General features: G+C 35.3%; 47 protein-coding genes and 1 pseudogene (1 of these 48 running past the window's edge). 40 read left to right on the top strand and 8 right to left on the bottom strand.

What is annotated here, in order from left to right:
- The 5 genes from tsaB to FC97_RS05670 all read left to right on the top strand — a co-directional run.
- Nucleotides 1–177: the 3' end of a tRNA (adenosine(37)-N6)-threonylcarbamoyltransferase complex dimerization subunit type 1 TsaB gene (gene tsaB / locus FC97_RS05690; protein ID WP_054642529.1), read on the top strand. The gene continues 549 nt to the left of window position 1, outside the view; 177 of the gene's 726 nt are visible here — the last part of the coding sequence; its start codon lies beyond the left edge, outside the window; its stop codon occupies nucleotides 175–177.
- Nucleotides 161–694 carry a ribosomal protein S18-alanine N-acetyltransferase gene (rimI, locus tag FC97_RS05685; RefSeq protein ID WP_234030761.1) on the top strand — a complete coding sequence of 178 codons (534 nt, stop codon included), beginning with the start codon at nucleotides 161–163 and terminating at the stop codon, nucleotides 692–694. Before tsaB ends, rimI begins: the two co-directional genes overlap by 17 nt.
- 11 nt (nucleotides 695–705) lie before the next feature.
- Nucleotides 706–1,728 carry a tRNA (adenosine(37)-N6)-threonylcarbamoyltransferase complex transferase subunit TsaD gene (gene tsaD, locus FC97_RS05680; protein ID WP_087882322.1) on the top strand — a complete coding sequence of 341 codons (1,023 nt, stop codon included), beginning with the start codon at nucleotides 706–708 and terminating at the stop codon, nucleotides 1,726–1,728.
- 133 nt (nucleotides 1,729–1,861) lie between these two features.
- On the top strand, nucleotides 1,862–2,554 hold the full coding sequence (locus FC97_RS05675; protein ID WP_054642531.1) for a hypothetical protein: 693 nt from the start codon (nucleotides 1,862–1,864) through the stop codon (nucleotides 2,552–2,554).
- A gap of 192 nt (nucleotides 2,555–2,746) precedes the next feature.
- Nucleotides 2,747–5,191, top strand: coding sequence for an L-type lectin family protein (locus FC97_RS05670; protein ID WP_056967918.1), 2,445 nt, complete (start codon nucleotides 2,747–2,749; stop codon nucleotides 5,189–5,191).
- A 53-nt stretch (nucleotides 5,192–5,244) separates the two neighbouring features.
- On the opposite strand, the gene FC97_RS05665 is transcribed toward FC97_RS05670, so the two are convergent.
- Nucleotides 5,245–6,096: a DUF368 domain-containing protein gene (locus tag FC97_RS05665; RefSeq protein ID WP_054642571.1), complete on the bottom strand. Its 852-nt coding sequence runs from the start codon at nucleotides 6,094–6,096 to the stop codon at nucleotides 5,245–5,247.
- Between the two features lie 152 nt (nucleotides 6,097–6,248).
- Nucleotides 6,249–8,159 carry an ABC-F family ATP-binding cassette domain-containing protein gene (locus FC97_RS05660; protein ID WP_054642534.1) on the bottom strand — a complete coding sequence of 637 codons (1,911 nt, stop codon included), beginning with the start codon at nucleotides 8,157–8,159 and terminating at the stop codon, nucleotides 6,249–6,251.
- A 136-nt stretch (nucleotides 8,160–8,295) separates the two neighbouring features.
- Between FC97_RS05660 and FC97_RS05655 the strand changes: the two genes are divergently transcribed.
- From FC97_RS05655 to FC97_RS05645, 3 genes are all read left to right on the top strand, one after another.
- Nucleotides 8,296–8,946: a redox-sensing transcriptional repressor Rex gene (locus FC97_RS05655; RefSeq protein ID WP_025085101.1), complete on the top strand. Its 651-nt coding sequence runs from the start codon at nucleotides 8,296–8,298 to the stop codon at nucleotides 8,944–8,946.
- Nucleotides 8,947–8,965: 19 nt separating this feature from the next.
- On the top strand, nucleotides 8,966–9,934 hold the full coding sequence (manA, locus tag FC97_RS05650) for a mannose-6-phosphate isomerase, class I (protein ID WP_054642535.1): 969 nt from the start codon (nucleotides 8,966–8,968) through the stop codon (nucleotides 9,932–9,934).
- Nucleotides 9,935–10,171: 237 nt separating this feature from the next.
- A complete protein-coding gene (locus FC97_RS05645) occupies nucleotides 10,172–11,452 on the top strand; it encodes a cation:dicarboxylate symporter family transporter (RefSeq protein ID WP_056967917.1) in 1,281 nt (426 codons plus the stop codon).
- Between the two features lie 88 nt (nucleotides 11,453–11,540).
- On the opposite strand, the gene FC97_RS05640 is transcribed toward FC97_RS05645, so the two are convergent.
- Nucleotides 11,541–12,167: a CPBP family intramembrane glutamic endopeptidase gene (locus FC97_RS05640; RefSeq protein ID WP_225868703.1), complete on the bottom strand. Its 627-nt coding sequence runs from the start codon at nucleotides 12,165–12,167 to the stop codon at nucleotides 11,541–11,543.
- Between the two features lie 145 nt (nucleotides 12,168–12,312).
- Here FC97_RS05640 and groES point away from each other — a divergent pair, with 145 nt between their 5' ends.
- The 4 genes from groES (at nucleotide 12,313) to FC97_RS05620 (ending at nucleotide 17,729) form a co-directional block, all read left to right on the top strand.
- Nucleotides 12,313–12,597, top strand: coding sequence for a co-chaperone GroES (gene groES / locus FC97_RS05635; protein ID WP_025085097.1), 285 nt, complete (start codon nucleotides 12,313–12,315; stop codon nucleotides 12,595–12,597).
- A gap of 55 nt (nucleotides 12,598–12,652) precedes the next feature.
- On the top strand, nucleotides 12,653–14,287 hold the full coding sequence (gene groL / locus FC97_RS05630; RefSeq protein ID WP_054642536.1) for a chaperonin GroEL: 1,635 nt from the start codon (nucleotides 12,653–12,655) through the stop codon (nucleotides 14,285–14,287).
- 366 nt (nucleotides 14,288–14,653) lie between these two features.
- Nucleotides 14,654–17,050: a phosphoenolpyruvate synthase gene (gene ppsA, locus FC97_RS05625; protein WP_054642537.1), complete on the top strand. Its 2,397-nt coding sequence runs from the start codon at nucleotides 14,654–14,656 to the stop codon at nucleotides 17,048–17,050.
- Between the two features lie 118 nt (nucleotides 17,051–17,168).
- Nucleotides 17,169–17,729, top strand: a complete 561-nt coding sequence (locus FC97_RS05620) for a hypothetical protein (RefSeq protein WP_054642538.1) — start codon at nucleotides 17,169–17,171, stop codon at nucleotides 17,727–17,729.
- Nucleotides 17,730–17,901: 172 nt separating this feature from the next.
- Here the strand turns inward: FC97_RS05620 and FC97_RS05615 are convergent, their stop codons facing one another.
- Together FC97_RS05615 and FC97_RS05610 are read right to left on the bottom strand one after the other, a co-directional pair.
- Nucleotides 17,902–19,032, bottom strand: a complete 1,131-nt coding sequence (locus tag FC97_RS05615; RefSeq protein ID WP_054642539.1) for a GGDEF domain-containing protein — start codon at nucleotides 19,030–19,032, stop codon at nucleotides 17,902–17,904.
- A gap of 260 nt (nucleotides 19,033–19,292) precedes the next feature.
- A complete protein-coding gene (locus tag FC97_RS05610; RefSeq protein ID WP_054642540.1) occupies nucleotides 19,293–21,890 on the bottom strand; it encodes an Ig-like domain-containing protein in 2,598 nt (865 codons plus the stop codon).
- A 153-nt stretch (nucleotides 21,891–22,043) separates the two neighbouring features.
- Here FC97_RS05610 and FC97_RS05605 point away from each other — a divergent pair, with 153 nt between their 5' ends.
- From FC97_RS05605 to FC97_RS13570, 5 genes are all read left to right on the top strand, one after another.
- Nucleotides 22,044–22,859 (top strand): MerR family transcriptional regulator, encoded by an 816-nt coding sequence (locus FC97_RS05605; protein ID WP_054642541.1) that lies wholly within the window; start codon nucleotides 22,044–22,046, stop codon nucleotides 22,857–22,859.
- A 74-nt stretch (nucleotides 22,860–22,933) separates the two neighbouring features.
- Nucleotides 22,934–23,629, top strand: a complete 696-nt coding sequence (locus FC97_RS05600) for a DUF554 domain-containing protein (protein ID WP_054642542.1) — start codon at nucleotides 22,934–22,936, stop codon at nucleotides 23,627–23,629.
- Between the two features lie 217 nt (nucleotides 23,630–23,846).
- A complete protein-coding gene (locus tag FC97_RS05595; protein WP_054642573.1) occupies nucleotides 23,847–26,921 on the top strand; it encodes a type I restriction endonuclease subunit R in 3,075 nt (1,024 codons plus the stop codon).
- A gap of 8 nt (nucleotides 26,922–26,929) precedes the next feature.
- On the top strand, nucleotides 26,930–28,579 hold the full coding sequence (locus FC97_RS05590; protein WP_054642543.1) for a type I restriction-modification system subunit M: 1,650 nt from the start codon (nucleotides 26,930–26,932) through the stop codon (nucleotides 28,577–28,579).
- Nucleotides 28,572–29,792, top strand: coding sequence for a restriction endonuclease subunit S (locus tag FC97_RS13570; RefSeq protein ID WP_199800806.1), 1,221 nt, complete (start codon nucleotides 28,572–28,574; stop codon nucleotides 29,790–29,792). The genes FC97_RS05590 and FC97_RS13570 overlap by 8 nt, the downstream gene beginning before the upstream one ends.
- Before the next feature lie 46 nt (nucleotides 29,793–29,838).
- Here FC97_RS13570 and FC97_RS05580 read toward each other — a convergent pair whose 3' ends face one another.
- Nucleotides 29,839–30,765 (bottom strand): site-specific integrase, encoded by a 927-nt coding sequence (locus FC97_RS05580; protein ID WP_054642546.1) that lies wholly within the window; start codon nucleotides 30,763–30,765, stop codon nucleotides 29,839–29,841.
- Nucleotides 30,766–30,854: 89 nt separating this feature from the next.
- Nucleotides 30,855–32,018, bottom strand: coding sequence for a restriction endonuclease subunit S (locus FC97_RS13660; protein ID WP_256970468.1), 1,164 nt, complete (start codon nucleotides 32,016–32,018; stop codon nucleotides 30,855–30,857).
- Between the two features lie 263 nt (nucleotides 32,019–32,281).
- Here FC97_RS13660 and FC97_RS05570 point away from each other — a divergent pair, with 263 nt between their 5' ends.
- The 19 genes from FC97_RS05570 (at nucleotide 32,282) to trxA (ending at nucleotide 54,719) form a co-directional block, all read left to right on the top strand.
- Nucleotides 32,282–33,085, top strand: coding sequence for a TIGR00282 family metallophosphoesterase (locus tag FC97_RS05570; RefSeq protein WP_054642549.1), 804 nt, complete (start codon nucleotides 32,282–32,284; stop codon nucleotides 33,083–33,085).
- A 13-nt stretch (nucleotides 33,086–33,098) separates the two neighbouring features.
- Nucleotides 33,099–35,756 (top strand): DNA mismatch repair protein MutS, encoded by a 2,658-nt coding sequence (gene mutS, locus FC97_RS05565; protein ID WP_056967913.1) that lies wholly within the window; start codon nucleotides 33,099–33,101, stop codon nucleotides 35,754–35,756.
- 15 nt (nucleotides 35,757–35,771) lie between these two features.
- Complete coding sequence (gene mutL, locus FC97_RS05560) at nucleotides 35,772–37,736, top strand: DNA mismatch repair endonuclease MutL (RefSeq protein ID WP_056967911.1); 1,965 nt, start codon at nucleotides 35,772–35,774, stop codon at nucleotides 37,734–37,736.
- Nucleotides 37,737–37,739: 3 nt separating this feature from the next.
- Nucleotides 37,740–38,333 (top strand): Holliday junction branch migration protein RuvA, encoded by a 594-nt coding sequence (ruvA, locus tag FC97_RS05555; RefSeq protein ID WP_054642550.1) that lies wholly within the window; start codon nucleotides 37,740–37,742, stop codon nucleotides 38,331–38,333.
- Between the two features lie 31 nt (nucleotides 38,334–38,364).
- Nucleotides 38,365–39,396, top strand: coding sequence for a Holliday junction branch migration DNA helicase RuvB (gene ruvB, locus FC97_RS05550; RefSeq protein WP_054642574.1), 1,032 nt, complete (start codon nucleotides 38,365–38,367; stop codon nucleotides 39,394–39,396).
- Between the two features lie 66 nt (nucleotides 39,397–39,462).
- A complete protein-coding gene (gene queA, locus FC97_RS05545; RefSeq protein ID WP_025084634.1) occupies nucleotides 39,463–40,497 on the top strand; it encodes a tRNA preQ1(34) S-adenosylmethionine ribosyltransferase-isomerase QueA in 1,035 nt (344 codons plus the stop codon).
- 9 nt (nucleotides 40,498–40,506) lie between these two features.
- Complete coding sequence (gene tgt / locus FC97_RS05540; protein WP_054642551.1) at nucleotides 40,507–41,649, top strand: tRNA guanosine(34) transglycosylase Tgt; 1,143 nt, start codon at nucleotides 40,507–40,509, stop codon at nucleotides 41,647–41,649.
- A 96-nt stretch (nucleotides 41,650–41,745) separates the two neighbouring features.
- Entirely contained in the window at nucleotides 41,746–42,228 is a 483-nt protein-coding gene (yajC, locus tag FC97_RS05535; RefSeq protein WP_054642575.1) for a preprotein translocase subunit YajC, read from the top strand.
- Nucleotides 42,229–42,466: 238 nt separating this feature from the next.
- Nucleotides 42,467–43,909, top strand: coding sequence for a glucose-6-phosphate dehydrogenase (gene zwf / locus FC97_RS05530; protein WP_054642552.1), 1,443 nt, complete (start codon nucleotides 42,467–42,469; stop codon nucleotides 43,907–43,909).
- A gap of 14 nt (nucleotides 43,910–43,923) precedes the next feature.
- Nucleotides 43,924–45,057, top strand: coding sequence for a DNA polymerase IV (gene dinB / locus FC97_RS05525; protein ID WP_054642553.1), 1,134 nt, complete (start codon nucleotides 43,924–43,926; stop codon nucleotides 45,055–45,057).
- Nucleotides 45,050–46,006, top strand: coding sequence for a DHH family phosphoesterase (locus tag FC97_RS05520; RefSeq protein ID WP_054642554.1), 957 nt, complete (start codon nucleotides 45,050–45,052; stop codon nucleotides 46,004–46,006). Before dinB ends, FC97_RS05520 begins: the two co-directional genes overlap by 8 nt.
- Complete coding sequence (locus FC97_RS05515) at nucleotides 46,007–47,353, top strand: DEAD/DEAH box helicase (protein WP_054642555.1); 1,347 nt, start codon at nucleotides 46,007–46,009, stop codon at nucleotides 47,351–47,353.
- A 237-nt stretch (nucleotides 47,354–47,590) separates the two neighbouring features.
- Nucleotides 47,591–50,227 (top strand): alanine--tRNA ligase, encoded by a 2,637-nt coding sequence (alaS, locus tag FC97_RS05510; protein WP_054642556.1) that lies wholly within the window; start codon nucleotides 47,591–47,593, stop codon nucleotides 50,225–50,227.
- 62 nt (nucleotides 50,228–50,289) lie between these two features.
- Nucleotides 50,290–50,547: an IreB family regulatory phosphoprotein gene (locus FC97_RS05505; protein WP_025084641.1), complete on the top strand. Its 258-nt coding sequence runs from the start codon at nucleotides 50,290–50,292 to the stop codon at nucleotides 50,545–50,547.
- On the top strand, nucleotides 50,548–50,982 hold the full coding sequence (gene ruvX, locus FC97_RS05500) for a Holliday junction resolvase RuvX (protein ID WP_054642557.1): 435 nt from the start codon (nucleotides 50,548–50,550) through the stop codon (nucleotides 50,980–50,982). It abuts the gene before it with no gap.
- A gap of 9 nt (nucleotides 50,983–50,991) precedes the next feature.
- Nucleotides 50,992–51,288: a DUF1292 domain-containing protein gene (locus FC97_RS05495; protein ID WP_054642558.1), complete on the top strand. Its 297-nt coding sequence runs from the start codon at nucleotides 50,992–50,994 to the stop codon at nucleotides 51,286–51,288.
- A gap of 100 nt (nucleotides 51,289–51,388) precedes the next feature.
- Nucleotides 51,389–51,931, top strand: coding sequence for a CvpA family protein (locus tag FC97_RS05490; RefSeq protein ID WP_025084644.1), 543 nt, complete (start codon nucleotides 51,389–51,391; stop codon nucleotides 51,929–51,931).
- A 53-nt stretch (nucleotides 51,932–51,984) separates the two neighbouring features.
- The gene (locus tag FC97_RS05485) at nucleotides 51,985–54,339 is read left to right on the top strand and encodes an endonuclease MutS2 (protein WP_054642559.1); all 2,355 of its coding nucleotides are present in this window, start codon (nucleotides 51,985–51,987) and stop codon (nucleotides 54,337–54,339) included.
- A 68-nt stretch (nucleotides 54,340–54,407) separates the two neighbouring features.
- Entirely contained in the window at nucleotides 54,408–54,719 is a 312-nt protein-coding gene (gene trxA / locus FC97_RS05480; RefSeq protein WP_025084645.1) for a thioredoxin, read from the top strand.
- Between the two features lie 68 nt (nucleotides 54,720–54,787).
- Here trxA and FC97_RS05475 read toward each other — a convergent pair whose 3' ends face one another.
- On the bottom strand, nucleotides 54,788–55,255 hold the full coding sequence (locus FC97_RS05475; protein WP_054642560.1) for a DUF2507 domain-containing protein: 468 nt from the start codon (nucleotides 55,253–55,255) through the stop codon (nucleotides 54,788–54,790).
- Between the two features lie 132 nt (nucleotides 55,256–55,387).
- On the opposite strand from FC97_RS05475, the gene murI reads away from it, so the two are divergent.
- The 4 genes and pseudogenes from murI (at nucleotide 55,388) to FC97_RS05455 (ending at nucleotide 57,565) form a co-directional block, all read left to right on the top strand.
- Nucleotides 55,388–56,215 (top strand): glutamate racemase, encoded by an 828-nt coding sequence (gene murI, locus FC97_RS05470; protein ID WP_054642561.1) that lies wholly within the window; start codon nucleotides 55,388–55,390, stop codon nucleotides 56,213–56,215.
- Nucleotides 56,193–56,789: pseudogene (locus FC97_RS05465) on the top strand (XTP/dITP diphosphatase); the annotation flags it as partial. The gene murI and the pseudogene FC97_RS05465, both read left to right, overlap by 23 nt.
- Before the next feature lie 66 nt (nucleotides 56,790–56,855).
- A complete protein-coding gene (locus FC97_RS05460) occupies nucleotides 56,856–57,266 on the top strand; it encodes a DUF948 domain-containing protein (RefSeq protein ID WP_054642563.1) in 411 nt (136 codons plus the stop codon).
- 2 nt (nucleotides 57,267–57,268) lie between these two features.
- On the top strand, nucleotides 57,269–57,565 hold the full coding sequence (locus tag FC97_RS05455; RefSeq protein ID WP_025084649.1) for a hypothetical protein: 297 nt from the start codon (nucleotides 57,269–57,271) through the stop codon (nucleotides 57,563–57,565).
- Nucleotides 57,566–57,671: the final 106 nt, after the last annotated feature.

Here is a 57,671-nt window from a genome sequence, read left to right as displayed (position 1 = left end):
AGTGAAGATTCATTGCCAGATGCAGGCAAGTTGGCTAAAATTGCAGAGACAACTAGAGTTGTTAAGGATATTGATAATTTTATCCCGACATACTTGCGTTTAACTCAGGCGGAACATGATTGGTACGCTAAAGGTAATAAGGAAGACAAAAATGTTTCCTATGTTGAAGAAGTTTAAAAATATCTTATCTAGTAATAAGAAGGAAAAATTTGATTTTGAAAAACAATTAGTTACAATCGATGGACAGGAATTTACCTTAAGAAAGGCTATTCCAGATGATTCGATTGAATATATGCGAATTCAAGAAACAATTTATCCAATTCCGGTACCATGGCCAATTGATATCGTCGAAATGGAAATTGGTAATAAGAATGCGCTCTATTTGTCATTGGTTAGTAAAGCTGGTGTCGTAGCTTTTATTGGTATTTCACTGAGTGATAAAACAGAATCACATATTACTAATTTGGCAGTTAACAGTGATTATCAGAATTTAGGTATTGGACATTTATTATTGAATCAGGCTTTTGCATATTGTCGCAAACGTGAATTCGAAAAAATGTCATTAGAGGTTGATGTAACTAATGATGCCGCAATTGCTTTGTATGAGGCTTTTGGCTTTAAGGTAAAAACGGTACATAAAAAGTATTATTTTAGAAATCATCACGATGCTTTAGAAATGATGGTTGATTTGTAGGGGAGAACATTGTGGAAAAAGATACGTTAATAATGTCATTTGAAAGTAGTTGTGATGAAACTTCCGTCGCTATTATTAAGAATGGTAAAGAAATCTTATCGAATATTATTGCAACACAAATAAAAAGCCATCAACGTTTTGGTGGAGTAGTGCCGGAAGTCGCTAGTCGTCATCACGTCGAAGAAGTAACCCATTGTATCAATCTGGCTTTGGATGAAGCTAAAGTCGGTTATAGTGATCTTGATGCTGTAGCCGTGACTTATGGTCCTGGCTTAGTTGGGTCATTGTTGATCGGAATCATGGCCGCTAAAACGGTGGCATTTGCACACAATTTACCTTTGATTAAAGTTAATCATTTAGCCGGACATATTTATTCAGCCAATTTTGTGACTGACCTACAATATCCATTCATGTCCTTGTTAGTTTCTGGTGGACATACGGAGATTGTTTTAGTTACAGCTCCTGGAGTTTTCCACACCCTTGGCGATACTAGGGATGATGCTGTTGGTGAAGCTTATGATAAAATCGGTCGTATCTTAGGGATTAACTATCCAGCCGGTAAAAAGGTTGATCAAATGGCTGCTAAAGGTAAAGATACGTTCAATTTTCCAAGAGCAATGGTACAAGAAGATAACTTGGACTTCAGTTTCAGTGGATTAAAGAGTGCTTTTATTAATCGTGTTCATCACGCTGATCAAATTCATGAACAGTTAAATAAAGATGATTTAGCTGCTAGTTTCCAGGGTGCAGTGTTGGATATCTTGAGTAATAAAACATTTAGAGCTTTGAAACAACATCCCGTTAAGCAATTGATTGTTGGTGGAGGTGTCTCCGCTAACCAGGGTCTACGTAAACGTTTGGCTGAAGAAATCGAAAAACGCCATATGGATATGGAATTAGTTTTCCCACCATTAAGACTTTGTGGTGACAATGCTGCCATGATTGGTGCGATGGCTCAGATTCAATATGATAAAGGTGATTTTGCTAAATTAGATTTGAATGCTGATCCTAGTTTAGATTTTGATATGGAATAGAATGATACCTCTAAGTTGAATTTCAACTATTAGAGGTTTTTTTTATATACAAGTTGCAAATAATACTAATTTTTTGTAAAAAAGGATTAATAAATCTAGAAAATTGTGGTAAAAAAGATGAGAGGTGTAATTGATGGAAAATAGAACGGTTATTTCATACGTGCTGCTAAAGTATGACAAGAGGACAGATGGGATTTATACGAAAGCTACTAATAATGGCACTTTTGAAATTCCTAGTTTTGAATTTGATCCGGCTGAGAATGAAACTTCTACTGATTTAAAAATGCATATTATTGAGAGATTGAAGATGCTCGATGCAGGAATCGATATTGACCATTTGTTTATTCCATTTACCAATTTATCTGTTTCTTCAGACTACAAGATTTACAACTACTTGGTATTAGTCTTTGAATCAGATCACGATGTATTTGCCACAATGGAAGATGAATCTTGGTATCGTGTTAAATATAATCTTGAAAGTAAGGCCTGGGATCTATCGTGGCAAAGTGGCATGGAACATGTCAGTGATTTTCAAATTAAGGATAGAGCATTGAATCAATACGCGGTTAATAATTCAATGACTGATGAGATTGATTTTTACAATATTATGCATTTTGTAGCCCAGGAGACGCAACAATTTCCTATCCTAGGATTGATGTCGGGAACTGAGTTTACTCAAAGGGAAGTATTACATTATCAAAAATTGTTGGGTTTTAAAAATAATGGGCTGAAAACAGCCTTAGCTTTTGAGAGCAAATACTCGGATGCAATTAGAGCTATTGATGAAACTTCTTATAAAATAAAGAATAAGTATTTACAAAAATAAAAATAAGTTATCAATTCAAAATTAATTGGATTGATAACTTATTTTTTTACTTTAATCTGACTTGTCATATTTTTTAATAAAAATTAAAATTCGATAATAAAATTTGCTAAATATGATATATATAAAGTGATATAACCTTATATAATATTTATAAAATATAAGATATCGATGTTTGACGAGGAGGTTGATCTTATGAAGAAACGTATAGAATTTCTTTATTTGATTATATTTCTTTTGCCGTTCATTCAATTGTTTAAGCCTACCATGGTCCAAGCTTATTCAGTTCCAGATAGAACTAGTGTATATGAGCATGCGCCTAAGGGTATGAAGCTAAATGATTTCGTCACGGCTCCAGAATACTATACGAATACAAAAACTAACGATACCACGGCTTTTAAAAGTTCTAGTAAAATAATTCGTGCCGGTGATTCTAATAATGATTCAACTGACATTATTCAATTGTTAGATGGATCAAGCACGCAGAAAAAGCAAATTGGTTCTTTTTGGGGAACTGTTAAAGATAGTAATGGTAATAAAACTTATAACTATTTTGATTTGAGTAAACCACAAGAAATCTCGGTTTGGTTCTATGGAGGAAGCAAAGTCGATGGTTACGATGGTTTTGCTTTTGTGCTTCAAAATGATGATTTAGGTGACCAAGCAATTTCTCGTAGTAATGGTGCCCCAACTGCAGGTGAGACCTTGGGCGTTTGGGGCGGTGGAACTCCAGATAATAAAACTACTACAACGAAACTTTCTGGTGCTTCTGACGGAATTCAAAAAAGTGTAGCCATTGAATTTGATCATTATGTGAACAAAACAGCAGGATCATTTTCAAATTCTGTTAATGATTATCTAGACTATGACAAATTTTCATTGTCTAATCCTGGTAATATTGTTATGAATCAATTGAAAACTAGTCATATTGCTTGGAATTATCCAGGTGACACCGCTACTTATATGGAGAATAGTTATAATCTTATTCTAAACAATTATTTCTACAACATAACACATCGTGGACCAGTTCAGAATAATTCTTATTTCACAGGTTATGACGGTCTTGAAGTCGCTAACTCAGAAACGCAAGATCCACGTAATGGTTGGCGCCATCTTAAAATTACTTATACACCACCTACATCAGGAACCACAGCTCGTTTATCATATTTGATTAATGATAAGTTCCCTGATGGTACTGATAAAATGCAGACTTCACAGGATAGTAAAACTTTCAGTATCGATATCTCTAAATTGGTAGGCACTAGTGATGATAAGAAGGTTCGTTGGGGATTTACTGCTTCAACAGGTTCTCCAGAGTCATCAATTGCTGACTTGGATATGGTTATTGAAAAAATGCCTTCGATTGTTGATATGAAGGGAACTTCACAGATAACTGATGTTACAAAAAATAGTAGTAAGACTTTAGGTAGCACTAAAGAATTACATACTAGTGACGGTGATGAAATTAAATTAGAACAAAAATTGGCCTATAGTGGTGGTATTTCTGAGTCAGGTGAAATCACAGCTACAGTTGGATTGCCAGAGTATGTTGAATACAATGGTGATGCGAATGGTGTGATTGGTAAGATGACCTATCAAGATGAAGATGGCACTACTAAAACAAAAGAAATTAATAAGTCTGATCTAAAAGATGTCACGATAACGATTCCAGGTAAGTATGAGACTGATCCACCAAGTTATAAGACTGTTAAAGGATTTGATGTGACGATTCCATCAATGAATGCAATTGGTGATAATTCTAATATTGAAGTTTATGGAACCGCTAAAGGACCAGAAAGCTCCACACCAATAACAACTAGTGTATCGGGAATCAATACAAGTTATCAGGCTGATAATTATACTGGTGATACGATGAGCCCTGATTTTGTAATTGATAATGAAGTTTTACATATTGAAAATACTAATTCGTTATCACAGGAATTAAATTTGGGTGATGAAGTTCATTTTCAAGGTAATATTTCTTATCTAAAGGGTTCAACCTTTGATGGCGAAGAGCTACTAAGTAATTTGGAAGTTTATGACCAAGATGGCAACAAACTTCCTGGTGTACAAAAGGGTGACATTCAAGTTGATAAGGGCGCTAAGACTGGAACTTATGATATTCCTTATACGTTAAATGGATTGGAAAATGATAAGACTTATACATTCAAGTTGAAATTGTCAGATTCTAAGGATCGTATTTCTAACACTTTGGAATATAAAGTTAAGATTAAACCGAAAAAGAATTTACAATTAGAGGTTGATAATTATCGTTTTCAAACAATTAATGCTGGTTCCAAGATAGGCGAATACGTCAAACGTTCGGGTGACTGGGATATTGATGTAAATAGTACTGGAACCAAATGGAAATTATCGGCTCAATCAACGGGTTTGTTTAATAAAGAAGATAATAGCTATTCTGAACCACTGTACTTCATTGATAAGGATTCAAATGCAAAATCTTTGAATGATGATACATTAATTGCTCAACAGGATACTGTTAATAGTGATGAAAGCCAAAATACGGACATTACAGACGCTTGGAGTGAAGAGGACGGTATTCTATTGAAGAACGTATTTCCTAACCTTGCAGGCGATTATACAGGTGAAATTAAATGGACATTGAGTGAAACTCTATAAAAAAATACTGCCGATAGACTTAAAAATCTATTGGCAGTATTTTTTTCGTAAATTTACTTGTAACGTTCTTCTAAATTGCTCATCCAAAGTGCTAATAGGCAACCGATAACGAAGAAAACCAAACTTAAGATAATATCAGGGCCAGCAGTCCCAATATAAGAAATACCATCAGTCGTATATGGATTAGGAATCAGAATTAGAACGGTACTGGCTAAGACGATACCCAAAATGAAATGATAAACTTTCGAATGATGTTGTTGAATTAATTTTTCCATAGCCTTGGAGAATGTCAGTAATGAGATTACACCACCGATTGCAATGGGAATAAAGACTAATGGGTCAAAAGTTTTGAAACCTTTTAGCATTGGCGTATAGAGTCCTAAAATAATCAATAAATTTGAAGGACTTAATCCGGGTACCAAAACTCCCAGTGCAATTAAGATACCTGCGATAACGAATCCAAAGAAGTTGGCGGGAATGGTTCCGAAGATTTCACTCATGAAGAAGAGGAAAACTCCTCCACCGACAAAACTGGCTAAGAACCAAGTGAGGTCATATTTATCTCGAGGTGTTTGGGATGTCGACTCTTTGAACAAGGTCGGTAAAGTTCCGATAATTGTTCCAGCAAAGCCCCAAAGGACGATCACTTGGTAATTTTGCAAAAGATAATCAAGTGGTTTAGATAAAATACCAATTCCGACAATGCCACCAATTCCGATAGGTAAGAAGTAGAGGAAGTCGCGTTTAAAATTCTGACGAATGTGGGCCATAAAACTCAACATTCGTTCGTAGATACCCATGATAGCGGCTAAAACACCACCGGAAACTCCTGGTAAAATGAAGCCTAAAGCGATAATAACACCCTTAAAGAATCTGATTAAGAAATTTTCTTGTTTTATTGTTATGCTCCCTTGGAAATATTCTTTATAAATTAAGTTATCAAATTTGGAGAAACTGGGCAATGAAAAAGAAAATTTAAATCGAAAGAACAGCCCCCATTAAGTATTCAAAGCAATATCCTCTGCTTGAATTCTTAATAGGGGCTGTTTTCTACTTTCTAATCAGAAAAGTCTTCTAGTTCAATGGATTTTTCAGTCCATTCTTCTTCAACTTTATCCTGTTGCTGCTTGTTTTCATCGAGTTCTTTTTGGAGATCGGCTAATTTACTATAAGAAGTTAGATTTTCATCTTTAGTCATTTCCTTTTGAATGGCAGTATTTTTGTCTTCTAGTTCAGCAATCTGTTTCTCTAAGTCTTCAACTTGACGGCGTAATTTACGTTCTTGCTTTTGTTGTTCCTTAGATTGTTGATACTGAACTTTCTTTTCACTGACATTAGAAGTTGCCTGCGCTTCTTCTGTAGGATGATCGGTTGTCTTTTCCAAATAGTAATCGTAGTCACCAAGATAAATCTTGCTACCATGTTCGCCGATATCAACGATACGATCAGCTAAGGTATTTAAAAGATAACGGTCATGGGAAACAAAGAGGACAGTTCCTTCAAAGTTTTTCAAAGCGTCTTCAAGAACTTCCTTACTGTCAATGTCCAAATGGTTAGTGGGCTCATCCATGATTAAGAAGTTATCGTGTTCCATAGCTAATTTTGTCAAAGTTAAACGGGCCTTTTCACCACCAGATAGGCCGGCAACCGGTTTGAGTACATCATCACCGCTGAAAAGAAAAGCTCCCAGCATATTACGAATTACTTGCTCATCTAAACGAGGATAAATATCCCAAATTTCATGGAGAACATCTTTTTTAGGATCAAGATTTTTTAGATTCTGATCGTAGTAACCAACTTCAACATTGGCACCAAATTGAGTTGTTCCTTTGATCATTGGAATTTGTCCCAAGATAGATTTTAGAAAAGTTGATTTACCGATACCATTAGGTCCAATAATACCAACACGTTCACCTTTTTTTACATCTAAGTTGATAGGTTCGGACATGATTTGATCCTCATAACCAATGGCGGCATCTTTAACAAGTAGTACGTCATTTCCGCTCTCTTTATCAATTTGAAATTTAAAGTGAACGGAACCTTGGTCACTGTCGGGACGATCTAAGACATCCATGTGTTCAAGCTTTTTACGACGACTTTGGGCCATCTTAGTGGTAGAAGCGCGGACAATATTCTTTTGAATGTATTCTTCGGTCTTTTTGATTTCAGCCTGTTGTTCTTCATAGTGTTTCCAAGCTACTTCTTGATTCTTTTTCTTTTCTTGCAAGTAGAAAGTGTAGTTACCAGAGTAATGTGTCGAAGAATGATGATTGATCTCAACAATTTCAGTAACGACTTTATCCAAAAAGTATTGGTCATGGGATACGATGACTAGTGCGCCACGGTAATTTTTAAGATAACCTTCAAGCCATTCAACTGTATTGATGTCCAAATGATTTGTTGGTTCATCCAAAAGTAAAATATCATGATGTTCCAATAACATTTTAGCCATAGCTAAACGTGAACGCTCACCACCAGAAAGAGTTGATATTTGAGCCTGCCAAACATCTTCATCGAATCCGAATCCTTTAAGGACACTACGGATTTCCGATTGATAACCGTAACCATTTTCTTGGCGGAAGGTATTTTGTAGTTGATCGTATTGTTTTAAAATGTTGTCGTAGTCTTGAACATTGGGATCAGCAAGTTTTTCTTCTAAGGCATGCATCTTTTTTTCTTGTTCTTTTAAATAGTCAAAAACATGTTCCATCTCGTCAAAAATTTTATTTTCACTATTTAAACCGGAATCCTGAGCAAGGTAACCGATATTTGTATCCTTTTTTAGAGCAATATTTCCACTATTATAACTTTCCTGATCGGAAATAATTTTGAGCATAGTTGATTTGCCGACACCGTTTCGGCCGACTAGACCAATTCTGCTATTATCCTGTACTTCAAAGCTTACATTAGAGAATAGCTTCTTAGTACCAAAATTTTTTGTAATGTTTTGTGCTTGTAATAAAATCAATTTCAAACTCCTTTATGTATTCACAATTTTAGCATTATTTAATAAATTATGTCTTTATAGGTTTAACGTATTGCGTTTTTGTCGATTTTTATTTACTATAAATGTTAGTGAAATGACACACATATGGTGGTAAATTATGACAAAAACAACAGTTCCAAACGCAACAATAAAGCGTTTACCAATCTATTATCGGTATTTTCAATTTTTAAAAGATGAAGGTACAAAAAAGATCTCTTCTGGAGAATTATCAGAAGGGGTCAAGATAGATAGTGCTACAATAAGACGTGACTTCTCATATCTAGGAGCACTTGGAAAACGTGGTTATGGCTACGATGTAAACGATTTAGTAGCTTTCTTTAAAAAGCTCTTAAATCAGGACAAACGTACCAACGTAGCTTTAGTTGGTGTAGGTAATTTAGGTAACGCCTTACTAAATTATAACTTTTCTCGGACTAATAATGTTCGAATTGCGGCAGCTTTTGATATTAATAAAGAAATTGTCGGTACAGTTAAGAGTGGCGTTCCTGTTTATGATATATCTGAATTGAAGGAACAGCTTCATTTGCAACAGATTGATGTCTGTATCTTGACTGTTTCTTCAAATGCAGCTCAAACAACAGCTGATTTATTGTCTGATGCCGGAGTTAGAGGAATTCTAAACTTTACACCGGTAATTATCAACGTTCCAAGTAGTATCCGCGTTCATTATGTTGATTTAGCTAATGAATTGCAGACCTTGATTTTCTTCTTAGATCGTGATAAGTCAATGAAGGAAGAACAAGAATAATTTTTTGGGGGAAAGTATTATGAGTGAACCATTGTTCTTAAAGCCTGTATTCCACGAAAAAATTTGGGGTGGAAGAAAGCTAGAAACTAAATTTGGTTACAATATTCCAGATGGCACTATTGGTGAATGCTGGGCTATTTCAGGTCATCCACATGGTAGATCACAAGTTGAAAATGGTGAATTTGCTGGTCAATATGTTGATGATCTTTGGAAAAATCACGGTGAATTATTTGGTAATCCTAAGGGAAAAGTTTTCCCACTTTTAACAAAGATTTTGGATGCTGAAGCCAGCCTATCTGTTCAAGTTCATCCCGACAACGAATATGCAGCTGAACATGAACATGAATTAGGTAAAACAGAATGTTGGTACATTATTGATGCTGAACCAGGTTCATACTTGATTTATGGTCACAATGCTAAAAACAAGGCTGAACTTGATAAGATGATTGAATCAGGTGATTGGGATCATCTATTAAGAAAAGTTCCAGTTAAGACTGGTGACTTCTACTACGTACCAAGTGGTACTGTTCATGCCTTGAACAAGGGTATTATGGCCTTAGAGACACAACAAAGTAGTGATACAACATATCGTTTGTATGATTATGACCGTGTTGAGAAGTCTACAGGTAAGAAACGTGATCTTCACATCAAACAATCAGAGGATACAATTACAGTTCCTCATAAAGATCCACAATTAAATATTGAATCAAAAGAAGAGGGTAAGAACAAGTTTACAACATTTGTTCAACCACCTGTATCACCATTCTTCTCAGTTTATCATTGGGAAATTAAAGAACCAGTCGAATTACATCATCAAATCGGTAAGTATACTTTGATTTCTGTAATTAATGGTCAAGGTAAGATTACTGTTGATGGAAAAGACTATGATTTGAACAAGGGTATTCATTTGATTGTTCCAGCAACTGTTGCTTCATGGACACTTTCTGGTGATTTGGATATTATTGCTTCAGAATCTGGCGAAAATTAGATAAATATTAAGATGACATAAAAAAAGTGCAGAATACCGATTTGAAAAAACCGGATGTTCTGTTTTTTTTATTGGCTAAATCAGGCAAAAACAGAACTATTTTAGACAGTTCACTCAATATTGTTCGCTAAAATGTATCAAATGAAAAATATTTTAATTTGAAACCGTTATCAATTTCATTTTTTACAAAAAGTCTTCTATAATTAAGACTATGTTGATTTCAAAGGGGACTTTAAAGTGCAAAAACGACGATTTTTTCGAGTCAGTTTAGGCTGGCAAATTATTATTGGTTTGGTTTTAGGTATTATCCTTGGCCAAATCTTTTATCAGAATAAGGCTGCTATTCAAGTCATGCAGAACATTGGTACGATGTTTATCTCAATGATTCAGATGATCGTATTGCCGATTGTTATCTCTTGTTTAACGGTTGGTATCGCCAATATGGGTGATATTAAAAAGTTAGGTCGAATTGGATTAAAGACTTTAATTTATTTTGAAATAATGACAACATTAGCGATTATTATTGGTATTATTGTCGCTAATGTTACACATCCCGGTACCTTTATCGACGTACATAGTCTAAAAGGTTCGGATATTAGTCAATACACAGCTACTGCCAAAACAGCCAAACATTCGGGTATTTGGTCAATCTTGATGAGTATCATTCCAACTAATATTTTTGAATCATTAGGTAAAGGTGATATGTTACCAATTATTTTCTTCTCAGTCTTATTCGGATTGGGAACGGCTTCTATTGGCAAACAAGGACAGATTATTACTGATACTTTGAATGCTGTCGCCAATGTTATGTTTAAAGTTACGAACTGGGTTATGCGATTAGCACCTATTGGTGTTTGTGCTTTGATTGGTGTTACTGTTGGTGAAATGGGCTTTAACTCTTTGAAACCACTGGCATTGTTCATTCTGATTGCTTACGCAACTATGGCATTTTTCGTCTTTGTCGTTATGGCTGGAGTTGGACATTTGTTCCATGTTCGTTTCTATGAATTATTCAGAATTATTGAAAACGAAGTAACTTTAGCTTTTACAACAGCTAGTTCGGAAGCAGCTCTTCCTAAAATGATTGAGAAGATGCAAAAGTATGGTGCTTCTAAAGGTATCGTCAGTTTCGTTATTCCAACTGGATATACTTTTAATTTGGATGGATCAGCTATCTATCAATCATTAGCCGCACTATTTTTAGCACAAGCTTATAATATTCATTTAAGTCTAGGACAACAAATTACCCTTGTGGTCGTATTGATGTTAACATCTAAGGGGATGGCCGGAGTACCAGGAGCATCGTTTGTTGTGCTCTTAGCCACGGTATCAACCATCGGTGTGCCAATGCAAGGTTTAACCTTCATTGCTGGTATCGACCGTCTCGTAGATATGGGGCGTACCGCCGTTAACGTCGTCGGTAACTCTCTAGCAACAATTATTATCGCTAAGAGTGAAAAAGAATTTGATGAGGATAAACGGGAAAAGTACGTTGCATCCTACAAGCGTGGGGAATAATAATCCGCGTAGTAAAAAACGATTTAAACACAAAGAAACAGTCTATCTCAATTGATAGGCTGTTTTTTCAGTATATTCATAATTTTGATTAACGCATACTTAAAGTTAAAACAATGGCATTCATCAGAATGTGACTGCCGGCACTGGCATAAATGTTCTTTGATTTGTAATAAACAAATGAGAACCAAAGCCCCATAGCCACATAAACGATAAATCTTGTATCCTGATGCATAAAAGCAAACAGTAAAGCTGAAATGATAGCAGCAATATAGATATTAGTTGGTTTGATCATATTGGCAAAAAAGATACGTCTAAAGACAATTTCTTCCATGATAGGTGCACAGATCAATACATACAAGAAATAATATGGATAAGCTTTAACCATCAATAGTAATTGCATAGTGTTTTGTGAATGGGTACTAGTGTGGAAAATTAATTGATCAATGAAGCCAACTCCGTATTGGAGAGCAATAGCACCGACAGTTCCTAAAATGATCCATTGTAAATTGTGATTCAAATCGGTTTTCTCTTCGAAATCATTTGGACCATTTAGTTTTACTAGATACATCATAAGACCGGTAGCAATTAAAGCTCCCAGAGTGAGTATGATGAAATAGATCGAACCGGTGATTGACAACATGTTTAGAACGCTACCCAGTAATAACAAGAGGATATATGTTAATAGGGTGAAGAATTGATTTTTTGGAAAATTCATGATTACTCCTTACATTTTTAAAGGTAAATACTTGCATGTTTTCAATATAATGTTAATATAAAACTTGTGATTAGCACAAGAGATGTTCGAGTGCTAAAGATATAAAAACAAACATTAAGAAAAATAATAATCGGAGGGATTTAAATTGTTAAAACCACTTGGAGATAGAGTCATTGTAACAGTCGATAAAGAAGAAGAAAAGACAGTTGGTGGCATTGTTTTAGCAAACAACGCTAAGGAGAAGCCACAAACAGCCGATGTTGTTGCCGTTGGTGAAGGCTTAGTTACTGAAGATGGAAAGAAATTACCTATGAACGTTAAAAAGGGTGATAAAGTTCTTTTTGATAAATACTCGGGCTCAACAGTTAAGTATGAAGACAATGAATATTTAATCCTTCATGAAAAAGATATCATGGCGGTTATTGATTAATTTTAAACTTAAAAAATTTTAACTAAAAGAATTTAATTATGGAGTGTGAAAATTAATGGCAAAAGAAATTAAATTTTCAGAAGATGCACGTTCAAAGATGATGGACGGTGTTAATAAGCTAGCTGATACAGTTAAGACAACAATCGGACCTAAGGGTAGAAACGTTGTTCTTGAAAAGAGTTATGGTTCACCTGAGATCACAAATGATGGTGTTACTATTGCTAAGAGTATTGAACTAGAAGATCATTTTGAAAACATGGGTGCAAAGCTTGTTTCTGAAGTTGCTTCAAAGACAAATGACATTGCTGGTGATGGTACTACTACAGCTACTGTTTTGACACAAGCAATTGTTAAAGAAGGTATGAAGAACGTTACAGCCGGTGCTAACCCTGTTGGTATCAGAACTGGTATCGAAAAGGCTACAAATGCTGCTGTTGATGAACTTCACAAGATTTCACACAAGGTTTCAGGTAAGAATGATATTGCTCAAGTAGCTTCAGTTTCATCAGCTAGTGAAGAAACTGGTAAGTTAATTGCCGATGCCATGGAAAAAGTTGGTAACGATGGTGTTATCACAATTGAGGAATCAAAGGGTATTGATACAACACTTGATGTTGTTGAAGGTATGCAATTTGATCGTGGATACATTTCACAATATATGGTTACAGACAATGACAAGATGGAAGCTGACCTCGATAATCCTTACATCTTGATTACTGACAAGAAGATTTCAAATATCCAAGACATCTTGCCATTACTACAAAAGATCGTTCAACAAGGTAAGGCACTATTGATCATTGCTGATGATATTGATGGTGAAGCTCTACCAACACTTGTTTTGAACAAGATCCGTGGTACATTCAATGTTGTTGCTGTTAAGGCTCCTGGTTTTGGTGACCGTCGTAAGGCACAACTTGAAGATATTGCTACATTAACTGGTGGTACAGTTATTACTTCTGACCTTGGTCTTGAACTAAAAGACACAACTATGGATCAATTAGGTCAAGCTGGTAAGGTTACAGTTACAAAGGACAACACAACAATCGTTGAAGGTTCAGGTAACAAGGACGCTATCAACGAACGTGTTGAAACAATCAAGAAGCAAATCAATGAATCAACATCTGATTTTGACAAGGAAAAGCTACAAGAACGTCTAGCTAAATTAGCTGGTGGTGTTGCTGTTGTTAAAGTTGGTGCTGCTACTGAAACAGAACTAAAAGAACGTAAATACAGAATCGAAGATGCTCTAAATGCCACACGTGCTGCTGTTGAAGAAGGCTACGTTGCTGGTGGTGGTACAGCTTTGATGAATGTACTTGGTAAAGTTACTGCTCTTAAAGAAGAAGGAGACGTACAAACAGGTATCAATATCGTTGCACGTGCTCTTGAAGAACCATTACGTCAAATTGCTGAAAATGCTGGTTTCGAAGGTTCAGTTATCGTTGAACACATTAAGAACCAAGAAAATGAAGTTGGTTTCAATGCTGCAACTAACAAGTGGGAAAACATGGTTGACGCCGGAATTATTGACCCAACTAAGGTAACACGTTCAGCATTACAAAATGCAGCTAGTGTTGCATCTCTATTGTTAACAACAGAAGCTGTTGTTGCTGATAAGCCAGAACCAAAGGATAACAATGCTGCTCCTGCAGCAAATCCTGCAGCCGGTGGAATGGGCGGCATGATGTAATCTTTTGATTCATAAAGAAGATTATTTGAGAAGCACATCTTAATTGATATGCTTCTTTTTTTGTACCCATATGTCTTAATTGTGATAAATTGAACTTTATATGAACTATATAAAATATGATTATTTTGATTAACAAAAATTAGCTAATTTTACTATACATCCCGTATATATCAACGAATATAACGATTAAAAGCTTAAAAATTCAATGGAACTAAGTTAATGTTTTAAGCCAAAAATAGTTTAAACAGGTTTACTATTTGTGATTGAATGAACTATAATGTGGTCGTAATGAAATTACTTATAAAAAGTAATTTCAATTATGCATAGAATCGATTCAAATCGGAAATATAAGGAGGCAATATTATCATGAGTAGTCGAGATACTGCGAATGTTTTATGGTTTGATGAATTGCACCGTAAGGATGTTAATTTAGTTGGTGGAAAGTCTTCTTCTTTGGGAGAAATGACTTCTTCAATGGACGTACCGGTACCATATGGTTTTGCAACGACCGCACGCGCATATCAATACTTCATGCACCAAACTGGATTGAACGATAAGGTTAATTCATTGTTGGAAAGTATAAGTGACTACGAGAATTCTGATGAACTTCACAAAACATGTGAAGAGATTCGAAATTTGATCGTTGGAGCAACGATGCCAATTGATTTGGCTGATGATATTAAGAAAGCATATGCTGATCTTTCTGACAAGATGGGACAGACCGATCCATTCGTAGCTATTAGATCGTCTGCTACAGCTGAAGATTTGCCTAATGCTTCGTTTGCTGGTCAGCAAGAGTCTTACCTAAATATTAGAGGAGAGGATGATGTTGTTAACCGTGTACAGCAATGTTATTCATCACTCTTTACTGATCGTGCAACGTACTATAGACACAAACAACATTTTCCACATGAAAAAGTTGCTCTGTCAGCTGCTATTCAAATGATGGTCTTCTCTAAAGCATCAGGAATCATGTTCTCAGTCAATGTTGCAAATGGTGACGAGTCTAAGATTGTGATTGATGCTATTTATGGTTTAGGTGAATATATTGTTTTAGGAAAAGTAACACCTGATCACTTTGTTGTAGATAAGCAATCAATGAAAATTGTTGAAAAGAATATTATTAAACAGCCAGTTGAATTAATAAGAGATTCAACTGGCGGTACTAAAGAACAAGAAGTACCTGAGGAATTACAAGGACAACCAGTCCTCACTGACAGCCAAGTGATCGAATTAGCTGGATATGCTAAGGAAATTGAACGCCACTACGGTAGTTACATGGATATGGAATATGCCCTCGATAGCAATACTAATAAATTGTGGATCGTTCAAGCTCGTCCAGAGACCGTTTGGTCACAACGTAAGAAGAATAAAGCTAACGGTGGAGATGATAACGTGGTTGCAGAAGCAGATGCTAAAGTTGCAGTTCGTGGATTGCCAGCCAGTCCAGGTTTAGCTAGTGGTGTTGTGCATGTTATTGATGATCCAAAAGATATTGATCAATTTAAAGAGGGCGAAATCCTTGTTACCTTGATGACATCACCTGATTGGGTTCCTGCTATGAAGAAGGCCGCTGCCATTGTAACCAATAATGGTGGGATGACTTGCCACGCTGCTATTGTTTCTCGTGAAATGCAAATTCCATGTATCGTTGGTACTAAGAGTATGAATATTGCCGCAACTGATGCTTTGAAGACAGGCGACGTTGTTACAGTTGATGCCACAAACGGCATTGTCTATATGGGCAAAGTTGAGAGTTTGCTTAAGAAACCAGAACCAGCTCAAGCTGGAGGTCAAGTAGTTGCAGCTGAGACATTTGCTCCTACAGCAACTGGGGTAATGATGAATCTTGGTGATCCTGATTTGGCTGATAAATATTCAACATTGCCAGCTGACGGAATTGGTTTGATGCGTGAAGAGTTCTTGTGGACAACTTTTATTCATGAACATCCACTATATTTGATTGAACAAGGACATCCAGAAAAAGTTGTCGACATGTTAGCTGATGGAATTGCTAAAGTCGCGCGTGCTATGGCTCCTCGTCCAATGGTATTACGTTTCTCAGATTTCAAGTCCAGTGAGTATCGTAATTTAAAGGGTGGCGACAAGTATGAACCACATGAACCAGCTGATTTGTTAGGTTGGCGTGGTGCTTCACGTTACTATGATCCTAAATATATTGAAGCCTTCAAACTTGAATTAGCTGCCGTTAAGAAAGTACGTAATGAATTTGGTTTGAAGAACTTGAATGTTATGATTCCATTCGTTAGAACTGTTGACGAAGCTCAAAAGGTTACCGATATTATGCGTGGTGAAGGACTTGTACGTAGTGTCGACTTCCATGTATATATGATGGCTGAAATTCCAACGAATATTATTTTGGCCGATCAATTTAATAAATACGTTGATGGTTACTCAATCGGATCAAACGATTTAGCAATGTTGATTCTTGGCTGTGATCGTAATAATGATACAGTTGCTAGTTTGTTCGATGAACGTAACCTAGCTGTTAAACGTGCGATCAATCACTTGATTAAAGTAGCTCATAAGGATGGCAAGACTGTCGGTATTTGTGGTCAAGCACCATCAGAGTACCCAGATTTCACTAATTTCTTGATTAAATGCGGTATCGATTATGTTTCAGTTAACCCAGATATGGTTAAGGAAACGAAACGTAATGTGGCTCGCTTTGAACAAAGAATTATGTTGGACAAGGCCACTGGGAGGGGACTAAATGATCCAACAGACTATGATTGGAAATAATTAATTAAATTATACCGGTAAGACTGCATACAACGTGTGGTCTTATTTTTTATTGTCTTTGTGAATGTGAAAAGTATAGAATTGTTTACTAGAGTATAAAGAAGAAGAGAGAATTAGAATGGATAGTATTGAATTTGGTCGCAAGATTAACTATGTGCCAATGACTGTGAGTTTGGTAATTGGAATATTAGTTGGTTTAGTGATAACGGTATTTACGCATCAGATATTATTAGCAGTAATTTTAGGAGTAACTTTTCTTGTTATAAGTGCGCTTATTTTTGCTAAAACCTTATCAGATTTTTATGGTTATTGGGAAGTTACCGACGACGGCATTAGATGCTATGATTATCAAAATTTTGGTGTCAAATTTCAATCAGTATTGATGCCTTTTAGCGAAGATAAGATGAGTTTTAAATTTGATGATGTTAAGTCCTTGAGAGTAATCGTGGGTCGGGAAATGAATGCACCTGCCAATATTTTAGGTGGTTCATTCTATGCACCTAAGAAGATTATGTTTAATTTGCCAACACCATATTATTTGGAAATAAAGTTAAAAGATGGGCGAGAAGTCAATTTGGATTTGTCAGCCGATTGGGATGATACGGAAACAATCGAGTATGTTATTGCTATTATTTGTGATAAGGCTGGCATTGGTGCTGAAATGGTTAAGCAATCATAGAGTAAGTAGTATAAGTGTATGTGTGCTTGAAATTCTTACTCCAGACTAAATATTGTTTTAACTATTTAGGGCTTTAATTTTGAAATTAAAGAGGTATTCATGTTAACCAAAATTAATCGGTTAATATGAACACCTCTTTTTATGATTGATAAATAATACAAAAATAGATTGTTTAACTCTTGGTAATTCGCATACGTCCGTTTCTTTTTGATTGGTAAAGTGCATCGTCGACTCGACTATAAAATTCGTCTGAGTTGAGATCATTTTTTCTTATTTCAGAACTGCCTACGGAGACTGAAACGTCAACGGTTTGATTATTGAAATTGAATTGAGAATTATTGATGGCGGTGAAGATTTCTTGAGTAATGGAATCTATTTCCGATAATTTATAATTAGGTAAGATAATATTGAATTCCTCACCACCGGTACGATAAAATCTGATATTTCTATCGTTAGCATTGATAACTGTTTGTGTGATGTCAGCGACTTGTTGTAAAACTTTATCACCAACCAAATGCCCGTAGTGATCATTGATACTCTTGAAGTGATCAATATCGAACATGATCATGGCAACGTTAATATCGTTACTTTGATGTTGATTGAAGAGAGCGTGAATGTCATTGTCGAATGCAGCAAAATTTTTAACATGGGTTAGAGCATCTAAATGAGCAAATTCGTAAAGTGTATGTTTAACGCGGACATCACGAACGAAGAAGCCGATGTAACAGTAGACAAAGATTTCAAAAATAATTAAGTAAGATACTTGTTGAAAAATAGTAGCGCCGTTAAGTGAAAATTTGATTCTAGCCAAACTCCAAAGAATTGTACCGAAGAATAGTCCATCTAGCATATAGTAAATAAATGGAAAAGGATTAGTTCGCTTTTTCTTGATATATTTCAACGAGTAATAAAAAAGAAATAACGTTAAGGCAAAACACCATGACTCCCAATAAAAAATTGCTGAATTGAAGATCATGAATGCTAAGACAATGGGAATGAAAATAGGATAATTAACTGGTGCATCTAGAAAAACAGCACAGAAAATCAAAGCGATAATTTGAAAATTAATGAAGATCCAAGTAGCTTGGTGATTGACAACAAGAGCTTGTAATCCGAATAGGAGAATGAATAAATACATGATTCCTAGTTGAGCTTTGAGAATACTGGATTCAATATTGATTTCTTTTAAAGATAAAACGGATCTGACTCCATCAAATAATATTTCGTAAATAATAAAAACACCAAAGATAAAGAAGAGACTAGTGAGTAAAGGCATCTCCTGTAAAACATACTTTGTTAACAATTTTTTTATTAACCCCCTTTAGGAAATATGCTTAGATGGCCTTATATAATAAAATGAAAATATATTTTTCAATTTTTGATACATAGACATTATACATAAGTAATAATAGATTTATAACAGAATGATTATGATTTTTGTCTCATAATAGACGAATTACATAAAAATGTGGAATATCGCATTAAAGATTATCTTATGGAAAATAAATATCCAGCAACTTTTTGATAAGTTGCTGGATACCTTTTATAAAGTAAATAATTACGTTATTGTAGTACGTCTTGCATTGACCAAGTAATCTTACCTGAATATTTACCCGCAGTAGCGGTGCCAGGAACACGCAAGCGCCACTGTTTTAAACCAATATAGTTGGTTAGATCATAATTTGTATGTGATCCAGAAAAACCTTCATTCTTGATAGGAATACCATTAACTGAAAGGGGCAACCAATTTTCTTTATTAGAATTATTGTTTTGGTTAAAGTAAATAGCATTGTCATCATTTTGAATCAGTTTTGAATTATCACTAGTATTTTTAATAGAATCGTTACCATCATTATCGTAGCCTACGGTAATTTGGAAAGGCGTATCACTAGTGTGATCAACTATTAAATGACCGTCAGTTTTGACATTAGGCAATATTTTTTCAGAGCCAGAGCTGTTGATAGTACCAAAATCGATGGAAGTTGGTACTTGTTCGAAACTCATTGTCGGTGCTGTTTCCGCAATATTTAGAATAGCACTGGTAGATTGAAAATTGTTATATGTTTTACCATTAGCTGTTTTAATACTATTCAAAACAGCAATGTTAGTCGCGGTTTGTTTAGTGACAGCTGTAACTGTAGCTTTAAACCCAATTGTTACTGTACCGTTATTTGCAATAGCACCTAGATTAATACCATCAACGTCTCCACTTTGTGCAACACCATTTACCGTGACACTGCCAGACTTTAGTTCAATTCCCTCAGGAAGTTTATCATTGAAGATGGCACTTTTTACCGTATCAGTTCCGGTAGGTTTGATTGTCGCTTTATATTCAATAGTGTCACCTTTTTTACCATCAACTGAACTTGAAAAACTACCAGTTGGATTAGTAGTGTCGTTACGTAATGTCTTGTCGAATGAGATGTCGAGATGAGGACTTGCTATAGGTATTTTTACACTGTCATTATAAGTAGCAGTAGTATCAAGTGCGACTCCACTGGCATTTTGATTATTACCATAGAAAGAGGCTGAGTTAGTCAAACTAGAACTTTCCCCAGCAGCAAATGTAACCGTAGCATCAAAGGTAACAGTGTAAGTAGCTTTATCTTCTAGAACCTTATTTGGCGTAAAGTTGATTGTATTATTTGTCGTTGAAGAAGCAGGAACACTGCCTTCTCCATCAGCAACATCTTTGTCATATTGATTGGAACCAGAACCGTACGAGACTGATTTGGTAGAAACATATTTAACGGAATTTTGATCTAGTTGTAATCCCTTAGGCAAAATATCAATTAGTTTGCTGTAATTCCAGTGGGAATTCAAACCATTATTAACAACTTTTAGTTTGAAATGAAGTGTGTCGCCAACATTATTTGTTCCATCAGAATTCTGATTACTATTTGTATAAGTCTTAGTTACGATAGGTACGGCGTAAGGGGAAACAGTTGCACCTATTGTTGAAGCGTAGTGACCTGTACTGCCAGCGGGCAATGTGACACTATCCCATCTCAATACATATGCCGAATTTTGACGACCATTAGCATCAACAATAGCTTGCAAACCACTATTTTGCGTTTCGGCAAATAGAAGTGGTTCTCCGGCTTTTTTGTCGGTATCACCAGGATCACTGCCACCAGGTTTAAGGTTAGGTGTTAATACGTTACCAGCGTTACTGTTGACAGGTTTACCTTTAATGTCTTGCGAATATTGGCTGGAAAAAGCGATACCCATGTAATTTTTGAATCCACCGGGGACATTGTTTGTAACGAATAATTTAGATTTACTGTTGTTAGTATTCTTAGCACTATTAATGTAAAGTCCTTGACCGCCGCCGATAGCATAAAGTGGAACATCATCACCAACGGCATCAACGCTAGTATTAGTAGTAGCGTCATATATGGTACTATCGTCGTTCATTGCAGTATCTTCGCCAAAATATGGTTGGAATTGTGCCGATCCAGAAGGATTATAGACGTAAAGTTCACGTTGGACAATAGGTGCTCCAGTTGATGAAGGGCGTAAAACAACTTCAGCATAAGTACGGGCGCCAGGTCCACTGACTAGGTATCCAGCAATTTTTAAGACCAGACGATTGCTATTATCGTGACCATACATAAAGACTTTTGGACTCATTTTTCCCATTACAGAGTGATCAGCATAATATTTACCTGACGAGCCAGAAACAAGAGCATAATCGAACGATGAATCAGAGGTTCTCTGAGGACTACCGTTGATGTAAGAATCTTGTCCTTGATGAACAATACTATTGTATTTACCATGATTATCAATAAAGACGTTGATTTTAGAATAGTAATTATATCCCGCACCGGAAACACCACTATTCAATTTGGTAACGTCAGTGGCTACAGTATTATCACCGCCATTTGTCACATTACCATATTTGTCACGAGCCGATCCAAAGGTATATTTCAAATAAACACCATCACTAATCCGAATAGAACCAACGTAACCGCTGTTACTGGGATTAGTTCCTGATATCTGATGCCACGTACTAATACCATCATCAATTTTGTTGGTGTTAGTTATTACATCACTTTCAGAAGTAGCTTTAACATTTAAAATTGTGTTGTTAAAAGTAATAATAAAAATAAATACTGCGAACAAGGCCACTAGAGACCCTCGAATATATTTATTAATCATTTATATCCTCCCCTAAAGATACAATAATAATTAATCGTATTTTCTATCAATATCATTATATATTTTAATAAAAAATAATTTGATTCAATTATCAATTATTATTTTGTTGGAGATTGAATTAAAATTCACAATATTTTAAAGAGGGTGTATTAATTGAATCCTTTATTCACCATTGGACAATTATCAAAAATTTTTAGAATAAAAATAACCACACTTCGCTATTATGACGAGGTGGGGTTATTGAAACCGGCTAAAATAAATCGTAAGACACATTATCGCTATTATTCGACTGAACAATTTGAAAGATTGAATGTAATTACTTATCTGCGAGCATTGGGACTATCAATCGAGTCAATCAGAAAATTCTTTGAGGCCCGTGATACCTCATTGTTGGAGAAAATGCTACGAGACCAAAAGTCACAAATACATCGACAAATAATGATGTTACAAAGGATAGAACAACGAATTGATGATCGGATTACTCAAGTAAATGATGCGATACAGAGTAATTTAAACGTGATTGAGTTAGTCAATTTGCCATCAATTCCAGTCATATTTTTAAGTGAAAATTATCATGCCAAAGAGGATATTGAGTTACCAATCACTACTTTGAGACAAAAATTTGGTGTTGATAAAAGTATCTTTTTAGGTAAGATTGCTCTAATGTTATCAAAGTCAGAATTAGAGAAAAGTCGATTTGAGAATTATAGCGGCTTATTGTTGATACTTGAACCGGGAGACGATAAGGTAGCGACCGGCGAATTAATAGCAGGACAATACTTACGTTTAAGGTTTAATGGAACACACGAGACATCTGCTATTCAGTATCAGAAAATGATGGATTATTGTCAAAAACATCGTTATCAGGTTATAGGGGATGCTGTAGAAACAGCTTTAATCGATTATGGAATAACTAATGATCTGTCTAAGTACGTTACAGAAATTAGAATTCCCGTTAAAGAAATTTAAAATAAGTTGACCCTCCACCGACTAGAGAGTTTATAATTTAAAATTAACGAAATGATATTATTGGGGGGATAAACATGATAGGAACAACCTTTAATGTAGCAATGATTATTGGTGGCAGTTTTGCTGGAAGTTATTTTAAAAAAGGAATCAAGGCTGAATATAATGAGATTTTGACGCAAGCCTTAGGATTGGCCGCAATGATGATTGGAATCAATGCGGTTGTGGGAAATATGTCAAAAAGTCACTATCCTGTTTTGTTTATTGTCAGTTTAGCAATTGGGGGACTGATCGGACAATGGGTCGACTTAGAAAAAAATTTTGATAATCTAGTTGGAAAGTTTTCCAAGAAGAGCACTGATGGTGGCAAAAATTTGTCTGAAGGATTAGCAACCGCCATTTTGTTGTATTGCATCGGTTCATTGTCAATTTTAGGACCAATACAGGAAGCCTTAAATCACGATTCCACTTTCCTATTTACTAATGGAATGTTAGATGGTATTACTTCAATTGTTTTAGCATCAACATTTGGTATCGGAATGGTTCTGGCTGCCATTGCTGTATTTGCTTGGCAAGGTAGTATTTATGTAATTGCGCTACTTTTACAGAATTCGATTAATACTAATATGATTACTGAATTAACTATTGTCGGAGGAGTGCTGATTTTTGCTTCTGGATTGGGATTGTTGAATATTCGGAAGATTAAAGTTTTGAATCTCTTGCCTTCTTTGTTGGTTCCTATTATTGTGATTGCTGTTATGCAATTGTTTTAGATATAAGCGAGGACTCTCCTGAAAAGGCGAGTCCTTTTTTGAATACAATTATTTGTGGATTTATGTGAATACGTTATTATTCTAAAAATCTCAAAAATGAATTAAATTTTAATTAGTTATTTCGTAATTTAGGGACTTATTTTTGATAAGATAAAGTCAAATATGTAAAAAATTTACAATCGCAACTAAATCTTTACATTTGTTTAGGGGGAAACAAATTGTGATAAAAACTAATGAGTTAGATTTTGAAGATGATTTAATCAGCCATTTGGTTGATTTGGGTGGAACAAAGCAATGGAGTTATCTTCCTAATATTAAAACAACTGACGATTTGTGGGCTAATTTCAAAAGGATCGTTGAACAACATAATCAGGATCGTTTGGATGCGCCACTGACTAGGTCAGAGTTTCAACAAATAAAAGTCATTATTGGTCAATTAGAAACTCCATATCAAGCCGGACAATTTTTGTATGGTATGAATGGAATCTCTCAAGTTGAAGTGGATTTGGACAATGGTAAACACGTATATCTTAGAATATTTGATCAAGATAATATTGGTGCTGGGGATACGATTTATCAGATAGTTAATCAAATTGAACGACCAGCAGTTATTCCTGGTCGAAAAAATCGACGCTTTGATACAACTCTATTAATCAATGGACTGCCAATTTTACAAATTGAAGAAAAAGCCGATGGGCATGATGCTAAAGAAGCCTTAAATCAGATGCATCAGTATATTGATGAACGTCAATATACAGATATCTTTTCAACTTTACAAATATTGGTCGCCATCACACCGCATGATAGTAGATATATGGCAAATACTACTACAGACAAATTTAATACTGATTTTGCTTTTCGCTGGCAAAAGGCTGATGATAATAAGCCGGTCTTTGATTGGAAAGAGTTTTCCAATTATATGTTGTCAATTCCAATGGCACACCAAATGGCTACTAACTATATGATTTTGGATGGAACCCCAAAACATCAAATGATTAAAGCCATGAGACCATATCAAGTTTATGCTACACAACGTGTTATTAGAAAAATACGTGAACATGATTTTAGTATTGGTAAACAAGGAATAGGTTATGTTTGGCATACGACTGGTTCGGGTAAAACAATTAGTTCGTTCAAGGCTGCTTGGTTAGCTTCACGTTTACCAAACGTTGATAAGGTTGTTTTCTTAGTTGATAGGATTGCCTTAACTAATCAAACTGTTGATGAATATAAAGCTTATGATCCAGAAAATATTGATGAAAGTAACGGAGGAGTTGTAACTGATACAGCTAATCGTTGGATTTTATCTAAGAAACTATCCAAAAAGGGTAATGGAATAATCGTTACTTCTACTCAAAAAATGGATTCGATGGTTCAAAGTAGTAATTTCAGACCTATTGATAAAAATATTGTTTTCATTGTTGACGAGGCTCATCGTTCAACTTCAGGAGATATGCTGAAACGAATTAAAGATGGATTCCCGAGATCAGCTTGGGTTGGTTATACAGGGACACCAGTTTTTGATGAACATCCAACAACTCAGGAAGTTTTTGGTGATTTAATTCATGCTTATACGATTAGGGATGCTATTGCTGACGGAAATGTTTTAGGATTTAAAGTTGATTTTGAAACGACTTTGTCAGATTCAGTTTTACGTGAACAATACTTACCTGAATATTTTAAGGGACGTTATCCGGGAATGTCAGATGAAGATATTGAAATGCGTATCGACAATATGACTGATGCAGATATGGATGATACTGTTGAACCATCAGTTTATGATAATAATCCTAAGCATATTAAGCTAGTAGTTGATGATATTATCAAGAATTGGAGCAAACGATCAAGACAAGGTAAGTATAATGCTATATTAACGACCCATGTTGGTGGTGGTAAGGCTTCAACACCAATGGCCATGATGTATTATCGAGAATTCAAAAAACGTGACTCAGGTTTGAAAGTAGGAATTACTTTTAGCCAGACTACGTCGAATAGTGATAATCAGTTAGATAATAATAAAGATTTGCGGGAGGCAATGGCTGATTACAACAAAGAATTCGATACAAGTTTTGGAGATCAAGATGTTAAAGATTACACCGCTCAAGTGGTTTCTAGACTAAATAGAACAATTGATGACGGTAAGTATTTTGATATTGTAATTGTTGTTGATCAATTACTAACTGGTTTCAATGCTCCACAAATGAATACGTTATACGTTGATCGTACTTTGCATGGTTCTGCATTGATTCAAGCTTATTCAAGAACTAATCGTGTTTATGATATGCAGACAAAACCATTTGGTCGAATCGTTAATTATCGTTGGCCACATCAAACCGAGAAGTTAATGAAAGAAGCTCTAGCAATATATGCAAATCGAGATTCAGCTAATATTCAATTGGAATTGCCCGGTGAGGTAGATGTGATTGCCAAACCTTATGAAAAAGTTAAATCAGAATTAAAAAAAGTTACTAAACAATTGAATAATTTTTCTGATGGTTTTACAGGAATCCCTCAAGATGACAACCGTATTGAAGAGATGTATTCAGCCCTGCGTAAATATAATCATTTGATGGCTATGGCTAAACAAGACGATAAATATGATGACAAAAATCCTGATACTCTTTTGCGTGAATTAGGAATGGATGTAGACACTGAAGAGGTATTAACGACAACTTTAAGCAATAAGCTGAAAAAGGAAGTTGCTAGGATTCATCATGTTGATGTATCACAAATTGATCTTCAGATGGAACACGTTAAGGCTATTCGAGTTAATTATGATTACTTGGAAGAATTGATTGCTGATTTGATGAATCAGTACCATGACGATGACTTGGAAACTGCTAATAAAACAGCTAAAGAAATTAAATCAATTTCTGATAAGGTTGACAACCGTAAGTATGCTGAACAGATTAATCAATTTACCGATGACGTTTTAAATGGCAATGTTAAGTATTCTGACACATACCCTGTAAAACAGAATGAAATCAAAAAGTTAGTTTCAGGTCATAATGACATGCGTTTGCGTAATGATATCTTTGACTATAAAAAGAGTTGGGGATTGACTGATATTGAGGCATCTCAAGACGTTAATAAATTGGTTTCAGATCATGTAAAAGATGCCGATGATTTAAATATTGATGGGGCTTTAGATGAAATAGTTAAAGAGGCCTGTGTTGTTTATCGAATGGATGCTGAATCTGAAGAAGTTAAGAAATTATCAAAAATTAAATACCGTACTCATTTGAGAAGAAGCTTTAAGAAGTTTGCAGATCAAATGGTTGATAAATATTAGGAGAAATTATGAGTAAAGCACAAGAAATAACTGGTCAAATTTGGGAAATGGCAAACCGCTTGCGAAGTAATATGGATGCCAGTGAATATCGTAATTATATTTTAGGATTTATGTTTTATCGATATTTGTCAGAACATCAAGAACAACGAATGGTACAAAATGATTTAATTGATGTTGAAGAAGGACAAAGTGTTAATGATGCTTATATTGAGCAAGCTAGTGGTGATGATTTAAATGACTATCTAGAAGAACTGGCTGATTCATTAGGTTACGCTATTGCTCCCCAATATACATGGCAAACGATTGTAGATAAGGTAAATGATAATTCAATTGCACCATCTGATTTTCAAGATATGTTGGATAGCTTTAATCACAACGTTGATTTGAATAAAAATGCTAAACAAGATTTTCATGGCGTATTTGCGGATATGAACTTGGGTAATTCACGATTAGGACAAACAACTGCTGCTAGAGCAAAGGCTTTAGTTGAAATTGTTAATCTGGTTGATGAAGTTCAATATAAAGATGATGACGGGCATGACATTTTAGGTGATATTTATGAATTTTTAATTGCCCAATTTGCTGGTAATTCAGGTAAAAAGGCTGGAGAGTTCTACACACCTCACCAAGTTTCAGAAGTTTTAGCCAAATTAGTGACTATTGATTTAAATCCAAAAGAAGATAAACCAAGTGTTTATGATTTTGCTTGTGGTTCTGGTTCATTGCTACTAACTGTTCAAGAACAGATTAAAAATCGTAGTTTGTTCTATTATGGACAAGAACTGAATACGACTACTTATAACTTAGCCCGTATGAATTTGATGATGCATGATGTTTCATATATGAATATGGATTTACGTAATGCTGATACTTTAGAGAGCGATTGGCCTGATGGTATTGATTCTAGTGGTGTTGATCATCCACGTAGTTTTGATATGGTTGTGGCAAATCCACCATATTCAGCTCACTGGAATAATGAAGATAATAAAATGAAAGATCCACGTTTTAAAGAATATGGCGGTTTAGCACCAAAGACTAAAGCAGATTACGCCTTCTTACTTCATGGCTTATATCATTTAAGTAATGAGGGTACTATGGCAATAGTTTTGCCACATGGTGTTTTATTCCGTGGTGCTAAAGAAGAAAAGATTCGTAAAGCATTGCTGAATAAGAATCAAATTGATGCTGTGATTGGATTACCTGCTGGATTGTTCTATTCAACTGGGATTCCAACATTAGTGATGGTCTTGAAAAAGAATAAGACTAATAAAGATGTCATGTTTATTGATGCAAGTAATAATTTTGAAAAGGGTAAAAATCAAAATATTCTTCGTGATGATGATATTAATAAGATTATTAACACTTACAAAGAACGTAAAGATGTTGATAAATATGCTCACATTGCTCCAATGAGTGAAATTGAAGAAAATGAATTCAATTTAAACATTCCACGATATGTTGATACTTTTGAGCCTGAACCTGAAATTGACTTGGGTGAAGTTACTAAAGAAATTCGAGAAAATAACAAAAAAATTATGGAAAATAAAAATGAGTTGCTTTCAATGATGAAAGAACTCACTTCTTCTGATGAAAAGACTCAGAATGATCTTGATGATTTTATCTCCATGTTGAGTGACGAGGTGAATAATCATGGATAAGAAAATGGTGCCTGAGGTTCGATTTAAAGGGTTTACTGCCGATTGGGAACAGCGTAAATTGGATAAAATATTATCTGAAAGTTTAAGTCCAGGAACAAATGGATTGAAAAGTAATAAATTAAGCGTGAAACTTTGGGGTAAGGGTGTAGTAAAAAAGCCGGAAATTTATAAAGGAAGTAGTTCTACTAAATATTATAAAAGACACTCTGGGCAAATAATTTATGGTAAATTAGATTTTTTGCATGGTGCATTTGGAATAATTCCCGCAGAATTAAATGGATACGAATCGACTATAGATGCACCAGCATTTGATGTGCATGGAGAGTTTAACAGCAACTTTTTATTAGATATCTTTGTTCAAAAATCTTTTTATCTAAAAAAAGGAATCATCGCTAATGGATCACGTAAAGCCAAAAGAATAAATGAAGAAACATTTTTGAATATGTCAGTAAGTCTACCTAAAAAAAGGGAACAAGATAAAGTCAATGAATTGATTAAAAAGACATCAGATTTAATTACTCTACAACAACGGCAGTTAGACCTATATAAGAAACTTAAAAAGGGATTATTGCAGAAATTGTTCCCTAAAAACGGGGAAAAAGTACCTGAGGTAAGATTTACTAATTTTCATGATGATTGGGAACAACTACCGTTTTCAAAAATTGGTACTAATTTTAGTTATGGCCTAAATGTTAGCTCTAAAGAGTATGATGGCAAAAATAAGTATATTAGAATTACTGATATTGATGATAGTAACCACAAATTAATTGAAAAAAATTTAACATCTCCAAATGCAAATTTAGAAGACATAAAAGATTATCAATTAAAAGAAAATGATCTATTATTTGCACGCACTGGCGCAAGCGTCGGAAAATCATATCTATATGATAATAATGATGGCAAAGTATTTTTTGCTGGTTTCCTAATAAGAATGGAAATTAATAATAAATTTGATAAAAACTTTGTATTTCAAAATACTTTAACAGATAAATATCAACAGTTTGTTAAAATCACTTCTCAAAGATCTGGGCAACCTGGAATAAATGCCAAGGAATACGCTAGTTTTAAAATATTTATTTCTAAATCTTTGAATGAACAAAAAATGATTGGTAAATTATGCTTTCGTTTAAATAATCTAATTAATCTACAACAAGATAAATTGGAAGAACTAAAATTTTTAAAAAAATATCTCCTACAAAATATGTTTATCTAACAAAAAAATCAAACATAACAATTTAAATATTGTTATGTTTGATTTTTTACATTAATTGAGCCATTTGCCTCATTATTTTTTCACCATCTTGTGTTTCTAGTTCTTGAATAATATGAAGATAAGTATCTTGTGTGGTGGTCATATTAGAGTGCCCAAGTCTTCTCGCAACACTGGCAATTGAAACACCAGCAAATAAAAGAATTGAAGCATGAGTATGTCTAAGTCCATGAACAGTTATGACAGGGACTTGAGCATGTTTACATAGAACAGTTAGACGGTTGTTTACAGTCGAATTAAAAACACGTCGTTTAACAAAAATCGGTTCATCTTCAGGTAAATTCTTCACCAATTGTGAGAATTGCATAGCAGTTTGCCAATCGAGTTGTACTTTTCTAATTGAAGAAAAGTTTTTTGTCGGTTGAAATCCACCCTTTGTTGCCCGATAATTCCAAGTTTTACTAACGTTTAATAATTGCTTGGTAAAGTCAAAATCATTTGGAGTAATCGCCAAAGCTTCCGCAAATCTTAATCCAGTTTTAGCTACTAGTAAAATATACCAATCCCAATTCAATTCCGTTCCTAAATCAAGTTGTCTAATTAGTTGTTGTAACTCATATTGATTTAAAAACTTCGGTTTTTTATTACCTGGCTTTTTACCTTTAATAACAATTTTCCGGGTAGGGTTTTGTTTGATTAATCCTTCATCTAAAGCATCTATGATTGCACTTTTTACTTGATGATGAAAATCTAGAGTTGTTTGTTTCTCATGTTCCAAAGCATAATCATTGATCAATTTCTGATAAGTTCGACGATTCAAATCATTTAATTTTAATTCTGGAACCAATTTAGTAATCCACTTTAAACACATATAGTATTTATCTAAAGTTACTGATCTAATAGCATTAACTTTGTACAATTCAATCCATTCTTCATAATACTTATAAAATAATTGTGACGATTTAGTTCTGGACATAGAAAAAACCTCCGAATAATTTATATGGTATTAAATTTAGATACCAGTATTTATTATCCAGAAGTTTAAAAATCTAGCATTCGTTTTTGTTAAATAAATAACTTTTGCAGTAGATATTTTTTCAAAGTTTTTAATTCTTTTATTTTTTTATTTTGTGTAATACTTGTGTCATCAATATTTTTTAATAAAATTCCGATATATCGTTGTTCCATAACACTTTTAGGCACTAAATTAATATAATTTGAAATCTGTTTCAAAGAAATATGTTTGATAGCATTTCCAACTGATAGTTTCCTCATTTCTGACAAGAAACGATTACTAGATGTTATTTGATATACAAATTCAAATTGATTCGATTGAATCCTTCCAACTCTTTGAGCAAGTACAGCATTTTTATTAGAGAATAATCCTGTTTTTCCTAAATTAACGCCGTCCATTGTAACTAAAATATTTTTTCCGTCTAAATTGTACTTTTGAATTGTTTTTGTATCAGATATATCGATTCTATCGGTTTTAAAACTATTAGATTTGGAATCATTTGAAATATTCTTATTGGTTATTACTAGATATTTTCCATTTTCATTAAAATCAGAACTACTAAACGCTTTTCCAGTTGAAACTGTACTTAGATCACTTAACTTATATTCTTCCCAATCCTCAGAAAAATTAACAAATCTCACCTCAGGTACTCTTTTCCCATTTTTAGGGAATAGTTTCTGCAATAATCCCTTTTTAAGTTTCTTATATAGGTCTAACTGCCGTTGTTGTAGAGTAATAGACAAATCGACGTCCTTTAGAATATTCCCAACTCTACTTTGTTCAGGAATACTAGGAATATAGAAAGGTGATTGTGACACACTTTTCCAATCCGATCTGGGCATTTTTGTTCCAGATGTGTTATTAGCAACCTTTTGGTAACTTGAAGATTGTATTAAATAGTAAACAAAATTTACGTTTGTCCCTTTAGTTTTTAATACCCAGAAATCTCCTAATGCAATACCCTTAAAGTTCGATAGATACCATTTTTTTAAATATGGCCGTAGTTTACCAAATAAAATATTATTTTTTTCAAACAGAATGCCTTTTCTATTATCGAATTTTTTACTTATATCTTTATTGAGTGTTCCATAACCTGAATTAATATCTTCGTATTCCAATTTAGGTAAATTATTAGAATTAGACATGTTGTTAATTCTTGTTACTATGTCAAGAAACTTTCGAAGTTCCCAAGTTTCAGTGCAAAAAGTAGTTATAAAATTTTATAAATTTGATTATTTTTGCGAAGTGAAAGTCTATAATATCAACAAGAGAAATTATATTTTAAATAAAAATAGCTATTCGAATTTATTAGTGGGTAGGAAAACAATCCAACAATATAGCTGGGAACATAATTTGCCTTCGGATTTAAAAGGAAGTTTTTAAGTGTTAAAATATACGACCAGACGTTCGTCTGGTCTTTTTAATTTCCTCTAAAATTGATACAATATCATAGGTAAAGATTGGGGATAAAAATATAATGAAAATACTTTTCGTTGGCGATGTCGTAGGTTCTGTCGGCATTAAAGCTATAGAAACATATCTACCTGAGATCAAGAAGAAGGTTAAACCACAATTAACAATTGTTAATGGTGAGAACGCCGCTGGTGGCAAGGGTACAAAAGAGCCTGATTATCAAAAAATCACTCGTGCCGGTGCTGATGTCGTAACGGGAGGAAATCATACTTGGGATAAGCGTGAGATCCTTGACTTTATCGATGATCCGAAGAAAAATATTCTCCGTCCATATAATTTTCCTGGCAATCATGTTCCTGGGCGTGGTTATCTAGAAATTAATGTGAATACTAAAAAAGTCTATGTTATCAATATGATGGGTACTGCTTTGATGCAACCAATCGATAATCCATTCCTTGAAGCTGATAAGTTGCTTGAAACTTTAGATAAAGATGCTATCAAGTTTGTCGACTTCCACGCTGAAACAACTAGTGAAAAAATTGCCTTTGGTAATTATGTGACTGGTCGTGTCTCAGCTGTCTGTGGTACACATACTCACGTTCAAACAAATGATGCACAGGTTATCAACAAGCAAACAGCTTACTTAACTGATGTCGGAATGACCGGCTCATATGATGGTATTTTGGGTGACAAAAAAGAACCAATCATCAATCGTTTCCTAACACAAAGACCTAACAAATTTGATGTCGACGAAGATGGTCGCATGCAAATCGGATTCGCAGTTATTGAAATTAATGATCAAACAAATAATGCACGTAGTATCAAGAACTATGTCATTACACCAAACAATCAATCTTTCTTGAATTAATGGAGGGGAATTCATGCCTCAAAAAACTAAAGAAACACCAATGATGGAGCAATATCTGGAGTATAAGAAACAATATCCAGATGCTTTTTTGTTATATCGTGTCGGTGATTTTTATGAAATGTTCTACGACGATGCCGTTAAAGGTTCACAGATCCTGGAACTAACTTTGACATCCCGTAATAAAAAAGCTGATGAAGGCATCCCAATGTGTGGAGTTCCTCATCATGCAATTGAGGGTTATATCGATACACTTGTGGATAAAGGCTATAAAGTTGCTGTCTGTGATCAATTGGAGAATCCCGCTGACGCAGAAGGTAAGATGGTTAAACGTGGTGTTACACGAGTAGTTACACCAGGTACTATCATGGACAAATCGGATCAAGCTAAAGAGAACAATTACATCACAGCAATCACAGCTAATAAAGATGTCTTTGGCCTAGCTTATGCAGACTTATCCACCGGTGAAGTAAAGGTTACATCAGTTACTAGCCAATTAGATTTAACAAATGAATTGCAAAATTTGGATACTAAAGAAACTGTCGTTTCCGGCAGTTTCCCACAAAAATATCTCGATCAATTACGTAAATACGGTATTCTAATTTCTAAATTGGATGAACTGGATGACAATTACAGTTTTGATTTCTCACAAATCAGTTCAGATTTAGAAGTATCCACCGTTAAGCTGTTGATAAGTTATTTAATCAAGACGCAGATGCGTTCACTGGATCATTTGAAGGCTGCTCAATCATATGAGACTTCTTCATATTTATTGATGGATCATTCAGCTCAAAGTAATCTAGAATTGTTCAAAAATATCCGGACTAATAAGAAATCCGGAACACTTTTGTGGTTATTGGATGAGACTAAAACTGCTATGGGTAGTCGGTTGTTAAAACAATGGTTAGCTCGTCCTTTGATCAGTGTTGAGAAGTTGAAAGAACGTCAGCACTTCGTTCAAGTCTTTATGGATAACTATTTCCAAAGATCATCCTTCCAAGACTATTTAACAAAAGTTTACGATTTGGAACGATTAGCTGGTCGAGTAGCTTATGGAACTGTCAATGGACGTGATTTGATTCAGTTAAAGACCTCGCTCGAACAAGTACCCGAGATAAAATCGATTCTTTTAGACATTGGCGACGATGAATTGACAGCCTATGTGGAAAAAATTGATGAAGTGGCTGATATTCGTGAACTGATCGACAAAGCTATTGTGGAGGAAGCTCCAATATCCATTACTGGTGGTGGCTTGATTAAAGAAGGTTACAATGACCAACTCGATAAATATCTAGATGCCTCGAAGAATGGTAAGCAGTGGTTAGCTACTTTGAAGGCTAAGGAACAAGAATTGACTGGCATCAATAATCTGAAAATCGGTTATAACAAAGTTTTCGGTTATTACATTGAAGTTAGTCGTGCTAATATCGACAAAATTCCTGAAGACCGCTATCAAAGAAAGCAGACTCTAGTTAACGCCGAAAGATATATTACGCCTGAACTAAAGGATAAGGAAAGTTTAATCCTTGAAGCTGAAGAGAAATCCAAGAGCTTGGAATATCACTTATTTGATCAAATCAGAAAGAAGATTAAAGATCAGATTAGACGAATCCAATCACTAGCTAACATCTTGTCACGTTTAGATGTTTTGCAGAGTTTTGCGGTTGTCAGTGAAGAGTATCATTACGTTGCACCAGAGTTTATTGACAAGCATGAGTTAAACATCACTAATGGTCGTCATCCGGTTGTGGAAAAAGTTTTGAGTAATAATAGTTATATTCCTAATAACGTTGACTTTGATGATCAGACAGATATTCTTCTGATTACTGGTCCCAACATGTCTGGTAAGAGTACCTATATGCGTCAGATGGCTTTAACAGTTATCATGGCTCAAATTGGATGTTTTGTACCCGCTGATTCTGCACAGATGCCTATCTTTGACCATATCTTTACTAGAATTGGAGCCGCTGATGACCTTATTTCTGGTGATTCGACTTTCATGGTTGAGATGCGTGAGGCTAATGATGCTTTGAAGAACGCTACTCCAAACAGTTTGATCATCTTTGATGAAATCGGTCGAGGAACAGCTACTTATGATGGAATGGCTTTGGCTCAAGCAATTATTGAGTACATCGATAAGCATGTTAAGGCGATGACTTTGTTCTCAACTCACTATCATGAATTGACTGAACTAGAAAGTCAGTTGCCTGGTTTAAAGAATGTGCACGTTGATGCTTCAGAGGAGAATGGTGATTTAGTCTTTCTTCATAAAGTATTGCCTGGTCCAGCCGACAAATCATATGGTATCCACGTTGCTAGGTTGGCCGGATTACCAAATGACGTATTAGTTCGAGCTGGTAAAATTTTGAGTAGTTTGGAAGAAACTTCGGTTCATACGACGACATCTGATAGTATTCATGAAGATGTTCAACCAGTTGTAAAAGTTCAACCAGAACCAGAGGTTGTTCCTGAATCAAAACCAGAGTCAAAATCTGAACCAGAAGTGGCAGAAGACACACAAATGTCGTTGTTCCCAGAAACATCTAAACCAACTAAGAAATTATCATCTAAAGAGAATCAAGTTCTCAAGGAACTAAATAATCAAGATTTAATGAGTGTCACACCAATTGATGCCATCAATTTACTTTACAAGTGGCAGAAGAAACTTAAATAAAAGAAGGTGGAAAACGTGGGTATAATTCATGAACTACCAGTTGAATTAAGTAACCAGATTGCGGCTGGGGAAGTTATTGAACGCCCCGCATCAGTCGTGAAAGAGCTGGTGGAAAATTCCATCGATGCACAAGCAACTCAAGTGCTAATTACGATTCAGCAAGCTGGATTGAAACTAATAGAAGTTAATGACAATGGAAAAGGTATTTCTTCAGATGATGTTGAAGTAGCTTTTTTACCTCATACCACTAGTAAAATTGCTAATGATCGTGATTTATTCAATATCAGGACATTAGGATTTCGTGGTGAGGCCTTAGCTAGTATTGCTTCTATTTCTAAGTTAATGGTTTTAACAAGTACCGATGGCAAATCAGCTGTTCGTGCCAAATATTCAGGTAATGAATTGGTTAAGAAGGAAACCTTTGCTCGTTCCAAAGGGACAACCATCACGGTTGAAGATATGTTCTTTAATACACCAGCTCGTTTAAAATATGTGAAGTCACTGCATACAGAATTGAACAAAATTGTTGATATTGTTGATCGTTTGGCAATGGGACATCCCGATATTTCCTTTAGATTAATTAACGAAGGAAAAGATTTAGTTTGGACATCAGGCAATGATAATCTTCAACAGACAATAGCTGGTATCTATGGTCGAACAATTGCCAGTCATATGCTGGAGTTTGAAAATTCTGATCCAGATTATGAAATACATGGCTTCTTTTCTAAACCAGATACGACACGTTCTAATCGTTCTTACATTTCACTGATTTTGAATGGACGTTATATTCGTAATTTCCAATTAACTAATGCAGTGATTCGGGGCTATGGTTCTAAATTGATGGTAGCCAGATTTCCGGTTGCGGTGATCGATATTAAAATGGATCCCAGTTTGGTTGATATTAATGTTCATCCGACAAAACAAGAGGTCAGACTTTCAAATGAGGGACATATCGGTGACTTGATCAGTGAAGGAATTAAAAACCGTTTGTCAGATCAAAATTTGATTCCTGATGCTGTTAAGAATCTGGGTAGAAAAGAACCTATTAAGACAGTTGATACTTATAAGCCAGAACAGATTAGTTTCAATGATATTGCCACAATCGACAAGATCAGTGAACCATTAAGTACACCTACGAAGAGTGTTGAACCGGCAAGCTCAATGCCAAGTGAACAGTCTCAACCCATGGAAACAAATGGAACTTTTGAAACACCAATGACGGGGATGCCAATTTTTAAAGACCCTGATCATTTAAAATCTTGGGATCAACGGTTACAAAGGGAAACTGAATCTAAAGTAAAAGTTTTAAACAGTCAATCTCAGAAAGCTGATATGACAAAGCCTGAACCTATCAATCAAGAAGAGAAGAGTGGTTTTCCTGATCTACGTTATATTGGACAGATTCATGGAACTTATTTAGTCGCTGAAAGTGAAGACGGATTTTATCTAATTGATCAACACGCAGCGCAAGAGCGAGTTAACTATGAATATTATCGTAAAGAGATTGGGAAAGTTTCCAATGATCAACAAAAATTGTTGGTGCCAATCGTTTTGGATTATCCCAATTCGGAAAGTATTTTAATTAGAGAAAAGAAACCAATTTTGGAAAGTATTGGACTCTATTTGGATGATTTTGGTCAAAATAGTTTTGTCGTCAATACCCACCCCACATGGTTTGTTCCCGGGCAAGAAGAATCAACTATCAAGGAAATGGTTGACTATGTGCTAAATGATTCTAAAATCAGTGTTGCCAGTTTCCGTGAAAAAAATGCCATCATGATGAGTTGTAAACGTGCTATTAAGGCCAATCATCATATTGACGATCGTGAAGCAGTACAATTGCTCCATAATTTGACTAAGGCTGAAAATCCTTATAATTGTCCTCATGGACGTCCAGTTTTGGTTGAATTCAGTAACAAAGATTTGGAAAAGATGTTCAAGAGAATTCAAGATCCACATGATACTAGAGAGAGTGAATAAATTATGTTTGAATATTTAAATGGTTTAATTACGGCAATTACCCCTTCGTATATTGTTGTGGATGTTAAAGGTGTAGGATATAAGGTTCAAGTGGCTAATCCTTATCGTTATGAAGAAAATCAAGAGGCTAGAGTTTACGTCGAACAAATTGTTCGTGACAATGAACAGTCATTGTACGGATTTTATGATTTAAACGAGAAGAACATTTTTCTACATTTAATTAGTGTTTCCGGAATTGGACCAAAGAGTGCTTTAGCTATTTTAGCTGGGCAAGACTTGCAAGGTTTGATTCATGCGATTGAAAATGATGATGTTAAATTCTTAACTAAATTTCCTAAAATTGGTAAGAAAACGGCTCAACAAATTATCTTGGATCTATCTGGCAAATTTACAGCTGAAGGTCAAATGACACTTGGTGAGGCTCCGGTTGAATTCAGTAGTGGTCTAAGTCAAGAGTTGGAAGATGGATTGGCAGCCTTGGAATCACTTGGTTATTCACCTAAAGAAATTAGTAAGGTTAAGTCGACACTTGAAAAAGAACATTTAAAGAGTGCTGATGAATACTTGCGTGCTGGTCTTAAATTACTAAGCAAATAAATAAACTTTTGAAAAGAAGGGAGTGTTAAAAATCGCAAATAACGAGAATGATGAGAGTGAACGTTTAACGGATGCGGATTCACTTGATAACAATGAAGATGTTATTGAACAAACACTCCGTCCGCAAACTTTTGACCAATACTTAGGTCAAGAGAAGGCAAAAAAAGAATTGGATGTCTACATCAAGGCAGCTAAGCAACGTCAACAGACACTAGATCATGTTTTGCTATATGGTCCTCCGGGGTTAGGTAAAACAACGTTGGCTATGATCATCGCTAACGAAATGGGGGTCAACATTCATACAACTACTGGTCCTTCGATTGAAAAGTCTGGTGATTTAGTAGCTGTTTTGGATGAATTGGAACCCGGTGATGTCCTATTCATCGATGAAATTCATCGTATGCCTCGAGCTATTGAAGAAGTACTCTATTCAGCTATGGAGGATTTCTACATTGATATTATTGTTGGCCAAGGTAGTGAATCGCGATCGCTACATCATCAACTAGTTCCTTATACACTGATTGGTGCTACGACCGCTGCCGGGAAACTTTCGGCTCCTTTACGAGATCGGTTTGGAATTGTCGAAAGAATGGAGTACTATACCATAGATGAATTGTCCAAGATTGTTTTTCGTTCGGCTAATGTTTTGAATATTAACGTTGACGAAGAAGGGGCCCATGAAATTGCTCGTCGATCTCGAGGAACACCTAGAATTGCCAACCGTTTGTTGAAACGAGTGCGTGATTTTGCTCAAGTTGCCAATAAAGATACGATTGACTACGATATGGCTGAATCAGCTCTGAACCAATTACAAGTTGATGATGCTGGACTTGATCATCTTGACCGTCGAATTTTATCGATGATAATTGAACTTTATAGTGGTGGTCCAGTTGGTTTGAAAGTTATCGCCGCTAATATTGGTGAAGAACAAGAAACAATTGAAGAAGTTTATGAACCATATCTAATGCAAATGGGATTCTTGAAGCGTACAGCTAAAGGTCGTGTTGTCACGAGAAAAGGTTATGAACACATGGGACTACCTTATCCCGAACAAAACGAGTAAAGTGATTTACTCGTTTTGGTGTATCTCAAGAAAAACATTATTCCACGATTAAAAGGAGAGTTTACAATGACACTAACAACAGAAGATTTTGATTATGATTTGCCAGAAGAACTTATTGCGCAAACACCAATTAAAAATCGTGATCAATCAAGATTATTAGTCTTGGATCATGAAACAGGAGAATATCAGGACAAGCATTTTTATGATATTCTTGATTATTTAAATCCTGGTGACGCTTTGGTAATGAACAATTCTCGTGTTTTACCAGCACGTTTGTATGGTACTAAAGAAGATACTGATGGACATGAGGAAGTATTACTTTTAAATAATATTGAAGGTGATAAGTGGGAAGTCTTAATGAAACCTGCTCGACGTGCCAAAGTAGGAACAAAAGTTGAGTTCGGTGACGGACAACTTGAGGCAGAGGTACTTGAAGATCTTGAACATGGTGGCAAGATCATTGAATTCCACTATCAAGGTATCTTTATGGAGATCCTAGAACAATTAGGTGAAATGCCTTTACCTCCTTATATCAAGGAAAAATTAGACGATCCTGATCGTTACCAAACTGTTTATGCTAAGGAAAATGGTTCAGCTGCTGCTCCAACAGCAGGTCTTCATTGGACTAAAGATTTGTTGAAAAAGGTTGAGGATAAAGGCGTTAAGTTAGTTTATATTACTTTGCACGTTGGTTTAGGAACTTTTAGACCAGTGACTGAATCAGATATTAGTAAGCATGTGATGCACTCTGAATTCTATCGTCTAGATGAAGATTCCGCTAAGACTCTGAATGAAGTAAAGAAGAATGGTGGCAAGATTGTTGCAACCGGAACAACTTCAATTAGAACCTTGGAGACAATTGGAACTAAATTTAACGGTGAGATTAAAGCTGACAGTGGCTGGACTGATATTTTTATTAAACCAGGTTACGAATGGAAAGTTGTTGATGAATTTATTACTAACTTCCATTTGCCAAAATCAACTTTAGTTATGTTAGTTGCAGCATTTACTGGAAGAGAAAATATTTTGAACGCATACCAACACGCTGTAGAAGAGAAATATCGCTTCTTTAGTTTTGGGGATGCAATGTTCATTAAGTAGAGGAAAGTTATGGAATCGGCTATTAAGTACACATTAATTAAGAAGGAAAAGCATACTGGTGCTCGTTTAGGATTGTTAGAGACACCCCATGGAACATTTGAAACACCAATGTTTATGCCTGTTGGAACGGAAGCATCTGTTAAAAATATGGCACCTGAGGATTTGGAAAAAATTGGTGCTTCAATTATCTTGGCAAATACTTATCACTTATGGTTACGTCCTGGTGAAGATATTGTTCAAGAAGCCGGTGGTTTACACAAATTCATGAATTGGGACAAAGGTATTTTGACTGATTCAGGTGGTTTCCAAGTTTTCTCACTAGCTAATATGCGTGATATCACTGAAGCGGGAGTTCACTTTAGAAATCATTTAAATGGTCGTCAGGAATTTCTTTCACCAGAAAAAGCTATCAAGATTGAAAACTATTTGGGCCCTGATATCATGATGAGTTTGGATGAATGTCCACCATTCTTTGAAAGTTACGATTATATTAAAAAGTCAGTTGCCAGAACTAGTCGTTGGGCTGAACGTGGTTTACAAGCCCATCGTAATCCTGATTGGCAAGCTCTATTTGGAATTGTTCAAGGTGGAGGATTTGAAGATCTTCGTAAACAAAGTGCTCGTGATCTTGTCAGCATGGATTTCCCGGGTTACTCAATTGGTGGTTTGTCCGTTGGTGAATCAAAGGGTGAAATGAATCGAGTGTTAGATTTTACAACACCAATGTTGCCCGAAAATAAACCTAGATACCTAATGGGAGTTGGTACAGCTGATTCCTTGATTGATGGTGTTATCCGTGGAATTGATATGTTTGACTGTGTTCTACCAACTAGAATTGCTCGTAATGGTACATGTATGACTAGTCATGGTCGTTTAGTTGTTAAGAATTCTAAGTATGCTCATGACTTTACACCATTGGATGATAACTGTGATTGTTACGTATGTCGTAACTATACACGTGCTTATATTCGTCATTTGATCAATGCCAATGAATTATTTGGTACACATTTGACTAGTTACCATAATCTATACTTCTTGTTGAACTTGATGAAGGGTGTTCGTCAAGCTATCAGGGATGATAACTTACTTGAATTTAGAGAACATGTCTTTGAAGAATATGGTTTTAATAAAAAAGATGCTAAGAAATTTTAGAAGATTTTGATAAGAAAAGTCTTCTAGTCTGGAAACAAGGTTATATTTTTGGTAACCTATAAGTATGTAAATTATTAAGAGGTGGAAAATTTGAATATGCTTACGTTAGGTGCCGGCGCTGGTGCTGGTGGCTCAATGGGTCTTTTGATCTTTGTTGTTATTATGTTTGTTGGTATGTACTTTATCTCCATTCGTCCACAAAAGAAACAACAACAAAAGCGTCAAGAAATGCTTAAAGAAATGTCAAAAGGTGACAAGGTTGTCACACTTGGTGGTATTAAAGGTGTTGTTGCATCAATCGATCGTGATAACAAAGAAGTTGTTGTTGACTGTGATGGAATTTATTTAACATTTGATTTGAATTTCATTCGTCGTACAACTCCAGTCGCTGCTGGTGCTACAAAGCCAGCTACTGATAAGGCTGCAGAAGATAACAAAGAAGTTAAAAACGATGCTGCTAAGGAAAATGCCAAGGCAGAAGTTTCAGATGACACTAAGTCAGACGAAACAGAAACAAAAGAAGTAACAGAAAAGGTAGAAGATACAAAGCCTGCTGATTCTAAAGAAGAAACAAAATAATTTTTAATTAAAAAATAATCCCACCGTTAAACGGAGGATTATTTTTTTGGGCTCTTTTTAGCATATGGCTTGCGTTAAAGTACACTCTAGGGAGTATTATTTAAAACGTAAGATAAGTAATGCCGTTAGAGTAGGCATGGATAACAAATTATTTAAAAAATAATAAGTCATAAATCAAGATGTTTAATAATTCATGTTGTAAAATATAACTACATGATGCATTCAAAGGAGTTTAAAAATGGTTACAGAAAAATCAGCAATTTTTATTATTTTTGGGGGATCTGGTGATTTAGCTCATCGGAAACTATATCCATCTTTGTTCCGTCTTTATAAATCGGGGATTTTAAAAGATCATTTTGCCGTCATTGGTACTGCTCGTCGTCCATGGAGTGATGATTATTTCCGTGAAACTGTTATCACCTCTTTGAAAGATTACTTTGATGATAGTGAGGATATCATGAAGGGGTTTGCTAAACACTTCTTCTATCAATCACATGACGTTAATGATTCAGAACATTATATTGCTTTGAAGAATTTGGCTGCTAAATTAGATGATCAATTTGAAGCTGGTCATAATCGTGTTTACTACATGGCTATTGCTCCTAGATTCTTTGGTACAGTTGCTGAACATATTAATTCAGAAGGTTTGAAGACTGAGGACGGTTATAATCGTTTGGTAATTGAGAAGCCATTTGGTCGTGACTTGGATTCTGCCTGCGAATTAAACGGTAATATTTCTAAAGCTTTCCCAGAGGATGATATTTATCGTATCGATCATTACTTAGGTAAGGAAATGATTCAAGATATCCCTCACATTCGTGCCAATAACCCTAAGCTTGAAGCAGCAATGAATAACAAGTATGTTTCAAATATTCAAATCACGCTTGCTGAATCTCTTGGTGTTGAAGATCGTGGTGGCTACTACGAAACAGCAGGTGTATTACGTGATATGGTACAAAATCATATTATGCAAATTATTGGTGCTGTTGCCAGCGATGATCCTGAAGCTACAGATGCTAAGATTATTCACAAGAATAAGACTGATCTATTTAGCAGTCTTAAAGAATTGACTCCTGAAGGAGTTGATACTGACTTTGTACGTGGTCAATATGATACTGATAAATTAGGTGATGAAAAGGCCTATCGTCAAGAGGATAATGTGGCCGAGGATTCTAATATTGAAACTTTTGTTGCAGGTAATATCCAATTTGACACAGAACGTTGGAGTGGTGTGCCATTCTATGTTCGTTCCGGTAAACGTATGCCTGAAAAATCCTCAAGAATCGATATCGTTTTCAATGATAAGGTTGATGAAGTAGGTATCAAACCTAATACTGTCATTACCCTATTGATTGAGAGGGTTAATGGTAATAGTATTTTAATCAATGGAATTAACTATAAAGAATCAGGTCAAGACTTTATTTCATTCCCAGAAGAAGCTGAGTTCGACAAAGCTCGTGAAGCTTATGAAAGTTTGATCATTGATATTCTTTCTGGTAATCGTGTTCATTTCACTCTTTGGGATGAATTGAGAAGTACTTGGAAGTATATTGATACGATCAGAAATCGTTGGGATGAACAGACACCTGATTTTCCAAATTACTTGAGTGGTTCAATGGGTCCTGATGCAGCTGAAATGTTGTTGGAACGTAATGGCAACTCATGGGTTTGGGATGACTAGAGGAGTGTTAAGCCATCTTTTTAAAAATACCAATTAAAATTGAAGAAAATCGAAAAGTCATCCATGTCGACATGGATGCTTTTTTCGCTTCTGTGGAAGAAAGAGAACATCCTGAATACAAGAAAAAATGTCTGATTGTGGCCCAAGATCCACGGAAACATAATCATCATGGGGTTGTGACTACAGCAAATTATAATGCCCGAAAATACGGTGCACATTCAGCTATGCCAGCTCAAGAGGCAGTTGATTTGATCCCTCGAGCTAAATTAGTTATCACACCGCCACATTTTGAATTGTATCGTCAGGTTTCAGATCAGATCCATGATATTTTTCATGAGGTAACAGATAATTATCAGACAGTGGCTTTAGATGAGGCTTATCTTGATGTCACACATAATAAATTACATGAGACAAATACGATAGAAATTGCTAACTATATTCAACAAAGAATCGTTAAAGAAACTAGATTGACCTGTTCGGTAGGAATTTCTTACAATAAATTTTTAGCTAAGATGGCATCAGATTATCGGAAACCATTTGGTAGAACAATTATTCTTGGGAAATATGCTGAGGATTTCTTGAGACCAATTCCAATTGAAAAATTTAACGGCATTGGTAAAGCTATGCAACAGAAGATGCACGAGATGGATATTTATACAGGCGGTGATCTGCAAAAATTAGATCAAGACATCTTCTTGAAGAATTTTGGTAAAATGGGTTATATCATATACAAACGAGTTCACGGAATCGATGACTCATTAGTGAATGGACATCGAACTCGGAAATCAATTGGTCGTGAAAGAACTTATAATCGTAATTTAGTTACAGATGAACAAATACTTCAGGAATTAGATTTTTTGGCCGATTTAGTCAGTAAGGATTTAAAAAAGCAACGCCAACATGGCAAGACTGTCGTTCTTAAATTACGTAATTCGGACTTTGAAACAATTACTAAACGGATGAGTTTTCAAGACTATGTTCAAACAAAAGCCGAAATTTATCGTGTTGCCAAGGATATTTATGATAAATTAAAGGTAACAGACCAAAAGATTCGACTATTAGGGATCACGGTCACTAATTTAGATCCGTTGTCATATGAAGAAGTTTCTTTGAATTTGTCTTATAAGGAGGACAATTATAATGAATAGCTTTGCTGAAATAATTGCAACAATAAAAAAATATGATAAAATTATCATTCTACGTCATCAAAATCCAGATCCTGATGCATTGGGATCCCAAGCTGGCTTAGCAACCGCCATTCGTCAGGCTTATCCTGACAAAAAAGTTTTAATTGGTGGAAATGATACCGAAGGTTTGAAGTGGTTATCAACTGCTCAAAAAGTATCCGATGAAGATTATCAAGGTGCTTTAGTAATCGTTGTTGATACTGCTAATGAACCTCGTATCGACGACCAACGTTACAATGATGGAGCATTCTTGGTAAAAATCGATCATCATCCTAATGATGAACCTTATGGTGACCAGTTATTCGTTAATACTGATGCCAGTTCTTGCTCAGAAATCATAGCTGATTTGATTGATAGCAGTGATGAACTACAATTGACAGAGAAAGTTGCTTATTATTTGTATGCTGGTATCGTTGGTGATACAGGAAGATTCCTTTATCCAGCAACAACTGAACATACAATGCAAGTTGCTGGAAAGTTTATTGCATTAGGTGTTGATACTGCAGGTATTAACAATAAAATGAATGAAGTTAGTTTGAAACAAGCCAAGTTGCAAGGATTCATTTACGATATCTTGCAGATCGATGATTCAGGAGCTGCTCTAGCCATTATTGATGATGATTTAATGAAAAAGTTAAATCTTAATCAAGAGGAAGCTAACTCAGTAGTTTCTACACCAGGTCGACTTAAAGAAGTTTGTTCATGGATGGAAGCTGTTCAAAAAGATGATGGTACTTTTAGAATGCATTTACGTTCTCAAGGTCCAGTTATCAATGAATTAGCTAAGAGACATGATGGTGGTGGACATCCATTGGCTAGTGGTGCTACAGCTAAGGATCTTGATGAAGTTAAACAAATGTTTAAGGAACTAATAAAAATAGTGACTGATTTTAATCAGAAGGGTGAATAGATGACTAAATTTTCACAATACAACTTTAATGATGCTATCAACAAATCATTAAAAGAAATACATTTCGATGAACCAACAAAGGTTCAAGAAGCTGTAATCTCATTGGTCAATAAGAAAAAAGATATTATTGTTCAATCTGAAACAGGTTCAGGTAAGACGCATGCTTTCTTGTTGCCATCGATGAATGCTTTGACAAAGGACCAAGAAGTTCAATTGTTGATTGCTACTCCAAGTAGAGAGCTAGCTTATCAAATCTATGAAGATACACAGAATATTTTGAAAAATTATCCAGAAGAATATAATGCCTTTATCTTTGTTGGTGGAGCTGACCGTGATCGCCAAAAGAGAAAATTAGAAGCACATCAACCACAAATTGCTATCGGTACTCCCGGAAGACTTTGGGATTTGATTCGTGAGAATGATTTACATGTGGATAATGTTCAAAGATATGTTATTGATGAAGCCGATATGACTTTGGACATGGGCTTCTTAAATGATGTTGATCAAATTACTAATAAATTACCAGAAAATCGTGAGATGATGGTTTTCTCAGCTACAATTCCACAAAAATTGGAACCATTCTTGGATAAATACATGCATGGTCCTAAACGAATTGAGATTAAGAATAGCAGTATTATTCCTAAGAATGTTGATAATTGGTTAATGTTCACTCATGGTCGTGATAAGAAGGAAATCATTTATCGACTTATGACAATCGGTGAACCATATATGGTTTTGGTATTTGCCAATACTAAGAAGACTGTAGATGAGATTTACCATTACTTGCGTAATAAAGGTTTGAAGACGGCTCGTATTCATGGTGGTTTAACACCTAGAGAACGTAAGAGAACGATGAAACAGATTGAGAACATGGAATATCAATTCGTTGTAGCTACTGATTTGGCTGCACGTGGTATTGATATTAACGGTGTATCTCACGTTATTAATGCTGAAATTCCTGATGATCTAGACTTCTTTATCCATCGTGTTGGTAGAACTGGCCGTAATGGGATGTCTGGTATTGCCATTACTTTGTATGAACCAGGTGAAGATCACAAAGTTGATGAAATTGAACATATGGGCATCAAGTTTGAGCCTAAGGATATTAAGAACGGTGAAATCGTTGACGTTAAAGAACGTGATCGTCGTCAAAGTCGTAAGGCAACTCAAGAAAAACTTGATACTAAATTAGTCGGTTTTGTTAAGAAACAAAAGACTAAGAAGAAGCCAGGTTACAAGAAGAAGATCAAGCAAGCCATCTCAGATGAACGTCGTCAACAACGTAAAATTGAGATTAGACAAGAGAGACGTAAGCAAAGAGACGTAAGACGTAAAAATAATAGTTAGTTTTAAATATTGACAATTTTTGAGTTGGTGGTTAATATTTTCTTTGGATATATCTTGTATTAAGTACTTTCAGAGAAGGCCGGTTGGTGCGAAAGCCTAAGTATTTAATGTAAAGATGCTGCCAATTTAAATTGTATATAAAATATTGAGAGGCTAACGAAATCGTTGCAAACAAGGTGGTACCGCGCATGGGCGTCCTTGGACTTGCAACGATTTTTCGTTTTTGGGGGAGATAAAATGAAAAACTTATCAAGTGCTGAAATAAGAAAGATGTTTTTAGACTTTTTCCAAACAAAAGGTCACATGATTGAACCTAGTGCATCATTGATTCCACATGATGATCCAACTTTGTTATGGATTAACTCTGGTGTTGCTACTTTGAAGAAATATTTTGATGGAACAGTTGTCCCTCAAAATCCTCGTATCACTAATGCTCAAAAATGTATTAGAACTAATGATATTGAAAATGTCGGACGTACAGCTCGTCACCAAACTTTCTTTGAAATGCTTGGTAATTTTTCAGTTGGTGATTATTTCAAGAAAGAAGTTATTCCTTGGGCCTTCGAGTTTCTAACAAGTCCTGAATGGATTGGTATGGATAAAGACAATCTTTATATCACAACTTATCCTAAGGATACTGAAACACAAAAACTTTGGGCTGAAGCTGGAATTGCTCAAGATCATATCCTTAAGAATGAAGATAACTTCTGGGATATTGGTGAAGGTCCCTGTGGTCCCGACTCAGAGATTTTCTACGACCGTGGTCAAGAGTTCAATAACCTTTCAGAAGATGATCCTGAGAACTATCCTGGTGGCGAAAACGAACGTTACCTAGAAGTATGGAACATTGTTTTCTCAGAATTGAATCATTTACCAAATGGTCAATATGTAGAACAACCTCATAAAAATATTGATACGGGTATGGGACTAGAACGTCTTGTATCTATCATTCAAGGAACAAAGACTAACTTTGAAACTGATCTATTTATGCCATTGATTGAAGACGTTGGTGAATTGAGTGGCAAGAAATATGGTGTAAATGATGAGGATGATATTTCATTCAAGATCATTGCCGACCACGCTAGAACTGTTTCATTTGCTGTTGGTGATGGTGCTCTTCCTTCAAACGAAGGTCGTGGCTATGTTATCAGAAGACTTATCAGACGTGCTGTTTTGAATGGTAAGAAGTTAGGCGTTAATGGACCATTTCTTTACAGATTGGTTCCAATTGTTGGTAAGATCATGGAAAGTTACTATCCAGAAGTTAGCCAACAACAAGACTTTATTGCTAAGACTATTCAACAAGAAGAAAAACGTTTCTCAGAAACTTTGGATGCTGGTCTAGCACTATTAAACGGTGAAATTGCTGACTTGAAGAAGAAGAACCAAACAGTTATTGATGGTGCTTCAGCTTTCAAGCTCTATGATACTTACGGTTTCCCTATGGAATTAACTCGTGAATATGCTAGTGATGAAGGACTAACAGTTGACGAAGATGGTTTCAAGCAAAATATGGAAGAGCAAAAACAACGTGCTCGTGACGCTCGTGGTAACTTACAATCTATGGGTATGCAAGATGAAACTTTGATGGAAATCAAGACACCTAGTGAATTTGTTGGTTATGATCACAACGAAACACAAAGCACTTTGAAGAATATCATCGTTAATGATAAAGAAGTTAAGAATGTCACAGAAGGTCAAGCACAATTGGTCTTCGACACAACACCTTTCTATGCTGAAATGGGTGGACAGGTTGCTGATATCGGTAATATCTACGATTTAAAGGGTAATCAAGTTGCTGAAGTTGTTGATGTTCAACATGCACCAAACGGACAAAATATTCATTTAGTGAATGTAATGTCAGAAATTGATGCTGATACAGAGTACAAGTTGGAAATTGATGGTGACTTCCGTGAAAAGGTTCGTCACAATCACACTGCTACTCACTTGTTGGATCAGGCTTTACGTGATGTTGTTAGTTCAAGAACACATCAAGCTGGATCTTTAGTTGAACCTGACTACCTACGATTTGATTTCAATAGCAATTCAGCATTAACAGCTGAACAAATTAGTCAACTTGAAAAAATCGTTAATGAAAAAATCTGGGCAGCTATTCCTGTTAAAACAGAAGTATTACCTATTGAAGAAGCTAAGAAGAAGAAGGGTGCTATTGCTCTATTCAGTGAAAAGTACGGTGATACCGTTCGTGTTGTTGAAATCGACGACTTTTCAACTGAATTCTGTGGTGGTACACATGCCCGTAATACTTCAGAACTAGGTCTCTTCAAGATTACTTCTGAATCAGCTATTGGTTCAGGTACAAGAAGAATTGAGGCTGTAACTGGCGAGGAAGCATTTGAATACTTAAATGATCAATTGCAAGCTTTGCAAGAGACAGCTAAGAATATGAAAGTAAATCAATTAAAAGATGTTCCAGTTCGTGCTAGTCAATTAGTTGATGAAATCAAAGAATTGAAGCGTGACAACCAAAACTTGAAGACTCAATTAACAAGTCAAAAGTCTGCTGAAGTCTTTGATAGTATTGAAGAAATTAACGGTTATAAAGTTATTTCTAATATTATCCCAACTGATATGGCTACATTGAGACAACTAGCTGATAAATGGAAGAATGACGAGAAGTCAGACATCCTTGTTTTAGGTGCTAGTGGTGACAATAAGGCTAGTCTAGTTGTAGCTGTAAATAAAGATTCACAAGCTAAGGGTGTTAAAGCCGGCGATATCGTTAAGAAGATCTCCAAAGAGATTCAAGGTGGCGGCGGTGGTCGTCCAGATATGGCACAAGCCGGTGGTAAAAATCCAGCTGGTTTAACAAATGCGTTACAATTAGCTAAAGATATTATTAAATCTTATTAAAGTGGGCTATAATTGAACTAAGCATTCTAGTCACTTAAATATTTGTTATATGGAGGTTTGCCATGAGTTCACTTGATAAAACAATGAGTTTTGACTTTAATGAAAACAAAGGCAAAGATGTCAAAGAGACACTTGAAAGTGTTTATCAATCACTAGAAGAAAAGGGATATAATCCAATTAATCAAATTGTTGGATATCTTCTTTCTGGTGATCCAGCATATATTCCAAGACATAATGATGCCCGTAATTTGATTTTGAAACATGAAAGAGACGAGATAATCGAAGAATTAGTTAAGAGTTATCTCAATCAAGGTAAGTAAATGCGATTATTAGGTTTAGACGTTGGTGCAAGAACTGTTGGTGTCTCAGCAAGTGATCTATTAGGCTGGACAGCACAGGGTGTGGAAACTATTCATATGAATGAAAAGAAAGATGATTTTGGCTTAGATCGTTTAGGTGAGATCATTAAAGAAAAGCAGGCTACAGGAGTTGTTCTCGGTTTGCCTAAAAATATGAATAATACTGAAGGACCCAGAGCGGAAAAATCTCGTGAATACGGTAAAATGGTTGAAGATCGTTTCAATATACCAGTTGATTTTATTGATGAACGTTTGACAACTGTGCAAGCTGAAAGAATGCTGATTGATGAAGCAAATGTTTCACGTCGTAAACGTAAGAAGGTAGTTGATAAGATTGCTGCCGAAATGATTTTACAAAATTACCTTGATGCCAAAGGTAAACTAACACGGAATTAGGTGATAAATATGAGTGAAAAACAACCACCAAAAGATTTAGATGAAGTTATTTTAAGTGATGAACAAGGTAATAAAGAAGTTTACAAGATTCTCTTTACTTTTGATTCAGATGATTATGGTAAATCATATGTCTTTCTATATCCTAAGGCTTCAGAAGATTCAGATGAAATTGAGATCCAAGCCTTTTCTTTCACACCAGACCAAAATGGTGATGTGGATGCAGGAGAATTAGATCCAATTGAAGATCCTGAAGAATGGGATATGGTTCAAGAGGTATTAAATACCTTCACAAGTGACGAAGAATAAGATAAAAATAACGATTGGCGCAAGCCAATCGTTTGATGTTTTTATCTTAAAATATGATTCACAAATTCGCTTTTTAGCATGATTGATGTAAGGGGAAATAATGCTTAGTCTTTTACTTATTTTACTTTTGATTTATGGTTTTTATATTGGTGCTCGCCGTGGCCTTGCCATGGAGGCATTTTATGCAGTTGGATATGGACTGTTCTTTTGTTTAGCATGGGTGACTTATAAGGCCCTTGGTCCTAAATTTGAAATGATCGTACCATACCCTTCAGCTAGCTTGGGCAGTGAGTTTGCCTTTTTCACGACAAAAGTTGGTATGAAATTAGATGATGCATTTTACCGTGCCTTTGCTTTTATATTCGTTTGTTTCATTGGTTGGGTAATTATTCGTTTTGCTGGGCTTTACTTTAAACGTTTAACTTATTTCCCAATGTATAATGACGTTAATATATTAAGTGGTGGAATTATTGGTTTTGTTGTCACATATGTAACGATCTTTATGATCTTATTAATTTTGGCAATGATTCCAGTATCCGGAATTCAACATGCTTTGCAACATTCATTTGTAGCTTCGACGATGATTAAGAGTACGCCAGGTTTAACGGCAATGCTAAGTAATCTGTGGATAGGAGCTATGTAAAACTTTAAGACTGAGACGTTTGTTTCAGTCTTATTTTATAACAGGAGAAGAGTATGAATAATAAGGCTTTGAAAGTATTAGAATTTGACAAAATCAAAGCTGAAATTGCCAAATACCTAATCACAACGCGTGGGAATACTCTCTTAAAAAAGTTAATGCCGATGTCAGTCGAATCAATTGTTCAAAGATTGATCGATCAAACTAAAGATGGTGCTGACATTCTTCGTATTAAGGGGGAAATCCCTGTTAGAAAATTGGCTGATCTACATGATCAGGCCAACCGTTTGAAAAAAGACGGTAATTTAAATGGAACTGAATTGGCTCAAATAGGACAAGTACTTCAGAATACAACTGAATTGAAAGAATTCTTTGCAGGTTTAAAGGATGACAGAATTGATTTACGTCAATTGTACGAATTGAATGATAAATTAATTGATAATCCAGGTTTAACAAAGAGAATTTCTCGCTCATTAGATGATACTGGCCGAGTTTTGGATACAGCTTCTGATGATTTGAAGTATATCCGAGGACGTATTTCGCGTTTGAATGACCAAATCAGACAATCAATGGAACAATATACTCGTGGTAAAAATACTAAGTATTTAACCGAAGCAATCGTGACATTGCGTGATGATCGTTTTGTAATTCCAGTTAAGACTGAATATAAAGCTAAATTTGGTGGTGTAGTCCACGATCAAAGTGCTAGTGGTCAAACACTTTATATTGAGCCTCAAGCTGTTGTTGGCCTAAATAATCAATTACATGAATCTCAAGTTTCTGAAAAGATGGAAGAAGTTCGTATTTTGAATGATCTATCGGATTTAGTTCGTCCAGAAATTGATGAGATCGTCAAAAACAATGAAGTACTGGCTCAATTTGATTTAATCAATGCTAAAGCTAAGTATGCACGTGAAATAAAGGCGACAGAGCCTTTAATTTCGAAGGACCATGTAGTTGAACTTTACAATGCAAAACACCCTCTAATCGACCCTGATAAGGTTGTAGCCAATGATATTAAAATGGGTCATGGATATAAGACAATGTTAATCACCGGTCCTAATACTGGTGGTAAAACTATTACTATGAAAACTTTGGGATTGATTCAATTGATGGCTCAAGCTGGTTTGTTTATCCCAGCTCGTGAAGAAAGTGAAATTGCCGTCTTTGATGAAGTTTTTGTCGATATTGGTGATGAACAATCAATCGAACAAAATTTGAGTACTTTCTCATCACATATGGATAATATTATTAATATCATTCATAAAGTATCAGGACACAGTTTAGTTCTGATTGATGAACTTGGTGCCGGCACTGATCCCCAAGAGGGAGCCGCGATTGCAATTGCCATTCTAGAAAAATTGGCCCAGTCGCACTGTTTTATCATGGCAACAACTCACTATCCAGAATTGAAGGTCTTTGCTTACAATACACCTGAAACAATCAATGCTAGTATGGAATTTGACGATGAGTCATTAAAACCTACATACAGATTATTGATTGGTATTCCAGGTGCAAGTAATGCTTTCAATATTGCGGCTAGATTAGGTATGGATCGTAGTGTTGTTGATCGTGGTCAGTCGTTGATGAGCGGTGAAAGTCAGGACTTGAATAACATGATTGCCGACTTGGAGAATCGTCGTAAAGAGTTTGAACAGAAGAATGAGCAGTTACAAGTTCAATTGTCTAAGAACAAAGATGTTCAAAAAGATTATGAACAAAAGAGTGACGCTCTGGATAAGTCCAAGGCTTCTGAAATCCAAGCTGCCAAAGTTCGTGCTAATCAAATCGTTGCTAAAGCTAAGAAGGAATCTGAAAAGATTATTGATCATCTTCGCGAAATGGAACGTAAGGGATCAATGGTTAAGGAAGATCAAATTATTTCAGCTAAGACTGGTTTGAAGAACTTACATCAAGATGAAACAATCAAGAAGAATAAAGTTTTGCGTCGTAATAAGCGTAAACAAATTTTGAAAGTCGGCGATGATGTTAAAGCTTTGCCATACGATCAAATTGGAACGATTGTTCGTAAGAATAAAGATAATGAATATGAAGTCCAATTAGGTATTTTGAAGATGAAGTTTGGTGCTGAAGATCTTGAAAAAGTTCAATCAACCGAACCTGAACCTGAGAAAAAACCAACTATGGTTAGAAGAACAAGAAGTACAGGTCTATCAAGTAAGTTAGATCTACGTGGTGAACGTTATGAAGAGGCTATGTCAGATCTAGATCAATATATTGATGCGGCCTTGTTAGCCGGTTATAATCAAGTAACAATCGTCCATGGATTTGGTACTGGCGTTATCAGAAAAGGTGTTACTAATTACTTGCAACGCAATCCTAGAGTTAAGTCATTTGGCTATGCTCCAGCCAGTTCAGGCGGTTCCGGTGCAACAATTGTTGATTTGTAATATAAGCAAAATGTTTTTTAAAATCAGGTTATTAATGATAATATTTAACCAGTTAAGGAGTGATTATAATGGTTGATGAAGTAACAGACAAAGATTTTGAGGAAGAAACAAAAGATGGCGTTGTCCTAGTTGATTTCTGGGCAACATGGTGTGGTCCATGTCGTATGCAATCACCAGTTATTGAACAATTGTCTGAAGAAGATGATTCAGTTAAGTTTTTGAAGATGGATGTAGATGCTAATCCAGATACACCTAAATCATTTGGAATTATGGCTATTCCTACATTGCTTGTTAAAAAAGACGGCGAAGTAGTTGATAAGATAACTGGATTCCATAATAAAGCTCAACTAGCTAAGATTCTTGATGGCTATTCTGATTAATCCAAAATAAATAGCAAATAAAAAATGCCCTAATTCATCTGCGAATTAGGGCATTTTTGGTGTATACTTTAGTTTCGATCAATTTGTATTTTAATTGAAACGCTTTTGGCTTTGCTGTCGACGGTATATGTGCCTAAGCAATATGCTGCAATAGTTTTTTCGACAGTTTCAGCAATTATTCCAGTCTCTAATGAAAACTCTGGGTCATCATTATTAGTATCAAAACGTTGAACAACTTCGGGACCGGTTAACGTATAGATGTAACTATGTTTAGTTTGTTTGGTAATTTCAAGTTTACCAAAGCCAGCTTTTTGAAATAGTTCAGGTAGGCTTTGCATGTCAAGAATCAATTGACGGCTAAGATTTTTACCTGCCCAATATAGTAGTTCGACGGTATCTTTATCGAGTAGATCAGGAAGGATAAAATCGCGGAGTACCGAAACTGCAAAGTAATTTTCAGTTAACGTATTTTCACTTTTATCATCTTGGGTATCTGTTAACTTTGGTTTGTTGAGATCATTTGATTTTGCGGCCATTGCTTTAACTCCTTTTTTCAGACAATTCATTATATCATTAGAATAATTGCTTTTTAAGTCAATGTAAAAGATAGCACATAATTATTTTCATAAAATACAGATAATTCGCTTAAATGAAGGCAGGGGTAACATATGAGTGATAATAGACCAATTGGAGTGTTAGATTCCGGGCTAGGTGGATTGACAGTGGTAAAAGAAGTAATTCGTCAATTACCTAACGAAGACGTTGTATTTATCGGTGATGAGGCCAGAATGCCTTATGGAGTCAAAACACATGACCAAATCATATCTTATACTCGTGAAATGGTACAGTATTTAATTAGTCAAAATGTAAAATTAATAATTTACGGTTGCAACACGGCAACTGCCAATGCATTACAAACTTTGCGTCAAGAATTTACTATTCCTATGATCGGTGTGATCAAGCCAGGCTCTGAAGAAGCTTCTAAAGTAACTAAGACTGACCATATCGGAATTATTGGAACTGAATCAACTATTAATTCAAAGAGCTATAATAAAACTATTCAAGAAATTGATCCTAAACTTACTTCTTTAGGTGTGGCAGCACAAAAGTTTGTTTCTTTTGTTGAAAACGATCAGGCTGATACCAAAGAAGCTAAGGATAATATTGAAGCAACGTTAAAACCTTTTAAGGATAATGATTATGATACTTTAATTTTGGGATGCACTCATTTCCCAATGTTAAAGAAACAAATCAATGATTATTTGCCAGGTACTAAGTTGGTCGATCCAGCTGTAAGTACTGTTAAAGTGGCAACTAAATATCTAACTGAAAATAATTTGTTAGCTGATAACAAGAAACATACACTGAAATTACATGCAACTAGCGATATTGATGAATTCTCAAGATTGGCAAAGCGTTGGTTGAAGACGGATATTGATGAAATCAGCTTAGTAAATATTGGAGGAAACGATGAAAGAAATAATAATAGCAACTAAGAATCCTGGTAAGGCACGTGAATTCAAGCGTGTTTTTGATGATGAACATTTTGAAATCAAAACTTTGTTAGATTTACCAAGCTTCCCAGAAATTAGAGAGACTGGTAAAACTTTTGAAGAAAACGCTACTTTAAAGGCCCATGCTGTCATGGAACGTTTCAACCTACCAACAATTGCTGATGATTCTGGTTTACAGGTGGATGCTTTGTATGGACGTCCTGGTATCTATTCGGCTCGTTATGCGGGTGATCACAATGATGCTGCTAATAATGCTAAGTTATTGAGTGAGTTAGGTGGAGTTCCTAAGGAAAAACGTACAGCTCATTTTGTCTCGACTCTAGTTTTTGCCAATCCTAAGAATGATAAGGATTTAGTTGTTGAAGGAAAAGTAGATGGAGTTATAGGCGCTTTCCCAGAGGGAGACGATGGATTTGGTTATGATCCCTTGTTCTATGTGCCAGAATTGGGTAAGACGATGGCTCAAATAACTGTCGACGAAAAGAATCAAATCAGTCACCGTGGACAAGCTATTAAAAAGTTAGAAAAACAGTGGCAAGATTGGATTATTTGGTAATTAATTGCCCTAAAATTGTTATAATGCTAGTATGAAAGTGCTATTAAAATACAGGAGGGTAATATTATGACTGGTGGACAAATTGCAGGATTGATTGCTGCAGTCGCATTTGTAGTGTTGGTTGTATATTTAGCCAGAACACTAGTACAAACTGCTAAATTGCTTCAAGAGTTACAAGAAACAATGAAGGAAACTACTAAGATGGTGGAGATCCTATCTAAGAATACGGATCAAATCATGGATCAAAGTACAAAGCTTGTTGATAAGACAAATACTTTGATGGATGACGTTAACAGTAAGTCTAGTAAGTTGAATCCACTTTTTGATACAGTGGAGAATCTGGGTAAGAAGAGTGCTGCTGCAACTTCAGAGCACCATAATTCAGGTTTTAGCTTTCAAAACTTACTAACATTAGGCAATGTGGCTACAGTTCTAAAGACAGCCACCAAAGTATGGCCAAGAAAGAAGAATAATTAGTTATGAAAAATAATCATTTTATTGTTGGCCTATTTTTAGGTTGCGCATCAGGCTATTTAGCTTCTAAGTATTTAACTAGTGAATCAGGACAAAAGTTAATTGAAAACATTAAGACTATCCGCGGCGATTTTAACAATGGCGGTGTAGGTCTAAATACTAATAGTGACTTAGTAAATGCTTTTAATGACAAGACAGATGCCCTAAAAGATCATATGGCTTCAACTGTTGATAAGATTAAAGATGATGAAGATACATCAGATATCGTTTTTAATGAAGACGATCTTAACGACGAAGATTAATATATATTTTAAAAATTAAATTAAACATAAAAAAGAGGATTCAGACCATTTTGAAGTGCCCTAAAATTGTTAGACATAATCTAACAACTTTAGGAGCACTTTTTTT

It is taken from the genome of Companilactobacillus kimchii DSM 13961 = JCM 10707 (genome assembly GCF_001435445.1).
In the GTDB taxonomy this organism is placed as follows: domain Bacteria; phylum Bacillota; class Bacilli; order Lactobacillales; family Lactobacillaceae; genus Companilactobacillus; species Companilactobacillus kimchii.
This window is presented reverse-complemented; position numbering and strand designations above follow the sequence as displayed.

What these genes read in the sequence shown, in the direction of transcription:
- trxA (WP_025084645.1), top strand. Translation starts at nt 54,408, where the DNA reads ATGGTTGATGAAGTAACAGACAAAGATTTTGAGGAAGAAACAAAAGAT.
- ppsA (WP_054642537.1), top strand. Translation starts at nt 14,654, where the DNA reads ATGAGTAGTCGAGATACTGCGAATGTTTTATGGTTTGATGAATTGCAC.
- FC97_RS05580 (WP_054642546.1), bottom strand. Translation starts at nt 30,765, where the DNA reads ATGTCCAGAACTAAATCGTCACAATTATTTTATAAGTATTATGAAGAA.
- queA (WP_025084634.1), top strand. Translation starts at nt 39,463, where the DNA reads ATGACACTAACAACAGAAGATTTTGATTATGATTTGCCAGAAGAACTT.
- murI (WP_054642561.1), top strand. Translation starts at nt 55,388, where the DNA reads ATGAGTGATAATAGACCAATTGGAGTGTTAGATTCCGGGCTAGGTGGA.
- ruvA (WP_054642550.1), top strand. Translation starts at nt 37,740, where the DNA reads ATGTTTGAATATTTAAATGGTTTAATTACGGCAATTACCCCTTCGTAT.
- FC97_RS05490 (WP_025084644.1), top strand. Translation starts at nt 51,389, where the DNA reads ATGCTTAGTCTTTTACTTATTTTACTTTTGATTTATGGTTTTTATATT.
- mutS (WP_056967913.1), top strand. Translation starts at nt 33,099, where the DNA reads ATGCCTCAAAAAACTAAAGAAACACCAATGATGGAGCAATATCTGGAG.
- groL (WP_054642536.1), top strand. Translation starts at nt 12,653, where the DNA reads ATGGCAAAAGAAATTAAATTTTCAGAAGATGCACGTTCAAAGATGATG.
- FC97_RS05590 (WP_054642543.1), top strand. Translation starts at nt 26,930, where the DNA reads ATGAGTAAAGCACAAGAAATAACTGGTCAAATTTGGGAAATGGCAAAC.
- FC97_RS05640 (WP_225868703.1), bottom strand. Translation starts at nt 12,167, where the DNA reads ATGAATTTTCCAAAAAATCAATTCTTCACCCTATTAACATATATCCTC.
- FC97_RS05515 (WP_054642555.1), top strand. Translation starts at nt 46,007, where the DNA reads ATGACTAAATTTTCACAATACAACTTTAATGATGCTATCAACAAATCA.
- zwf (WP_054642552.1), top strand. Translation starts at nt 42,467, where the DNA reads ATGGTTACAGAAAAATCAGCAATTTTTATTATTTTTGGGGGATCTGGT.
- FC97_RS05485 (WP_054642559.1), top strand. Translation starts at nt 51,985, where the DNA reads ATGAATAATAAGGCTTTGAAAGTATTAGAATTTGACAAAATCAAAGCT.
- yajC (WP_054642575.1), top strand. Translation starts at nt 41,746, where the DNA reads ATGCTTACGTTAGGTGCCGGCGCTGGTGCTGGTGGCTCAATGGGTCTT.
- FC97_RS05600 (WP_054642542.1), top strand. Translation starts at nt 22,934, where the DNA reads ATGATAGGAACAACCTTTAATGTAGCAATGATTATTGGTGGCAGTTTT.
- ruvX (WP_054642557.1), top strand. Translation starts at nt 50,548, where the DNA reads ATGCGATTATTAGGTTTAGACGTTGGTGCAAGAACTGTTGGTGTCTCA.
- FC97_RS05655 (WP_025085101.1), top strand. Translation starts at nt 8,296, where the DNA reads ATGACAAAAACAACAGTTCCAAACGCAACAATAAAGCGTTTACCAATC.
- FC97_RS05670 (WP_056967918.1), top strand. Translation starts at nt 2,747, where the DNA reads ATGAAGAAACGTATAGAATTTCTTTATTTGATTATATTTCTTTTGCCG.
- manA (WP_054642535.1), top strand. Translation starts at nt 8,966, where the DNA reads ATGAGTGAACCATTGTTCTTAAAGCCTGTATTCCACGAAAAAATTTGG.
- FC97_RS05455 (WP_025084649.1), top strand. Translation starts at nt 57,269, where the DNA reads ATGAAAAATAATCATTTTATTGTTGGCCTATTTTTAGGTTGCGCATCA.
- FC97_RS05675 (WP_054642531.1), top strand. Translation starts at nt 1,862, where the DNA reads ATGGAAAATAGAACGGTTATTTCATACGTGCTGCTAAAGTATGACAAG.
- FC97_RS05460 (WP_054642563.1), top strand. Translation starts at nt 56,856, where the DNA reads ATGACTGGTGGACAAATTGCAGGATTGATTGCTGCAGTCGCATTTGTA.
- FC97_RS05570 (WP_054642549.1), top strand. Translation starts at nt 32,282, where the DNA reads ATGAAAATACTTTTCGTTGGCGATGTCGTAGGTTCTGTCGGCATTAAA.
- FC97_RS05475 (WP_054642560.1), bottom strand. Translation starts at nt 55,255, where the DNA reads ATGGCCGCAAAATCAAATGATCTCAACAAACCAAAGTTAACAGATACC.
- rimI (WP_234030761.1), top strand. Translation starts at nt 161, where the DNA reads ATGTTGAAGAAGTTTAAAAATATCTTATCTAGTAATAAGAAGGAAAAA.
- FC97_RS13570 (WP_199800806.1), top strand. Translation starts at nt 28,572, where the DNA reads ATGGATAAGAAAATGGTGCCTGAGGTTCGATTTAAAGGGTTTACTGCC.
- FC97_RS05520 (WP_054642554.1), top strand. Translation starts at nt 45,050, where the DNA reads ATGAATAGCTTTGCTGAAATAATTGCAACAATAAAAAAATATGATAAA.
- FC97_RS05505 (WP_025084641.1), top strand. Translation starts at nt 50,290, where the DNA reads ATGAGTTCACTTGATAAAACAATGAGTTTTGACTTTAATGAAAACAAA.
- alaS (WP_054642556.1), top strand. Translation starts at nt 47,591, where the DNA reads ATGAAAAACTTATCAAGTGCTGAAATAAGAAAGATGTTTTTAGACTTT.
- FC97_RS05610 (WP_054642540.1), bottom strand. Translation starts at nt 21,890, where the DNA reads ATGATTAATAAATATATTCGAGGGTCTCTAGTGGCCTTGTTCGCAGTA.
- FC97_RS05495 (WP_054642558.1), top strand. Translation starts at nt 50,992, where the DNA reads ATGAGTGAAAAACAACCACCAAAAGATTTAGATGAAGTTATTTTAAGT.
- FC97_RS05620 (WP_054642538.1), top strand. Translation starts at nt 17,169, where the DNA reads ATGGATAGTATTGAATTTGGTCGCAAGATTAACTATGTGCCAATGACT.
- tgt (WP_054642551.1), top strand. Translation starts at nt 40,507, where the DNA reads ATGGAATCGGCTATTAAGTACACATTAATTAAGAAGGAAAAGCATACT.